51 protein-coding genes and 2 tRNA genes (1 of these 53 running past the window's edge) are annotated in these 57,671 nt (G+C 44.5%); 44 read left to right on the top strand and 9 right to left on the bottom strand.

Features of this window, described 5'->3' with window-relative positions:
- Together VGB26_11755 and VGB26_11750 are read left to right on the top strand one after the other, a co-directional pair.
- On the top strand, nucleotides 1-1,804 hold the 3' end of the coding sequence (locus VGB26_11755; GenBank protein ID HEX9758451.1) for an Ig-like domain-containing protein. 2,108 nt of this gene lie to the left of the window's left edge; the window shows 1,804 of its 3,912 coding nt (coding positions 2,109-3,912); its start codon lies beyond the left edge, outside the window; it ends in the stop codon at nucleotides 1,802-1,804.
- 473 nt (nucleotides 1,805-2,277) lie between these two features.
- Nucleotides 2,278-2,353 (top strand) — tRNA-Arg (locus VGB26_11750).
- Nucleotides 2,354-2,414: 61 nt separating this feature from the next.
- Here VGB26_11750 and VGB26_11745 read toward each other — a convergent pair.
- Nucleotides 2,415-3,350, bottom strand: a complete 936-nt coding sequence (locus VGB26_11745) for a metal-dependent hydrolase (protein ID HEX9758450.1) — start codon at nucleotides 3,348-3,350, stop codon at nucleotides 2,415-2,417.
- Between the two features lie 191 nt (nucleotides 3,351-3,541).
- On the opposite strand from VGB26_11745, the gene VGB26_11740 reads away from it, so the two are divergent.
- The 7 genes from VGB26_11740 (at nucleotide 3,542) to pheT (ending at nucleotide 10,888) form a co-directional block, all read left to right on the top strand.
- A complete protein-coding gene (locus tag VGB26_11740; protein ID HEX9758449.1) occupies nucleotides 3,542-3,952 on the top strand; it encodes a DUF2914 domain-containing protein in 411 nt (136 codons plus the stop codon).
- Nucleotides 3,953-4,235: 283 nt separating this feature from the next.
- Nucleotides 4,236-4,751 carry a MerR family transcriptional regulator gene (locus tag VGB26_11735; protein HEX9758448.1) on the top strand — a complete coding sequence of 172 codons (516 nt, stop codon included), beginning with the start codon at nucleotides 4,236-4,238 and terminating at the stop codon, nucleotides 4,749-4,751.
- Nucleotides 4,752-4,875: 124 nt separating this feature from the next.
- Complete coding sequence (locus VGB26_11730) at nucleotides 4,876-5,955, top strand: AAA family ATPase (protein ID HEX9758447.1); 1,080 nt, start codon at nucleotides 4,876-4,878, stop codon at nucleotides 5,953-5,955.
- Nucleotides 5,956-5,961: 6 nt separating this feature from the next.
- Nucleotides 5,962-6,891: a hypothetical protein gene (locus tag VGB26_11725; protein HEX9758446.1), complete on the top strand. Its 930-nt coding sequence runs from the start codon at nucleotides 5,962-5,964 to the stop codon at nucleotides 6,889-6,891.
- Nucleotides 6,885-7,433, top strand: coding sequence for a hypothetical protein (locus tag VGB26_11720; GenBank protein ID HEX9758445.1), 549 nt, complete (start codon nucleotides 6,885-6,887; stop codon nucleotides 7,431-7,433). Before VGB26_11725 ends, VGB26_11720 begins: the two co-directional genes overlap by 7 nt.
- Before the next feature lie 193 nt (nucleotides 7,434-7,626).
- Nucleotides 7,627-9,198: a phenylalanine--tRNA ligase subunit alpha gene (locus VGB26_11715; protein ID HEX9758444.1), complete on the top strand. Its 1,572-nt coding sequence runs from the start codon at nucleotides 7,627-7,629 to the stop codon at nucleotides 9,196-9,198.
- A 10-nt stretch (nucleotides 9,199-9,208) separates the two neighbouring features.
- Nucleotides 9,209-10,888 (top strand): phenylalanine--tRNA ligase subunit beta, encoded by a 1,680-nt coding sequence (gene pheT / locus VGB26_11710; protein ID HEX9758443.1) that lies wholly within the window; start codon nucleotides 9,209-9,211, stop codon nucleotides 10,886-10,888.
- 143 nt (nucleotides 10,889-11,031) lie between these two features.
- Here the strand turns inward: pheT and VGB26_11705 are convergent, their stop codons facing one another.
- Together VGB26_11705 and VGB26_11700 are read right to left on the bottom strand one after the other, a co-directional pair.
- Nucleotides 11,032-11,487, bottom strand: a complete 456-nt coding sequence (locus VGB26_11705; GenBank protein HEX9758442.1) for a phosphatase PAP2 family protein — start codon at nucleotides 11,485-11,487, stop codon at nucleotides 11,032-11,034.
- Nucleotides 11,439-11,651 carry a hypothetical protein gene (locus VGB26_11700; protein HEX9758441.1) on the bottom strand — a complete coding sequence of 71 codons (213 nt, stop codon included), beginning with the start codon at nucleotides 11,649-11,651 and terminating at the stop codon, nucleotides 11,439-11,441. The genes VGB26_11705 and VGB26_11700 overlap by 49 nt, the downstream gene beginning before the upstream one ends.
- A 703-nt stretch (nucleotides 11,652-12,354) precedes the next feature.
- Between VGB26_11700 and VGB26_11695 the strand changes: the two genes are divergently transcribed.
- Nucleotides 12,355-13,875 (top strand): mercuric reductase, encoded by a 1,521-nt coding sequence (locus VGB26_11695; protein ID HEX9758440.1) that lies wholly within the window; start codon nucleotides 12,355-12,357, stop codon nucleotides 13,873-13,875.
- Nucleotides 13,876-14,215: 340 nt separating this feature from the next.
- Here VGB26_11695 and VGB26_11690 read toward each other — a convergent pair whose 3' ends face one another.
- Nucleotides 14,216-14,635, bottom strand: coding sequence for a response regulator (locus VGB26_11690; protein HEX9758439.1), 420 nt, complete (start codon nucleotides 14,633-14,635; stop codon nucleotides 14,216-14,218).
- Nucleotides 14,636-14,889: 254 nt separating this feature from the next.
- Here VGB26_11690 and VGB26_11685 point away from each other — a divergent pair, with 254 nt between their 5' ends.
- On the top strand, nucleotides 14,890-15,189 hold the full coding sequence (locus VGB26_11685) for a hypothetical protein (GenBank protein ID HEX9758438.1): 300 nt from the start codon (nucleotides 14,890-14,892) through the stop codon (nucleotides 15,187-15,189).
- Nucleotides 15,190-15,212: 23 nt separating this feature from the next.
- Nucleotides 15,213-15,659 carry a VTT domain-containing protein gene (locus VGB26_11680; protein HEX9758437.1) on the top strand — a complete coding sequence of 149 codons (447 nt, stop codon included), beginning with the start codon at nucleotides 15,213-15,215 and terminating at the stop codon, nucleotides 15,657-15,659.
- Between the two features lie 75 nt (nucleotides 15,660-15,734).
- On the opposite strand, the gene VGB26_11675 is transcribed toward VGB26_11680, so the two are convergent.
- Together VGB26_11675 and VGB26_11670 are read right to left on the bottom strand one after the other, a co-directional pair.
- Nucleotides 15,735-16,913, bottom strand: coding sequence for an HD domain-containing phosphohydrolase (locus VGB26_11675; protein ID HEX9758436.1), 1,179 nt, complete (start codon nucleotides 16,911-16,913; stop codon nucleotides 15,735-15,737).
- A 36-nt stretch (nucleotides 16,914-16,949) separates the two neighbouring features.
- Complete coding sequence (locus VGB26_11670) at nucleotides 16,950-19,082, bottom strand: HEAT repeat domain-containing protein (GenBank protein HEX9758435.1); 2,133 nt, start codon at nucleotides 19,080-19,082, stop codon at nucleotides 16,950-16,952.
- A 396-nt stretch (nucleotides 19,083-19,478) separates the two neighbouring features.
- Between VGB26_11670 and VGB26_11665 the strand changes: the two genes are divergently transcribed.
- The gene (locus VGB26_11665; GenBank protein HEX9758434.1) at nucleotides 19,479-19,952 is read left to right on the top strand and encodes a protease complex subunit PrcB family protein; all 474 of its coding nucleotides are present in this window, start codon (nucleotides 19,479-19,481) and stop codon (nucleotides 19,950-19,952) included.
- 51 nt (nucleotides 19,953-20,003) lie between these two features.
- Entirely contained in the window at nucleotides 20,004-24,374 is a 4,371-nt protein-coding gene (locus VGB26_11660) for a S8 family serine peptidase (protein ID HEX9758433.1), read from the top strand.
- Between the two features lie 118 nt (nucleotides 24,375-24,492).
- Here VGB26_11660 and VGB26_11655 read toward each other — a convergent pair whose 3' ends face one another.
- Nucleotides 24,493-24,897 (bottom strand): hypothetical protein, encoded by a 405-nt coding sequence (locus tag VGB26_11655; GenBank protein HEX9758432.1) that lies wholly within the window; start codon nucleotides 24,895-24,897, stop codon nucleotides 24,493-24,495.
- A 359-nt stretch (nucleotides 24,898-25,256) separates the two neighbouring features.
- On the opposite strand from VGB26_11655, the gene VGB26_11650 reads away from it, so the two are divergent.
- The 7 genes from VGB26_11650 to mtnB all read left to right on the top strand — a co-directional run bounded on the left by VGB26_11650 (nucleotide 25,257) and on the right by mtnB (nucleotide 35,323).
- Nucleotides 25,257-25,664: a cupredoxin domain-containing protein gene (locus VGB26_11650; protein ID HEX9758431.1), complete on the top strand. Its 408-nt coding sequence runs from the start codon at nucleotides 25,257-25,259 to the stop codon at nucleotides 25,662-25,664.
- 327 nt (nucleotides 25,665-25,991) lie between these two features.
- Nucleotides 25,992-28,841 carry an excinuclease ABC subunit UvrA gene (gene uvrA / locus VGB26_11645; protein ID HEX9758430.1) on the top strand — a complete coding sequence of 950 codons (2,850 nt, stop codon included), beginning with the start codon at nucleotides 25,992-25,994 and terminating at the stop codon, nucleotides 28,839-28,841.
- Complete coding sequence (locus VGB26_11640; protein ID HEX9758429.1) at nucleotides 28,838-29,488, top strand: tetratricopeptide repeat protein; 651 nt, start codon at nucleotides 28,838-28,840, stop codon at nucleotides 29,486-29,488. The genes uvrA and VGB26_11640 overlap by 4 nt, the downstream gene beginning before the upstream one ends.
- Before the next feature lie 313 nt (nucleotides 29,489-29,801).
- Nucleotides 29,802-31,871 (top strand): bifunctional rhamnulose-1-phosphate aldolase/short-chain dehydrogenase, encoded by a 2,070-nt coding sequence (gene rhaD, locus VGB26_11635; protein ID HEX9758428.1) that lies wholly within the window; start codon nucleotides 29,802-29,804, stop codon nucleotides 31,869-31,871.
- 332 nt (nucleotides 31,872-32,203) lie between these two features.
- Nucleotides 32,204-34,084 (top strand): ATPase, T2SS/T4P/T4SS family, encoded by a 1,881-nt coding sequence (locus tag VGB26_11630; protein ID HEX9758427.1) that lies wholly within the window; start codon nucleotides 32,204-32,206, stop codon nucleotides 34,082-34,084.
- A 32-nt stretch (nucleotides 34,085-34,116) separates the two neighbouring features.
- Nucleotides 34,117-34,611: a hypothetical protein gene (locus tag VGB26_11625; GenBank protein ID HEX9758426.1), complete on the top strand. Its 495-nt coding sequence runs from the start codon at nucleotides 34,117-34,119 to the stop codon at nucleotides 34,609-34,611.
- A 52-nt stretch (nucleotides 34,612-34,663) separates the two neighbouring features.
- Entirely contained in the window at nucleotides 34,664-35,323 is a 660-nt protein-coding gene (mtnB, locus tag VGB26_11620; GenBank protein HEX9758425.1) for a methylthioribulose 1-phosphate dehydratase, read from the top strand.
- A gap of 72 nt (nucleotides 35,324-35,395) precedes the next feature.
- Here the strand turns inward: mtnB and polX are convergent, their stop codons facing one another.
- Both polX and queG read right to left on the bottom strand, forming a co-directional pair.
- On the bottom strand, nucleotides 35,396-37,126 hold the full coding sequence (gene polX, locus VGB26_11615; protein HEX9758424.1) for a DNA polymerase/3'-5' exonuclease PolX: 1,731 nt from the start codon (nucleotides 37,124-37,126) through the stop codon (nucleotides 35,396-35,398).
- Nucleotides 37,123-38,217 (bottom strand): tRNA epoxyqueuosine(34) reductase QueG, encoded by a 1,095-nt coding sequence (queG, locus tag VGB26_11610; protein HEX9758423.1) that lies wholly within the window; start codon nucleotides 38,215-38,217, stop codon nucleotides 37,123-37,125. The genes polX and queG overlap by 4 nt, the downstream gene beginning before the upstream one ends.
- 454 nt (nucleotides 38,218-38,671) lie before the next feature.
- Here queG and VGB26_11605 point away from each other — a divergent pair, with 454 nt between their 5' ends.
- From VGB26_11605 to VGB26_11495, 23 genes are all read left to right on the top strand, one after another.
- A complete protein-coding gene (locus VGB26_11605; GenBank protein HEX9758422.1) occupies nucleotides 38,672-39,580 on the top strand; it encodes a hypothetical protein in 909 nt (302 codons plus the stop codon).
- Nucleotides 39,581-39,643: 63 nt separating this feature from the next.
- Nucleotides 39,644-39,719, top strand: a tRNA-Glu gene (locus VGB26_11600).
- Between the two features lie 467 nt (nucleotides 39,720-40,186).
- Nucleotides 40,187-41,131 (top strand): VacJ family lipoprotein, encoded by a 945-nt coding sequence (locus VGB26_11595; GenBank protein ID HEX9758421.1) that lies wholly within the window; start codon nucleotides 40,187-40,189, stop codon nucleotides 41,129-41,131.
- Entirely contained in the window at nucleotides 41,128-41,754 is a 627-nt protein-coding gene (locus VGB26_11590) for an ABC transporter substrate-binding protein (protein HEX9758420.1), read from the top strand. Before VGB26_11595 ends, VGB26_11590 begins: the two co-directional genes overlap by 4 nt.
- 6 nt (nucleotides 41,755-41,760) lie before the next feature.
- Nucleotides 41,761-44,277, top strand: coding sequence for an MMPL family transporter (locus VGB26_11585; protein ID HEX9758419.1), 2,517 nt, complete (start codon nucleotides 41,761-41,763; stop codon nucleotides 44,275-44,277).
- A 121-nt stretch (nucleotides 44,278-44,398) separates the two neighbouring features.
- Nucleotides 44,399-44,695: an AraC family ligand binding domain-containing protein gene (locus VGB26_11580; GenBank protein HEX9758418.1), complete on the top strand. Its 297-nt coding sequence runs from the start codon at nucleotides 44,399-44,401 to the stop codon at nucleotides 44,693-44,695.
- Between the two features lie 165 nt (nucleotides 44,696-44,860).
- Nucleotides 44,861-46,534: a dihydroxy-acid dehydratase gene (gene ilvD, locus VGB26_11575; protein ID HEX9758417.1), complete on the top strand. Its 1,674-nt coding sequence runs from the start codon at nucleotides 44,861-44,863 to the stop codon at nucleotides 46,532-46,534.
- 136 nt (nucleotides 46,535-46,670) lie between these two features.
- The gene (locus VGB26_11570; GenBank protein HEX9758416.1) at nucleotides 46,671-49,412 is read left to right on the top strand and encodes a DEAD/DEAH box helicase family protein; all 2,742 of its coding nucleotides are present in this window, start codon (nucleotides 46,671-46,673) and stop codon (nucleotides 49,410-49,412) included.
- 37 nt (nucleotides 49,413-49,449) lie between these two features.
- Entirely contained in the window at nucleotides 49,450-51,030 is a 1,581-nt protein-coding gene (locus VGB26_11565) for a class I SAM-dependent DNA methyltransferase (GenBank protein HEX9758415.1), read from the top strand.
- Nucleotides 51,027-52,127 (top strand): restriction endonuclease subunit S, encoded by a 1,101-nt coding sequence (locus tag VGB26_11560; GenBank protein ID HEX9758414.1) that lies wholly within the window; start codon nucleotides 51,027-51,029, stop codon nucleotides 52,125-52,127. The genes VGB26_11565 and VGB26_11560 overlap by 4 nt, the downstream gene beginning before the upstream one ends.
- A 74-nt stretch (nucleotides 52,128-52,201) precedes the next feature.
- On the top strand, nucleotides 52,202-52,915 hold the full coding sequence (locus VGB26_11555; GenBank protein HEX9758413.1) for a TIGR02391 family protein: 714 nt from the start codon (nucleotides 52,202-52,204) through the stop codon (nucleotides 52,913-52,915).
- A 121-nt stretch (nucleotides 52,916-53,036) separates the two neighbouring features.
- Nucleotides 53,037-53,231, top strand: a complete 195-nt coding sequence (locus VGB26_11550) for a hypothetical protein (protein HEX9758412.1) — start codon at nucleotides 53,037-53,039, stop codon at nucleotides 53,229-53,231.
- Between the two features lie 109 nt (nucleotides 53,232-53,340).
- The gene (locus VGB26_11545) at nucleotides 53,341-53,631 is read left to right on the top strand and encodes a nucleotidyltransferase family protein (protein HEX9758411.1); all 291 of its coding nucleotides are present in this window, start codon (nucleotides 53,341-53,343) and stop codon (nucleotides 53,629-53,631) included.
- 28 nt (nucleotides 53,632-53,659) lie between these two features.
- Entirely contained in the window at nucleotides 53,660-53,968 is a 309-nt protein-coding gene (locus VGB26_11540; protein HEX9758410.1) for a DUF86 domain-containing protein, read from the top strand.
- A 28-nt stretch (nucleotides 53,969-53,996) separates the two neighbouring features.
- Nucleotides 53,997-54,209: a type II toxin-antitoxin system HicB family antitoxin gene (locus VGB26_11535; GenBank protein HEX9758409.1), complete on the top strand. Its 213-nt coding sequence runs from the start codon at nucleotides 53,997-53,999 to the stop codon at nucleotides 54,207-54,209.
- A gap of 197 nt (nucleotides 54,210-54,406) precedes the next feature.
- On the top strand, nucleotides 54,407-54,667 hold the full coding sequence (locus VGB26_11530; protein HEX9758408.1) for a hypothetical protein: 261 nt from the start codon (nucleotides 54,407-54,409) through the stop codon (nucleotides 54,665-54,667).
- The gene (locus tag VGB26_11525) at nucleotides 54,664-54,921 is read left to right on the top strand and encodes a type II toxin-antitoxin system RelE/ParE family toxin (GenBank protein HEX9758407.1); all 258 of its coding nucleotides are present in this window, start codon (nucleotides 54,664-54,666) and stop codon (nucleotides 54,919-54,921) included. The genes VGB26_11530 and VGB26_11525 overlap by 4 nt, the downstream gene beginning before the upstream one ends.
- A 130-nt stretch (nucleotides 54,922-55,051) precedes the next feature.
- Nucleotides 55,052-55,372, top strand: a complete 321-nt coding sequence (locus tag VGB26_11520; protein ID HEX9758406.1) for a type II toxin-antitoxin system HicB family antitoxin — start codon at nucleotides 55,052-55,054, stop codon at nucleotides 55,370-55,372.
- A gap of 158 nt (nucleotides 55,373-55,530) precedes the next feature.
- A complete protein-coding gene (locus tag VGB26_11515) occupies nucleotides 55,531-55,782 on the top strand; it encodes a DUF433 domain-containing protein (protein HEX9758405.1) in 252 nt (83 codons plus the stop codon).
- Nucleotides 55,783-55,785: 3 nt separating this feature from the next.
- Nucleotides 55,786-56,145, top strand: coding sequence for a DUF5615 family PIN-like protein (locus VGB26_11510; protein ID HEX9758404.1), 360 nt, complete (start codon nucleotides 55,786-55,788; stop codon nucleotides 56,143-56,145).
- A gap of 244 nt (nucleotides 56,146-56,389) precedes the next feature.
- The gene (locus tag VGB26_11505; protein HEX9758403.1) at nucleotides 56,390-56,611 is read left to right on the top strand and encodes a type II toxin-antitoxin system HicB family antitoxin; all 222 of its coding nucleotides are present in this window, start codon (nucleotides 56,390-56,392) and stop codon (nucleotides 56,609-56,611) included.
- A gap of 6 nt (nucleotides 56,612-56,617) precedes the next feature.
- Nucleotides 56,618-56,806 carry a type II toxin-antitoxin system HicA family toxin gene (locus tag VGB26_11500; GenBank protein HEX9758402.1) on the top strand — a complete coding sequence of 63 codons (189 nt, stop codon included), beginning with the start codon at nucleotides 56,618-56,620 and terminating at the stop codon, nucleotides 56,804-56,806.
- Between the two features lie 178 nt (nucleotides 56,807-56,984).
- Nucleotides 56,985-57,395 (top strand): secondary thiamine-phosphate synthase enzyme YjbQ, encoded by a 411-nt coding sequence (locus tag VGB26_11495; GenBank protein HEX9758401.1) that lies wholly within the window; start codon nucleotides 56,985-56,987, stop codon nucleotides 57,393-57,395.
- Nucleotides 57,396-57,671 lie beyond the last annotated feature (276 nt).

Here is a 57,671-nt window from a genome sequence, read left to right as displayed (position 1 = left end):
GCCCTATGAATTTGACGTTTCGGTCCCTGTTGGGGCAAGTACCCTCACATTAGGGGCAACGGCGATAGATCTTGCCGGAAATGTCGGCGTTGCGTCCGATGTCGTAATCAATGTCATTCCTGACCCTAACACCACGGTAACGGGAAGGGTATTGGATAATGGAGGTTTTCCTGTTTCCGGTGCGACGGTCACCACCAATTTCGGTCAAACCGCCCTTACCATAACCGATGGCACTTTTCAGATCATGGATGTTCCAACCATCCAAGGGTCTGTTACCGTTATGGCCAGTTACACGAATCAAAATGGTGAGGTCTTTCAGGCTACCTCCGCTCCTGTGACCCCCATTCCATACGGAACCGTATCGGTTGGGGTCCTGATCATTGAATTCGTTTATATTGAATTTGATTTTTCTGACCCTAGTTTGGCTCCTAATTTAACTCAAGTGGATTTTACCGGAACCGTAGACAGTTTGGGAGGGGACATTGGAAACGGCGGTGCAATTTCAGAAGACGGGGTATTGAAACTATCCAACTCCGTCTCCCCCAGTTTTCCAGGAGGAATTCATGCCAAAATCCGCTCCTCTCAAGCCATTCTCGTGGGGGATTTTGATGTTACTATAGATTTTGATTTGATCATTTTCCCCACTGTTTCAGCTTCTGGGCAAGAAACCTTTATGACGGCTGGGTTTGGTGTGACAGACTTACAGGGAAATGAGACCTATATCGATAGAATAAAAGATGCAACCTCAGATGGATACCAACTGAGCGGTGTGTTCGGGGGAACTCCAATCACCCCTGTCCTTGCTTCGGGTGTTTCCGATTCCAATGGTAAATTAAGATTACAAAGAGCTAAGGATCGAATTTGGGGTTATTATTTTGACAGTTCCATAAATGAATGGGTCTACCTGGGAATTTCAGGAATTTCAACGGACCCCTTATTTATTGAAATTTCGACCTTTAATCGGAGATCTGGACAGCCTATTGAAGCCCATTTTGATAACCTGAAGGCGGAATTTGTTAAAGCAATTGAGTTGGTCGGAGTTCCGGAACTTGTTTTAGGATTGACCGTTAGTCCTTCAGGGGATTTCTTTGTTTCTTCGGTGGAGGACATTGGCACAACCGGTGATGGTGGAGTGTATAAAGTGACTCCTGGTGGGTTTATAACACCTTTTTCAAGTGTTCCTGATGCCCGTTCCCTGGTTTTTGATCCTGCGGGGAATCTTTTTGTGGGCGATTCTGTACCGAGCATCCATAGCAAGATTATTAAAGTCACCCCGGATGAAACCGCCACCGTGTTTGTTCCCGCAGAAGATTTTCCCAATACTTCTCGGACCATCACACAACTTGCTTTTGATCCTGCAGGGTTCCTCTATGCACCAAGCGGAGATACGGCAAACGATGCTGACTTTGTGTATCAGATTGACTCACAAGGAACTGTTTCGACTCTTGTAAATGGAATCGATTTTAACGGAATTGCAACGGATACCGCGTCGAATGTTTACACGTCAGGTACGCTTGATGGAATTTTATATAAAATCCCATCGGGGGGTTCTTTGACCTCATTGTCATCGGGTTTTTCCACGCCGTTTCAAACCGCCATTGCCGTTACCCTGGATGATTCCTTGTTTATATTAAATAAGGTAACCGGTGAGATTTTCTGGGTTGATTCGATAACCGGTACAAAGGTAAAAATTGCCCAAGGGACAGTGGCGCTGGCTTCGGATTCTCAGGGTAGTTTATATTCTATTCAAAGGCTGCAAGGGGTCCTTCATATCATAAGGGTTAGACCTGCAACCTTGAATTAAAAGTGGTTTTTAGCCATCCACTTGTGAAACCATAAATTTTTGAGGCCCATTTCCTTCCTGAATTAAAGTTCATTTTTTCTTGAGAAAAACTAGAAATAATCTTTCAGTAAATTCAATCCAAAATTTTCACCCCCCCCCAACACTGTAGCCAAATTGTAGCCAACCCCAGCGGGTTCATAAGGAATCAGCAGTAATAGCCAGACTTGACAAATGGTTATAACTAATTGTAGTTTAAGGCCTAGCAGCCATATCAGACAGAAAATCAGGCACTTATAAAAAGTTAAAATTTACCTGAAAACTATTTTGGGAGCAGGAAGTCGGAGGTGGAGCAGCAAAAATCAGCAGCTCGTCCCGTAATGTTTTTTCTTTGAAGACCATTATATGATTTATGGGCTCTGCCCACAAATTACTGCGTGATCAAATCCTCTTGCCCCGACCACTGTTTTGTTTTTCCTTCCATTTTTTTCTCTCACGCGCCTGTAGCTCAAAGGATAGAGCAACAGCCTTCTAAGCTGTGGGTTGCAGGTTCGATTCCTGCCAGGCGCGCCAAGGATTATCTGTAAATCCCTTTCTTAATGGGTTTAAGAGCCAAAGGGGAAGCACCCCGGCCTTAGGGAGCCCCCACGGTTCCATTAGAGAGAACCGAAAATTGGAAAACAAAAGGAATAGGCCTTTCGATGATCAAGGATTTAAATCGGAGATCGTAAACGCGGACGGATGGGGTTTGCCCTTTGCGGTTTTCATTGACTTCCCAAACAGGGGCCTTAAAAAACCATTGGATTTTTTGTGCCAAGGGGGTTTTGCGGACCTGTTTCACCATGGGGTTTTTGACGTTTGTGGAAACGGTTTCAATCAACTCAATCTCCCCTCGCAGGGAATGGATTAGAAAAACCTTATACATTTCACCGGTCCTTGTAACGCCTCGCCATCGGTGAGGGCCCAGTGGTTCTGGGAAAACGTACTGGAATCCAGAGGAAAGAGATTGGTCTCCCTTTTCCAAAAGGATATTTAAAGCCAAATTCCGGTTTATCCCGCAAAACAGAGTATAAAGAAAAACCAAGGCCAGTGCGCCCTTGGTTAAAGGAACCAGCCAGGGACGCATTCTTTTTGGAAAGCTGAGAAGGAGAGGAAGGGCTAACAAGCCGGTTAAAACCAAATCGATAATAAAGATAATTCCCCATTCGGGCCGCCAGGGGCTCATCGGCCATAGAGGAACCACTCCAAAGGAATTGACTAAATCGAAAAATAGATGGACCAGGGCTCCCAATAGGAGCATTGCATAAATGCGGGAAATATTTTCATGGGGCCAGAACCGTTTTAAAATCAGGCTGGCCAAAAATGCTAAAAAGGGGAGGATTAGAACGGAATGCCCGAAGGTTCGACGGGCCAGAATGGCTTCGGGGCTTCCGGTCAGATGAACCAGGGCATCCACATCAGGCAGATTTGATGCAATGACCATGATCGGAATGGCGTGGGGCCCCACGGTTTTTCGGAAAAAAGCGTTGCCTAGGCCGACCCCGATGAGTGTATGGGTCACCGGATCCATTGTCCTATTGTATAAGGGTTTGCCAAGGACTACAAGAATGGATGGATTAAAATCCACTGTTTGAGGTTCTTTAAATAAATGTTTTTCTGTGGTATCTTTTTAAAGGGATTTTTCTAAATGGAATCCGGCACTCTCACTTTAAAGATTCCCTGATGGGTCTTATCTGATTTAACCACCAATAGGAGAAAAAAATGCGTGCACAACAATGGGCTTTGGCCCTTTCATGTCTTTTGGTTTTTTCAGTTTCCCCAAATCTCAATGCGCAAGAAGAGACAATGGTTCAGCAGCAGGTTTCTGATGGCGTGATTGCAGCAGGGGTTGAGAACCTTGTTCCCCAGGGGATAGCCAAAACCTTTTCTCCTGGCGTAGGAACCTTGTATGCTTTTTCCCGAATTCAAGGATCTGAGGGTGAAACGCTTGTCATACACAAGTGGTTTCATGGCGATCAACTACGGGCCGAAATCAAATTGCCTGTGCGATCCAAGAGTTGGAGAACGTATAGCAGTAAAATTATTCTTCCCGAATGGACAGGGGAATGGAAAGTGGAGGTTACCGCAGAAGATGGAACGGTATTGGCCTCCATCCCTTTTTCGATTCAATAACCTATTTGAATTTTTCAAGCCAGGAAACGGTCTTTCTCCCTTAATAGAAATAAAAAGCACGTATTTCATTCATTTATGGAGAAATCCTTCCCTCGATGAAATGCCTTAAATTTTATCAATCACGGTTGTTTGTTGTATTCATTTAGCACCTAAAATCTATCCATTAAATGAATGCCTTGGAGAAAAAAAACAACAATATTTATTAGAATTTGTATTAATTTCCTTGACATGTTTTTTCAATCAAGGTATTTTAATACGCTAGTGGTTCTCCAGAGGCCAGAAGATGGGAATTGAGAAAAGGTTTTTTACCCAGGCTGAGGTCTGCGAAATTGTTGGAATTAGTCAACGCCAAATTCAGTATTGGGGAACCAGCGGTTTATTTCTTTCCCGGTTCAAAACGAGAGGGGGCCACACCCGGTATTCATTTGAAGACCTCATTGCCTATAAGACTGCTAAAAAATTACTGGATTCTGGTATCTCCCTTCAGAGGATCCGAAAGAGTCTTGCCAACCTTCAGTCTTTCCTCCCAAAAATAAAATCTCCACTTTCTGAACTGACCTTGGTGGCCTCGGGTGAAGTGATCCTGGTTTTGTATGAAAATACCTTGTTTGAGGCTATTTCCGGGCAAGAATGGATTATTCATCTCTCTGATCTAAAACGAGATGTGGAAAATTGGGTTGAGCGATCCCAAAAGCTAAAACTTTTTAGGAAAAAACGTAATTTGTTATTGAGAAAGGAGGGAAGTAAAAAAAAGGTTGTGAGTGAAAAACGCAACCGCGATTGGATTAAATCCCTTTAAATTTATTTTTTACCCGCAATCCTAACTCAAGAGACCATAGATTACCTAAGCAGGGGGGAAGACTTTATTCTTCCTCTGAACGCGCATGGGGAGGTGATAACCATGCCCTTTAGAAGGAGGTACTATGCGAATTATCTCTATCGTAAACCAAAAGGGTGGATGCGGAAAGACAACCACGGCCATCAATTTAGCCGCTTGTTTGGCGTTTAAAAAGCACAGCGTGCTCTTGCTGGATTTAGATCCACAAGGCCACGCCACATTGGGTTTAAATCAAAAACCTGATGAAAGTGCATCCAGCATGTATGATGTTCTATGTGGATCTGCTCAGATTAATGAAATTCTTCTCCATGATGTTCAACCTTATTTAAGTATTGCTCCCTCCAATCTTTTACTCAGTGCTGCCGAACAACTTCTTGCTGGAACAGAGGCCCGAGAAAAACAACTATTAAAACAGTTGGCTGACCTGGACCGTTCCTATGATTACATTCTAATTGACTGCCCTCCCAGTTTGGGGCTTCTTACCATCAATGCGTTAAGGGCTTCTGATGAGGCCATCGTTCCTGTCGAAACCAGTTTCTTTTCTCTCCACGGGCTTGGAAAGTTGACCGAAACCATTGATATGGTCCAATCCACCTGTAGTCATTTTTTGGATATCAAAATCCTTTTAACAATGAATGATCACCGAACCCGTTTTTCACGTGAGATTCAAAGGGAGATTGAGAAATTTTTTCCAAAGCGTATTTTCTCAACCGTTATTCGTAACAATATCCGGTTGAGGGAGGCGGCCAGTTTTGGACAACCCATTGCTCAGTACGACCCCAAATCCATCGGTCACGAGGATTATTCAGCCCTGGCGAAGGAAGTGTTGGAGGTGGAAGAGCAACATTATGAGATGAGGGATTCCGCTGAGGAAGTGGCCTCCTTGTCCAGTCCCATGCGCCGGGAGGGTGACGTCCTCATTGCCATTAAGGAACCCGAAGCCAAAGATGTCAGAATTGCGGGGGATTTTAACGAGTGGATTCCCGACCGGAAAGTTTTTTCCATTAAGGAGGAAGAGGGGATTTGGAGAAAAATCCTTCATTTATCCCCCGGACGTTACCAATATCGTTTGGTTGTGGATGGTCAATGGCGGGAGGATCCCACCAACCCAGAAATTGTTGAGAACTATCAAGGAGGATATAATTCCCTCCTAACGGTAGAGTAGAAATTCGTGGATGATAAAAAACGGTTGGGTCGAGGTCTAAATGAAATTTCACACCTTTTTATTTCCCAAAAGGAGGAGAAAAAAAGTGGGGGGATTCCTTACGCGGCACCCCATTGCATGGTAAGAATTCCCAGAAGTTTCGCCGTGTTGAGTTTGATTCCGTATCCCCCGGGGCCCTTTCTGGTTTCTTTAGCCATTTCCCTCGCATTTCATCGGGCCAAGGTGTTGATGGTGGATTTCAAAGGTCAGGCCCCGGATTTGGGAACCCTTTTGGGTTTCCCAAAGCTCGCTTCTTCCATTCAGGATTATTTGGGAGAAAAGGAGCGTCCCTTTAGGGTTCAGTTTTCATCCCAGATCAATCTGCTGGCCTTCCACTTGAAAGAGTCAGATCTCCATAGCCTTCCCTACCATGAACGGGAAATTTTTCTGCAGGGCCTTCTTGATGAGGAATTTGCCTCTGAGTATCTTCTGGTCCATGTTCCTATTCAAAAGACCAAAGGTCAGTTTTTAGGGGCGAGTTTAGTGCATGATTTATTGCTTTTTACCTCTCCCAACCCAAATTATATGTTAGATACCTACCGGGTGATCAAACAAGTTCTTCAGGCCAATGAAAACCTTCATATAGGTGTTTTATATTCAGAACCCAATCAAGGGGAAAATACCGTTGAGGCATTCAAACAACTGACCGGTGCCACAAAAAAGTTTTTAGGCGCCAGTATGAGTTACCTGGGAGTTCTCCCTCCTTTGCACCAGATCATCCGTCAGAAGTCCAAGGAAACGGGGGGATTGTCCGAAAAAAAACCTTGGGATTCAATACCGGATTCCCTGTTTCAGTTAGGTGAACGGATTATCAAAGGGGAAGGGTTTAATCCCTTCGGGGCGTCCACTCCTTTTTTTGAAAAGGTGTTTAGCCAAACATTGGTAAAATCATGCTGAAATTTCAGAGGGTTCCCCTAGCCGAACGGCAATCGTTAGAAAGGCTTCTCCTACAACACCTAGATATGATTGAACCCGGGCTAAAACCGGTTCACTCCTCTATTCTTCCTCCATCTTCTTCCGCTTCGTTTTTTCTTGCACGGGATGGAACAGGCCGAGCCGTAATGATTGAATATGATATTGTTTCCGATGAAAAAATTTTGTTTCAGGCTTTAGAACATTTGGATTGGCTATCCAACCATCTTCCCCTCATCAGCCAGTTGATTCCCCAAAGCCTCTTGATTCCTACGTTGAACCCCCGCCTGTTATTGGTGATCCCACAGGTCCCTCCCAGTTTTGAAAAACATTTGAAGGTATTAACCTTATCGCCGGAATTTTTCACTTTTATGTACCTTGCGGTTGGTGGTGAAAGCGGTTTATTCATTCAACCTCAGTGGACAAGGAAAATGGAATCATACCCATCACCCCCTCCTTTTCCAAAGGATCGAACGTTGACGGACGATGAGGAAGCTTACTTTAAAGGAAATCCAGGTCCCCTGTAATTTCCTGAACACCCCTTCTCGCTCTCCCAATTTTTTTTTCGAGATCCTCCCGGCACCCTTTTTTATTGGGACTTTTTCTTGACAGTCGTCTCTAAACCCGTTATCGTATTTTTCCGCTTCAAATATATTTCGGCGATTTTTAGACTTGGGTACCCCTTCACAGGCGAGTATTTTAAGGGGTTCGTTTTTTTTTATGACAGAAAATATTGAAAATATTCTGGCCAGTTTTCACCCGCTCGAAGGAAAATTGTTGTCCGCTATAAAACTCGGGGGTCCCGGCCCTTTTGCAGAGGAAGCCCTCTTGCAAGCCAGTCAATTAGATGAATCACGGTTTACCATGGCCATGGGTTGGTTATTAACCAAAAATCTCCTGACTGCCGAAGCCGCTGGGTCTACTACAACCGTTACCATTTCAGAATTAGGTCGACAGTACCTCTCTCAGGGGTTTCCAATCCTCACCATCGTTCAAAAACTGAAAAGCGGTAATCCCATGGATATCTCTGGCCTTCGCCGTGAAATGGATCCTTTGGATGTGAGTAAAGCCATTGGGGAGCTTAAAAATGATCAGTCTATCCAAATTGCAGCGGGAGGTGTTCTGGAACTCAAACGTTTGGATATTGACCATTCAAAAGTTGTTGGACGTTGGCAGAATTTAAAAAAAATCGTTGAGAATATCAGTGAAAAAGAAAGTGTTGTTTTGGAGACATGTTCTTCCCAGGAGAAGAATATTATCAACTTACACGGCAGTGGGCGAGGGAAAAAAGGGATTTTTAGCCTTCAGGAGAAACGTCACAAATCCTACCATTTAACGGTTTTTGGGAAAAAGATCATTGGTGAACTGGACCTCGATCGTTTTGCACAGGAGGAAATTACCCAGCTTACCCCTGAAATGCTGAAGGAGGGGAGTTGGAGAAATAAGACTTTTCGTCATTATAATATTACGCTGAAACCTTCCAGGGCAGCCATGGGCCGAAAGCATCCCTACCGAGAATTTTTGGACACCATTAAAATGAAATTGGTGGGGATGGGTTTTCAGGAAATGAGAGGAGGGTTGGTGGAGAGCGAATTTTGGAATAGTGATGCTCTGTTTATGCCACAGTTTCATCCGGCGCGGGCCATTCACGACGTCTATTTTGTTCGTGATCCCAAAAACTCCAGAAGACTTCCAAAGGATATTTTGGAAAAAGTGGCAAAAACACATGAGACTGGAGGGAAAACCGGATCCACCGGGTGGAGATATTCTTTCAAAAACGACCGAGCCAAAAGGCTAGTTTTAAGGAGTCAAGGGACAGCCGTTTCAGCGCGAACCCTTGCATCCGGGCCCAATATTCCAGGAAAATATTTTTCTTTGGCCCGCTGTTTTCGGTACGATAAGGTGGATGCAACTCATGCACCTGACTTTTACCAGGTGGAAGGGATCGTCCTGGGAGAGGGGATCCATTTTAGGACCTTATTAGGCCTATTAAAGCTGTTTGCGGTTGAAATGGCGAGAGCCAAAGAAATAAAATTTCTTCCCGCCTATTTTCCATATACGGAACCATCGGTCGAAATCCATGCAAAACACCCCCAGCTGGGTTGGATGGAGTTAGGGGGGGCGGGGCTTTTCCGGCCAGAGGTAACCTTACCTTTGGGTGTTTCCGTTCCCGTGATTGCATGGGGGTTGGGTCTGGATCGGATGGCCATGATGGCGTTGGAAATTAATGATATACGGGATCTCTTTTCAGTAGACCTAGATTTTATCCGGACAAAAAAATTGAATGGTTAGGTAAAACCTCATGCCCACAATTCAATTTCCCAAAAAAGATCTGGAAGCACTTTTAGGCAGGTCCATGAGTGTTCCAAAAATCGAGAAATACCTGGCTTGGGTAAAAGGTGAGATTAAAGATTACCAAGAGGAGACGGATGAACTTCGGGTGGAATTAAATGATACCAATCGGCCTGATCTTTGGTGTGTTGAGGGGATCGCACGGCAAATCCGGTATAAGCTGACACCCCAGGTCCGGAACTCTTTTTCTTTAAAGAAAAAAAGTAAAGCCCCTTTTCAAATCCTGGTTGAACCAGGAACAAAAGCGATCAGGCCTTATATCGGAGGGTGTGTGGCCAAAGGGCTATTGGTGGACGACCAACTTCTTCTTCAGTTCATTCAAACCCAAGAAAAGTTAGCCGATCTTTATGGGCGCAAAAGGGAAAGTGTTTCAATCGGGTTGTACCGTTTGGAGAAAATTTCTTTTCCGGTAACCTATACAGTGGCAGAACCCTCTCAGGTTTCCTTTATTCCTTTAAATTGCGATTTTAAAATGACGCTGGCGGAAATTTTAAAAAATCACCCCAAGGGACAGGAGTATGGGTTTATCCTTGAAGGAACTCACCGGTATCCTCTTCTGATTGACCAAAAGCAGCAGGTCCTTTCTTTTCCCCCCATTATCAATAGCCGTGACCTGGGGGAGGTCAAAGCGGGAGATCAAAACCTTTTGGTGGAGGTCACCGGAACGGACCTTCGGATGGTGGCCCTTACCATTAATATTTGGGCAGCTAACTTGTCTGACCGTGGGGCTTCCATCGAGTCTGTAGAAGTGGTCTACCCTGAGAAAACCGTTTTTGGAAAAAAAGTCAGGATGCCTTTTTCCTTTTCAAAACCTCTTTGTGTGTCCTTAACCGACATTGATAAAGCATTTGCCGAAAGGTTTCAAACCAAAGAAGTGATGGGCCTTTTGAAGGGGTTTGGGCATTTGGTAAAGCTGAAGGGTAAAAAATTGGAAGTGACCGCTCCTCCCTATCGGGATGATTTGATGCATCCCGTTGATGTGATCGAGGAGGTGGCTATTAGCCGGGGGTATGATCAGTTTAAACCCGAATTGCCCCCTCATTTTACGGTAGGGGATCTTTCCAAGGAGGAAAAGTGTTCCGATTGGGTTCGAACTTTTTTAATTGGGATGGGGTTTCAAGAGATGAATTCTAATATTCTTTGTTCTCGGGAGGAGATTGTCGAACGGATGCAACTCGATGGGGGCGGCGTGGTTGAAGTGGACAATATCATGTCTGAAACCTACGCAGTGTTAAGGGATTCTCTTCTGCCTTCATTGCTTAAAGTGGAAGCAGCAAGCTCCAAAGCTTTCTATCCCCATCAGATTTTTGAGGTTGGGGAGGTGGTACGAAAAACACACCCAGAGGATGACCCGGTAACCCAGGTCAATTTAGGTGCTTTGGTGGCTCACCCTGGAGCCAATTTTTCGGAAACCCATACTTATTTGGAAATGTTGTTTTATTATATGAATTGCGTGTATGATTTGGAACCCATTTCCCATCCTTCCTTCTTAGAGGGTCGTGTGGGCCGGATCCGGATCGAGGGTAAAGGGGTGGGGTTCCTCGGAGAAATTCATCCCGAGGTGTTGGATCGTTGGGGGATTCTCACTCCCTGTTCCGCTTTTGAGGTTTCTTTAGGGGAATTTTTTTGAGTTCGAATTATTGAAAATCTGTTTTCAATTGTGGGTTCTTCCGAGGAGAGGTCCTAACCCGGGTTTTTTTAAAAAAAAAGGAAAAACGTTTGTAAGTGGCCCTCGAAAAGATGTGTGGATTTCCTCGGGTAGCCTTTTTTGATTTAGAGGGGCAGGATAATCTGGGTCCCTGTTCCCCTCCTATCCACGAAGCCTCTCCAGGGAGTAATTGAAAACCTGGTTTTTTGTTGACTTAAATTTTCCCAGGCCCGCCCTACGCCATATCCAATGGCATATCCCAAACCCCATCCCGCAAACACCTCTGAAGGCCGGTGTTGATGATCAAAAAGACGGGTAAGCCCGGAAAATAGGCTGGCGAGTTGAAAAGGTACCGCGTATTTAAATCCATACTGCTGATGAACGGTTCCGGCTAAGGCAGCCGTTCCCATTGCATGGCCTGAAGGGAAGCTTGAATCGAAACGGCTTCGCTTGTTTCCATCCGGGCGTTTGACATTTAAGATGAGTTTTAAAGCCACCGTTGCTACCCCACTGGAAAAAGCAGCGTTCGTGGTTACAAAACCGAACTTACGTAAATTTCTATTTTCCGTTCCCAGTCCCAAAAAATATATTCCCAATTGGGGGAGGCCGCTGCTGACCGTAAAACCATAGCATAGACATCTCCAACAGATGAAATATTTTTATGGATGGGGTGACGTTCAATTTCCTTTTGAATGTCATCATGCCATTGCCATGAAATCAATGTAGCGGCTGCCCCTGTTCCCAATATGAATAACTCTTTCCGGCCTTTAAGATTTTTAAACCCATGGGTCCATAAACGGGGTGATGTGTTTAAGTCGGTTAAAAAAATGTCAAACCGGGAAAAACTTCGGTCTTTTGCAAAACAAGGATGGACCGTGAGAAGGATGAGACAGATGATAAGTGAGGTGTGCCCCCAGATGTGGAGATTCAGTTTTTTATTGCTCGTGCGGATGATTATCTCTTTTCTGGGTTTATTTTTTTTTAAAAAAAAAGCCATTTGAAGAAAAACATGCCACCTTCAATTTTTAAATCGAGTCAACAAGAAATGATTGCAAAAAAAAAACAACCCAAATCATTGAGTTCAAATCTTGTTTTCCTTTTTCATTGAACTGGTTTTTTAAAAAGCCTAATATCCAGTGGTATTGATCTTGGCTATCAGGTGGGTACTTTTCCGGCCACCCACCGCGGCTTCATTTTTCCTAGGGGAGCAAGGGGTTCTTTGTATCTATTCTTAATTGTTTTATCTATTTTCCCCCACCCTATGGATCCACCCCTTTCTTGAAAGGGGAACATCGGTCCATTTTAAAATAAAGCCGACCCCAAAGGATAGAACATCAGAAAAGAACTATCACCCTGAATATCAAAGCTTATGTCTGTGTTATTCAGTTTCATCTTTGAAAAGGACTAAACCATGAAAACTATCCAAAGGAAAAAAAAAGGGAATCCCCATGATCTTTCCAAATGATGAGTATAATCAAATTTTAATGAACAATGTTCACCCTTCTGGATGGGTCAATCCAACCCCATCTGGAAAATATAACATGGTCGTCATCGGTGCGGGAACCGCGGGTTTGGTCACCGCAGCGATTTCGGCAGGGTTGGGAGCGAAGGTGGCTTTAATTGAGAGGCATTTGATGGGAGGGGATTGTCTCAATGTGGGGTGTGTACCCTCAAAAGGGGTAATCCGTGCAGCAAGGGTTTGGACGGATGTAAAGAATTCTGATCAATTTGGTGTGAATATCCCTGATGGGGTGAAATACGATTTTGGAAAGGCTATGGATAGGATGAGACGATTGCGATCCCGAATCAGCCATGGGGATTCTGCTCAACGGTATCAAAACATGGGGGTGGATGTGTTTATTGGGGAAGGGCGATTTTCAGGACCTGAAACGGTGGAGGTGGAGGGAAAAGTTTTGAAATTTTCACGGGCAGCCATCTGCACAGGGGCTCGAGCGGCTGCCCCTCCCATTCCCGGCCTTTCTGAGGCGGGATACTTAACCAATGAAACTATTTTTAATCTAACGGAGCTTCCTGCCCGCATGGCCGTCATTGGGGCGGGTCCCATTGGGTGTGAAATGGCACAATCTTTTTGTCGTTTTGGAAGTCAGGTTAGCCTTTTTGAATTGACGGATCATATCCTCCCTCGGGAGGATGCGGAGGCTGCCCAATGGGTCCAAGAACAAATGAAGCTCGATGGGGTTTGTTTAATTTTTCGATCCAAGGTGATTCGGATTGAGGCTCGGGGGAAAGAAAAAGTGGTGCAATACGAGGTTCATGGAAATCAAAAAGAATTGGTGGTGGATGAAATTTTAGTGGGCATTGGAAGGACGCCCAATGTGGAAGGCTTGGGCCTTGAAAAGGCAGGGGTGGAATATGATTTAAGAAAAGGGGTAAAGGTAAACGATAAACTCAAAACCACCCACCCGCGAATTTATGCAGCTGGGGATATCTGTTTTCCCTATAAATTTACTCACACGGCCGATGCTTTGGCCCAAATTGTAATCCAAAACGCACTTTTTCCACATCCTTTGGGTTTGGGGTATGCGTCCACTCATTCCCTAATTATTCCTTGGTGTACATTTACTGAACCGGAGATTGCTCATGTGGGCCTCTACCAGGGAGAAGCAGAGGGAAAAGGGATTGATGTGGAAACCTTTACGTTTGGTTTAGAGGAGGTGGACCGTGCAATTTTAGATGGAGAAGAGGATGGGTTTGCACGGGTTCATGTAAAAAAGGGGACGGATAAAATTGTGGGTGCTACGATTGTCGCCTCCCATGCAGGGGATATGATCAATGAAATTACCCTTGCCATGAAAGCGGGGGTAGGCCTTGCAACCATTGGTGGAACCATTTACCCCTATCCTACCCAAGCCGAGGTGATTAAAAAAGTCGCTAATTTATGGCGGAAGAGCACATTCACCCAAGGGAAAAAGAAATTTCTTAAGAGAATGTTTTCCTGGACCCGTTGAGCAATAAAGGGGAGAAAAGAAATAATTCTGGGGGAAAGCAAAAATTAAAATTCCTGTAAAAATTTTTTTAACTGGCAATTCCACGCCGCTTGCGGCGTGGGACGCAGTAGATCTGTTGTAGCGGGCCCTTCGACTTATCTCAGGATGGGCTTCCCAAAACCATCTCCACCCCCCACCTTCCCTCCCCCCATCGAGGGGGGAGGGAAGGTGGGGGGTTTTTTGATACCCCGCGGTCTTGCCGCGGGGAGCTTCATGTAAAAACCTTGGGTGTTTTCTAACCAAAAATATTTAAGTCCTACTTTATCTTGGATGACAAGCACTGGGTTTACCTCCAAGGTTTTTATTGTTCCATTTGTTTTTTAGAGGTTTTTTGGGTGGTTCCGGTTTTCCCGTTTTCAATTTCAAATCGGGTAATAATTTCTTGAATCTGTTGTTGGCTAAAAGGTTTGACTAAGAAACCTTTGACACCGCTTTGCATCGCTTCTTTCACATTTTCTTCGGTGCTGTATCCCGTCACGATGACAATGAAGGCCTGAGGGTCTAATGCTGTGATTCCTTTTATTGCATCCAAACCGTGTAAAACAGGCATTTTAATATCAATGAAAACAATATCAGGCCTTATTCGCTCAAACTGTTCAAGCGCCTCCTCACCGTTGGATGCTTCATTCACATTAGTATAGTTTAAGTGCCGCAGAATGGTTCTCAGGCTTACTCTTAAATTGGGAAGATCATCTACAATGAGAATACATGGGTCACTCACTGGGTTTTTAAGTTATTTTTCTTTTTCAAATCTGGTTTCAGTTGTTTACATACCAATTTTAGCCGTGAACCCATAACACGTCAACTTACTGAAAAAATTGATTAATTTTAAATTACCAGGAAAAAGCTCTGTGGGGGTTACCTCCTTTCCCTGGGATATTTTTAAAAAAATAGACAAAGAAGAATCATTGAATTGTACCGAATTAATATTTTTTAGCCCAGTACTTTACCATTTTTCTTTGGGTTAACAATAAGATGAACCTTTCTCACCTGTTAAAGCTGTGTGGTTTCCTTGCTTTCCTGTGGGTGGCTTTCCTTTTACTTCAATCCACTGATTTAGGTTTTTATCTTAGCCAGGACCGCATTATAAATTTTTTAGAATTTCTGGGCCCTTTTGCTCCCGTGGTTTTTACCCTTTTGATGGCTGTTGCGGTTGTGATCAGTCCTATCCCAAGTTTGCCCCTTGATTTTGCGGCAGGAGTTTTTTTCGGGCCCTTTTTGGGAACACTCTATGCAGTCAGTGGGGCGGAACTGGGGCAGTTTGCAGTTTCCTAATCGGAAGAGCTCTGGGCCGTGAGATGGTATCAAAGCTTTTTGGGATTGCAGTGGTTTTTTGTGAGAAATGCTCTGATCGCCATTTAGGGGTCTTGGTCCTGATAAGCCGCTTGTTTCCGATTTTCTCCTTTGACCTGATTAGTTATGGAGCGGGTTTAACCGGTATGTCCCTCAAGTGGTTTGCATTGGCGACCCTTTTGGGAATGATTCCCCCAACGTTTGCCCTGACCTATTTTGGGAAAAGCATTGTCATGGCTGATTGGCCTGTGGTTTTATTGGGAGGGGTTTTCGTAATCCTCTTTCTTTTTCTTCCAAAACTGATTAAAAGCCATCGGTCTTCCTGGTGGGCAAGGCTGTTACAGGGGGATCCCAGCAAAAGAGTTCCTGAAAATACAAAAAAAAATATCCAGGCCCCAACGGAAAATACGGTGAGTCAAACCTGTCCCCTATGTGGTGGACCTAAAGGTTAATTGTTTCTTGAGGGAAATGAAAATATATTTTAGGGCTGGGTTGATTTGCTTCCTAAGAGGGGGTTTTTTACGAATTTACATGACCCTTCGAGATTTGATGAATCCGATAAAATGATCCACGAGAATCGGATCAAGATCAGTTCCTTTATTTTCCTGCATTATACCGATTATTTTTTCAGCTTCCATGGCCGCGCGATAGGGGCGATTGCTCCTCATGGCATCAAATTGATCTGATATGGCGGTCAGTCGACTTGCAATATGCTGCGGTCGTTCCTGTTTCATGGTTGGGTACCCTTTGCAGTTGTATTTCAAATGGTGTTCATAAGCCACAATGGCGGCGATTTTTGGAACTTCAGGGTATTGAAGCAATAACATTGCCCCTTCAAGGGGGTGTCTTTGCATTTCCGCAAATTCCTCATCGGTCAGTTTCCCATCTTTATGAAGAACCTTCACAGAGACTTGGGTTTTTCCAACATCATGAAGTAAAGCCCCCATTCCAAATGCGTGGATCGCTTCCTTCGAAAAACCCAAAGACTGAGCTTGAGCCATTGTTAGGATAGAAAGGTTGATGGCATGAACATGGGTATATTCATCATAGGATTTGAGCTCTATAAACGGAATGAAAGAGTTAAAATTGTTAAACAGGGCCCTTTCGAGGCCCTGCATAATTCCATTGACATTGTCCATCAAGACATCCTGAGCGGTGTTCCAATCCATATAGATATCCCTCAGGGCTCTGGATTCTTCTGAAAATTTTGAGGTATTCAGAACGCTTTTTGAAATCGCAAATTCCAGATCTTTCGTCAAAGGCGTTTGTGTGTTTTCTTTGCTTTGATCCAAACCCAACTTGCCGAGTTCAATATGCAAGGATTGAAAAGAAAATGTTCCCTCTTCCGGATTGAAAGGGGAAGATAGAAAATCCACCAGGGATGAAATCTCTGGCAAGGTTAGCCCCTCGCGAAGGATGAGAATTTCGATTAAACGGTCATGGAATATCCGGATGATATCAGAGGGGCCTTGGTCTAGGGTGGTCATTAAGCAATCATCAATGTAAATCTGGTCCTCAATAAAAGCAAAGGTTCTCTTGTCACATTCTTGAAAAAGGGCTGGTAAAACCTCTCCGAGTTGTTCCATGGTTTTAATCAGCTGGGGATGGTTCTTAGGATACAAGGTCCGATCACGGAGGGTTTTGGTCAACATTCTCAGGAAATGTTCGGCAAGTTTCAACCCGTCTGTTGGGTTTGCAGCGCTCAAGACTTGAGGACCTCCTTCCTTTTTTAGAAAAATGAATTAACGAGTTGTTTGAACACCCCTGTCATTTAAATCTGAGAGCGTTTTGGCCAGTTCCTTTCGGAGTGCACGTTGACGTCTCCAGTTCCAAAACCGCAAAGCAAGCTGTTGTTTGAAGGATTGTAAAATCGGGATCCATTCCCCACCCCCATTTTTTCCGATGGTTTTTAAAATAGCCTGTTTTCGACCGAAAGAATCACCCCCCCATTTGGTGGTTTTAAGATAGTTCATCACCATGTCCATGGACCGGGTGTGTTTACTCATTAATAAAATAGAGGTTCCCGCCATGAAGACTTTATAGTCTTCATCTTTTAAGGATTGGGCCAGTCCCTGAAAAAAATATTCAGTATCGCGTCCCACTTCTCCCAATGCCTGCAGAGCGGCCACTTTTACGTTTGAGAAAGGGTTTTTCATGCATCCAACCATTTGAGGAAGAGCTTCTTTTGCTTTTAACTCTCTGAGAAGAACAAGCATATTGCGGACGACATACCATTTTTCGTTTTCTAGCCTTTTTACCACAATGGGAATTACTTTTTTCCCGCAATGGGTTATGATTTGAAGCAGCCGTTTTCTGACCGTAAGCGTTTCCTCTACCTCCAGCAGATCCAAGAGAGTGGGAATAATTTCATCCCCTGCAATGGCAAGGATTTCACTGAGCAGGTTGTCGTTTTTTCTGTCCTCCGGTCCGGAACTGGTTTGAAGGATTTGACTCATCAGTTCCGGGTTAAGAAATTTTTTTATTTGCCGTTGCATTAAACTCCGGTGGGTCTCCGGGCCATTTCGGTGTTGATCTAAAAGGATATGCAGTGTTTCAGGTAGAATTTTTTGGCGGGATGGGCCAACGCCTTCCTTGAGAAGTCTGTTTAAATAGTCTACACATTTTTCGTAACTTTCTTCGTGGCGGATGGGTCCCTCCAGCATTTCTAGTAGAATGAAGGCGAGATGCCGATTGTTGTTGGTTTCATCAAGGAAATCTTCATCGGAAGGCTGATCCCCTTTTCCCTCAATGGAACCCATTGCCAACTCCTCATCCAGTAAAGCCCTATAGGATTTGGGATAAAATTCCCGATCTGCATGACTGGTGAACAGTTCTTCCATCAAATCTTGGTGTCCTTCCAGTTTTGTTGTTAGTTGATCCTTGAGTTGATTGTTTCCTTCGGAAAGGGTGGTTAATTTTTTGAGGAGGCCCAGAATAGGGGAAGAAACCTTTTGATTTGAAAGATGGATTTGGTTCATGACCTCTCCCATTTGGGCGGGGGGCATATCCTCTATTAAATTCTCAAGCCCTGTATTGTTGTTGTGGATGTTTTCTATGCAAAAACGAAAAATATTTTCTCTAATTTCCGTTGGAAGATTGGTCATGAAGGTTCTGATATCTTTTTTTACTTCGGCTTCACTTTTTTTATCCAATTGGTGTTGTTTTCCTTGTTCCTGAATGAATCTTGCAATAACCCGTTCATAGGTTTGCGATTCATTTTTATTTTTTTTGCAAAGCATTTGAATCAAATTGGCCATTTTGGCTGAGTCTGCATGAAATTCCTTCTCCTCTAAAAGGGGTGCTTCCTCCGGGGATAGGGATCCCGTTTCACTTAAATTTTTAATCAACCCTTTCCAGAGACCTTCCCTTCTTCCATCCGAGTCTTGATTTAGGGGATTTTCATTCTTAGTTTCTTTGACGGCTTGGCCAAAACTGATATGTTTCAGAGAGATTAAGTTTGTATCCTCATGAAAAGCTTTTAAGGCCTCCTCCCTTTCAGGAAGGGTTATAGATCGACACTCGGCCACCAACTTCAGAAAACGGAAAATAACATCCTCCGTAACCCCTTTGTGAAAGATTACGCTGATTAAGTTGAGTTGATTAAGCATTCGGGCGAGTTCTCTAATGACCGGATTATTTTTCGCAATCAGATTTCCCTGATGAAGCAGTTCGTCTCTTGCAATCCCAATGGCAATTGACTCAGCCTCCAACAAAAGATTTTGAAATTGACAATCCAAATTTTTGACCAGTTTTGGGATAATGGGGTGTGACGAAGAATAAAAAGAAACCTTTCTGATTCCAACCTGAAGATCAATCAATGTATTGATCAGATGGTTAGGGTTGATTAAAGCGGTTGTTTGGCCTGGGGATTCCAAAGGAATTTCCTTTTTTTAATAGTTAAATTAAGCGGTTAGAAAGAAATTTATACATTTAAAGAATACCCGATAATTACTAGGTGTCAAGGAACCCTATTTGAGGTTTTTCTCTTCTAAGAACCTTTTTTGGGGTATTTGGACGGTCAAATTTCAAAGAGCCTGTTTCTTTGAGATTTGAGATCCGGGTTTTTAATTTTTGTGAAGGAAGTTGGATTACGAGCCCTTGAAATTAGTGCCAGAAGTGTTGAGTGTCAAGGAAAGATAGAAAAAGGCAACTTTAGGCATGACATATCAATTTTTGGGAGATGTTTTTCTTTGAAAAATTATTAAGGAAGGAGCAACCTCTAAATAATTTTTAAAGCGATCTTTTCTAACCATTTCTTAGTTCGGTCCAGAATGTTGAAGAAAAAAAGTTATATCCTTCTTTTTTTTCTAATTTTATTTGGACCCATTGGAACAACTTTAGATGCTAAAGAAAAAGAATTTGAATTTGAAACCATTGATCAAGGGATCGATTCAAAAATAACTACTTATCGGAGGGGGGTCATTCAAAATTCAATAGAATGGAAGGCGCTTTGGAAAGAACATCAGCATTCCGAACTTTCACTTCCTGTTGTTGATTTTCAGAAAGAAGGGGTAGTGGTTGTTTTTTTAGGGATTAAAGGTTCAGCCGGATATTCGGTTGAGATTTACAAAGTTGAAGAGCATGGAAGAGAACTTAAGATTTATTTTGAGGAATTAAAACCCGATCCAAACTGTATGGTTGCTCAAGTAATCACTTCGCCATTTCATATGGTTAGAATTTCAGCATCAGAAAAAGAATCGGTTTTCCTTGGAAGGGAGAAAATTCAAGATTGTCGAGGCAATTAATTTTAAAAAAAACATTTTTCGGGCCCCTAAAATTTTGGGAGGGCTTTTCAAATGAAAATCTTTATTCATAAAGACCGTTTCATAAAGTCGGGCTTTACAATGGGATTGATCTTAATTTTTTTAAACCTTCTGTTGGTTACCTCCTCGTCAAAAACCTATGCAATGATGGACCAGACCGGTTCTGGAAATGGGTCCCAAGGGAGAGCGGAAAACATTCAATTGGTGGATAACTATTTACCTAATGAGGTTCTCGTCAAATTTAAGGAGGAGAAAAATCTTTCAGTAGTTGAGAAAAGGCAATTCCATGATGAGGCCGATACAGAGGTCCTCTCTACTATTTCGGGATTGAAAGTTGAAAGAGTTCGCTCCAAAAAGGGAGAGACCGTAGAGGAATTAATGAACCGGTACAGGCAAAACCCCTTTGTGGAATATGTTGAACCCAACGGTTTATTTCAAATTCAATTAACCCCTAATGATACTCGGTTTTCTGAGTTATATGGGATGCATAATACTGGGCAGACAGGGGGAACAGTGGATGCGGACATTGACACCCCAGAAGCATGGGACATTCAAACAGGGACGGGAACAATTATTGTGGCCGATATTGACACTGGAGTGGATTACAATCATTCCGATTTGGCTGCGAATATGTGGACCAATTCAGGAGAGATTCCAAACAATGGGATTGATGACGATGGGAATGGGTTTGTAGATGATTACAGGGGTTGGGATTTTGTGAGTAATGATAATAATCCGATGGATGATCATGGACATGGAACTCACACTTCAGGGACCGTTGCAGCTGTTGGTAATAATGGGATTGGTGTTGCGGGTGTAACATGGAATGCTCAAATCATGCCTGTAAAGTTTTTAAATGCCAGTGGAGGCGGAACTTTTGCCGCGGGAGCCGCTGCAATTATATATGCTGCAGACATGGGGGCTCATATTTCCAGTAACAGCTGGGGTTGTGGACCTAGCTCGGGGTGCTTCTCCCAAGTCGTTGAAGATGCAATTGCCTACGCCAATACCAAGGGAATGCTTTTTATTGTTGCTGCTGGGAATTCAAACAATAATAACGATGGAACCATCTTCTATCCCTGTACTGCAAACCAACCCAATGTCATTTGTGTTGCTGCAACAGACCATAATGACCAAAAGGCAGGTTTTTCAAACTATGGAGCCACCACGGTTGATTTAGGGGCCCCGGGGGTGAATACCTTGAGCACTACTCCCAATAATACCTACTCAGTTTTTAGCGGGACCTCCATGGCAACCCCTCATGTGGCAGGAGCCGCAGCCCTTCTTCTTTCCCATTCGCCTTCTTTAACCGTTGATCAAGTTAGGTCGGCCCTTTTCAATCATGTTGACCTAATCCCTTCAATGGCTGGGCGGACAGTCACTGGGGGACGTCTCAATGTGGACAAGGCCATCCGTTCTCTGGATTTTACACCTCCAACGGTGGCTATTACTCAACCGATAGATGGAGATTTAATCCGAGGAACGGCAACCCTTGAAGCTTCCGCTTCTGATAATGTTGCCGTCGGCCAGGTCGAATTTTACCTTGATCCAGATTCAAACAATTTCCTGCTATGCATTGACAACGCTTCTCCTTATCAATGCTCTTTGGATACGACATTATTGTCAGATGGTCTTTATACCTTACAGGCTGTGGCAAAAGATACCTCCAACAATATAGGGACCAGCAATTTGATCACGGTTAGAGTAGACAACACTCCTCCAACCGTTTCTATTTCTTTTCCTTCCGAGGGATCAACTCACAGCGGTTTTGTTCTCATCACCGCCAGCGCAAATGATTCCAATGGAATAGGTTCCGTTCAGTTTTTTATTGATACAAATTCCCAATGTGTCGATACCAGTTCACCATTTGAATGCTCATGGGATACTTCAACATTTTTGGATGGGGTCCACACCCTTGCAGCGAAAACCTTTGATCTAGCAGGAAATACCGCCGTTTCCCTTCCCGTTACCGTTACCATTTCCAATCAAGGAAGCCCCGGAACCGGAAATATTTCAACATTGGCAGGAAATGGTATAAACAGTTTCTGCGGAGATGGAGATTTGGCACCCTTAGCCTGTTTAAGACAGCCTGAGGGGGTTGCCATGGATTATGAAGGAAACGTTTATATTGCCGATTCCAGAAATCATCGAATAAGAAAGGTAGATACCGATGGAACCATTACGACCTATGCTGGAAACGGGAATCGGGGTTATAGCGGAGACGGGGGTCCCGCAGATTTAGCCCGGTTGCGTTTTCCCTCAGGAGTGGCGGTGGATATAGCTGGGAATCTTTATATCGCAGATACGGGAAACCATCGAATTCGAAAGGTCGATACAGAGGGAATCATTAGTACGATAGCTGGAACCGGCAGTGGGGGTTTTAATGGGGATGGAGGACCGGCCACTTCCGCAAGACTGGATGAACCCAACGATGTGTTTGTGGATGGTAGCGGGAATGTTTATATTGCGGATACCGGAAACCAACGGATTAGAAGGGTGGACTCATCTGGGACCATTTCCACCATTGCGGGGATTGGGAATAGAGGTTTCAGTGGAGACGGTGGCCCTGCAACCAACGCAAGATTAAATAACCCGCGTGGTGTATCCTTGGATTCCCTTGGAAATCTTTATATTGCGGATTCAAACAACGACCGGATCCGAATCGTGAGCAGTTCAGGAATCATTGATACCTATGCTGGGACTGGAAATTCGGGTTTCAGCGGGGACGGTGGACCCGCAATTTTAGCCCAACTTCATCAACCTCGTGGCGTCGCCAGCCTTATCTCGGGGGAAATCCTTATTGGGGACCGTCAAAATAATAGAATCCGGTTGGTGGACCTTTCGGGAAACATCTCTACGGTGGCTGGAAACGGAGTTCCAGGATTCAGCGGGGATGGAGGGGATGCCACACAGGCGCAAATCAACCTTCCAAGAGGGGTCGCCATTACAGGAAACGGGTTCTTGATTGCTGATACCGAAAACAGCCGGGTTCGTCAAGTGACCGTTGCTCCCACCGGGGACATCACTCCTCCTACCGTGAGTATTACTTCACCCAATAATGGGGATACCGTTTTTTCAACCGTTACGGTATCAGCGACAGCAAGTGACAATGTGGGCGTTTCAAAGTTGGAGTTTTATTTGGATGATGTTCTCCAGTCGACGGTTTACGTATCACCCCTAACTTGGGATTGGAATACGACAACGGGTTCAAACGGTTCATTTGCGTTGACGGCAAAAGCGTATGATGGGGCAGGCAATGTAGGAACCAGTCTTCCGGTAACGGTGATCGTCAGGAATGGCCCGGATCTTGTTGTTCCGGATTTAAGTGATCCTCCGGCCTCTGTCAATGCGGGGGCTAGTTTTGTAGCATCATCCACAACAACCAATCAGGGAACGGAACCAACAGGTATTTTCACGGTGGGGTATTTCCTTTCTACGGATCCAATCATTTCGATCGGTGATATTTCAATTGGGTCAAGAACCATTTATGGCCTTTTACCCGATGAAGGCCATACGGGATCGGATTCATTAACTGTCCCCGCTACGGTTGCTTTTGGGACCTATTACTTTGGGGTGTGTACAGATATTGGTAATACGGTTACAGAATCGGATGAGACGAACAATTGCCGGGTGGCCTCAGGGACCATCCAAATCACCCAGCCTGACCTGGTGGAGACCAGTATTAGTAACCCGCCTGTTTCCGTTCCTATTGGTGGAAACTTTTCGGTTATGGATACAGTGGCAAATCAAGGAGATGGGCCTGGAAACAATATTACCATCCAATTCTATCTCTCCCCAGATTCTGAAATTGTTCCTTCTTCAGATCCAGGCATTACCGCCTCGGATATCCTCTTATCCGGAAATCGAACGGTTTCCATTCTTCCAGCAGGCCAAACCAGTACTGGAACAACTACCGTTACGGTTCCCACAACAGTTCCTATGGGAACCTACTATTTTGGGGCATGTGCCGATTCCCCGGATGTAGAAACCAAAAAAACCAATAACTGCCTGACGGCAGCAAGCCAGGTGACGATTACCGGTCCTGATTTAGTGATGACGGGTGTGAGTACCAGTACAACGAGTGTACCGATCGGGGGGAGTTTTACCTTAGCCGATACGGTCAAGAATCAGGGGACGACTACCACATCCAGCATTTTTTATGTTGGTCTGTATTTATCTGCGGATGCGATGATTACCACGGCTGATACACGGCTCAATACTCGTTATATCGGTGGTTTAGCCGCCGGGGTTAGCAGCAGCGGGAATAGCACGATGACGATCCCGACGAATATGGCTCCGGGAACGTACTATATCGGGGCGATTGCCGATTTTGATAATCGTCAGCCTGAGAGTGATGAGACCAATAACGCCTTGGCGGGGACAACGATTGAGATAACTCCATAAGAAGAGATTTTTTGAAGTCCTTCTTACTCCCCCATTAAATAAATAGGGGGAAAAGAAAAGCAGGCTTTGGAGGTTTCCGCTTAATTGGGGTTATTTTACAAATTTAGTTTAGTGAATTTTAATGATCAAGTTTGGCTTCAGTAAAGGATTCAGGTCCAATACCAGAAATTTTACAATATCGTGGATTTTTTTTTGAATTAGATTTTTCATGCCAAACGGTAACCATTTTGCCAGACAAAAGCGCTTCCACTGCTTGGGTATAATTTTGTTGGTGGTGCTCATTTGCCGGAGGGTTAATAAAACCTTTATCTCCTAAGAAGTTAAATTGGCAGGAACAGGGGCCGTTTGGTTTAAGAGTGAAAATCTGTTTTCCATCAATATCTGCAAAAATCCAGGTTATTTTTCCAGTGCAACCTGAGGCAGGATGAGCGTTTTTTGCAACACCAACAATCAATGCAAACATCGTCATAAAGGAAAGCATGACCAACAAAATTTGATTTTTTGTATCATTCAACCCATTCATTGCCCTGCCCTCCTTAATTTACACGTTAAACTTAATTTAGGATTTGAAAAAAATTCCAGGAATTGAATTGAAGGCCAGATCTCACAAATTGTCTTTTTCTTACCGATGACATTAAGTGACCCATTTAAAGAAATGATAAAGGTTTGATAAACCTTTTTAAGGGGATTGTTTAAATTTGAAATAATGCAGGGGGAATTTAGTAACTTAATGTTATTGTTAGGGTTTTTTTTTGTAAAATCTTGAAAAATGTCTTTATATTCTTGCATTCCAATCCCTCTCCCTTAGCCTAGAAGGCGCAAAAAAAGTTAAAAGTCTCGGTCTTGACAACGTTAATTGGGAGGTGTATTTTTTTAGTGATTATGCTTAACACCTCAATTTTAATCATGAAAGTTAGCCTGCTCTTCCTTTTCTTTTTTGGGGTTTTTCTGGGTGTGGTCCATGGAGAGTCCCAAAAAGTTCATACCATCCGAATTCAACCTGGAAGCTTTCAATTTTCACCGGATTCTATTCGCATCCAAACAGGTGAAACCGTTGAGTGGGTTAATGGGGATAAGGTTGAAGTCCATTTTCTCATTGATGATTTTCTTTCCATCCCCGGAACCCAACCCGAAATCGGGTCCAAAACCCTTGAACCGGGAGATATGACCCAGCACACTTTCTTGCGGCCTGGGAAATTTCCCTTTCAGTGTTTTTTCCATTTTCAACAACACGGCATGAAGGGTGTCGTTATTGTTGAAGGGGAGAATCTGGATCCCTTACCCTTCTGAACTGTTTCAACCCAGATTGTATTGTTGAAAGGTCCCGTCTTTGTTTTACCCCCCCTTTTTTTCTTTTGAGCATTTTCTGATTTTGGATTGACCCTCCTTTTCCATTTGGGTTTCCGGTGATGTTGTCAGCGGAGATGTTTCCTTTTTTGTTTTGTCTTTTTGGAGCATTTAAAACTTCTTTGAAAAGTTGAGTATATAGGTCTTAGGGGTTTCCTTTACCCTCACTTTCGGAACGACAATCTCCTTTACTGTATTCTCTATTGCATGTTATGCTTCTCGTTTACCTATTAAAATGGGAAGCATTTAAGGTGTTTTTTTGTGAATGATATGGAAAAAAAAACCATCCTGGTTAAAGGGGCCCGAGAACATAATCTAAAAAATCTTGATGTAGAGATTCCCCGAAACCAATTCGTGGTAATTACCGGAATGAGCGGTTCGGGAAAATCTTCCTTAGCTTTTGACACGATTTATGCGGAGGGGCAGAGACGGTATGTAGAATCCCTTTCCGCTTATGCCCGGCAATTCCTCGAGCAGATGGATAAACCGGATGTGGATTCCATCGAAGGCCTTTCACCTGCAATTTCCATCGAACAGAAAACCACCAGTAAAAATCCCCGGTCAACAGTGGGAACCGTTACCGAAGTTTATGATTATCTTAGACTCCTTTTTGCAAGAGTGGGGAGACCTTACTGCTATACCTGTGGAAAAGAAATTACGGCCCAAACCATTGAGCAAATGGTGGATTCATTAATGCTTTTAAAACCGGGAATTCGAATTCAAATTATGGCCCCCATTGTTAGGGGAAGAAAGGGGGAATATAAAAAAGAGCTCCAACAGATGCAAAAAAGCGGGTTTATCCGAGCCCGGATTGACGGAACCCTTTATGACCTATCCCAGGAAATTCAACTTCAAAAAAATAAAAAACACACCATTGAAATAATTGTGGACCGCTTAACGATTAAAGATGGAGTGGAAAAACGCTTGGCGGATTCCCTGGAACTGGCTCTGAAGCTTACCCAAGGGGTGGTTCTGATCAACCAGGAAGGGGTTGGGGATTCCCTTTACAGCGAGCGTTTGGCCTGCATTGATTGCGGGGTCAGCTACCCGGAATTAACCCCCAGGATCTTTTCTTTTAATAGCCCTCATGGGGCCTGTCCGGAGTGTGATGGTTTGGGAACTAAAATGGATTTGGATCCCGGATTAATCGTTTCCAACCCCGATCTCTCCATTCGTGAAGGGGCTATTCGTCCCTGGGAAAAAAGAAGTTCGGTCTTTTACTATCAAATGTTAGAATCGCTTGCCCAGCATTATGGGTTTGATTTAAAGGTCCCCTTTAACCGGCTGACGGAGGAGCATCGCCAAGTCCTGCTTTTTGGATCTGGAAAGGAGGAAATTAAATTTTATTATGAGCGGGAAGGACGACGACATTTCTACAACAAACCTTTTGAAGGCATTATCGGAAACCTTGCCCGCCGGTACCGGGAAACGGATTCGGCCTATATCCGCGAAGAAATTTCTGAATTTATGGGTCGCCATCCCTGTCCTCATTGCCACGGAAATCGACTCAAAAAAGAAAGTCTTTCGGTAAAAATTTCCGGGAAATCCATTGCAGAGGTTTCCCGCTTATCGATTCAAGAAGCCCATGTCTTTTTTCTGGATCTTAATTTAAATGAGAGGGAAAGGGTGATTGCCTCTCCTATCCTAAAAGAAATTAAAGAGCGTTTGGGTTTTTTAAAAAATGTGGGACTGGAATATTTGACACTGGATCGGACCGCAGCAACGCTTTCTGGGGGTGAAGGTCAACGGATTCGTTTGGCCACACAGATCGGATCCAGCCTGGTTGGAGTGCTTTATATATTAGATGAACCCAGCATTGGGCTCCATCAAAGGGATAATGTTCGACTTTTGAAAACTTTGAAAAAACTCCAGGATTTGGGGAATACGGTTTTGGTGGTGGAACATGATGAAGAAACCATTCAATCCTGCGATTACGTGATTGATATGGGGCCTGGTGCCGGAATTCATGGGGGACAAATCGTGGCCCAAGGGAAGCCCTCAGAGATTATGGCGAATCCAAAGTCCTTAACGGGAAAATACCTTCGTAGGGAATTGGTTATTTCGGTACCGAAACGGCATCGGTCCCCAAGGCGTTTTCTTAACCTCCTGGGGGCTCGAGAGAATAACTTGAAAAATATCGATGTCAAAATCCCATTGGGTCTATTAACAACGGTCACGGGGGTTTCGGGGTCTGGGAAAAGTACGTTAATTTTTGAGGTTCTTTACAAACATTTAGCGCAAAAATTCTATCGGTCCTCTGATAAACCCGGAGAGTGCAGGGAGATTCAAGGTATTGAGGAAATTGATAAGGTCATTAATATTGATCAATCCCCTCTCGGACGGACCCCGCGATCCAATCCTGCCACTTATACAGGTTTATTTAACCATATCCGGGATCTTTTTTCTCAACTTCAAGAATCGAAAATGCGTGGCTACCTTCCTGGGCGTTACAGTTTTAATGTTAAAGGAGGGCGGTGTGAGGCTTGTCAGGGGGATGGGCTCATTAAAATTGAAATGCATTTTTTGCCTGATCTTTATGTAACCTGTGAAGTGTGTAAAGGAAAGCGGTATAACCGTGAAACGTTGGATATTCGATATAAAGGTAAGAATATTGCTGAGGTTTTGGAGATGACGGTTGATCAAAACCGATTTTTTTTCCAACACATTCCAATGATCCGAAACAAATTGGATACCCTTTGGGAGGTTGGTTTGGGGTATATCACGTTGGGACAGTCCGCAACCACCTTATCAGGGGGGGAAGCCCAACGGGTCAAACTCGCCAAAGAGCTTTCAAAACGTGAAACCGGCATGACCCTTTACATTTTGGATGAGCCAACCACGGGATTACATTTTGCGGATATTCAAAAGTTGTTGGATGTTCTCAACCGCTTGGTGGAAGCAGGTAATACGGTGGTGGTGATTGAACACAATCTGGATGTAATAAAAAATGCGGATTACATTATTGATTTGGGGCCAGAGGGAGGTGAGCGGGGAGGAGAAGTGATTGCACAGGGTACCCCGGAAGCGATCAGCCGCATGAACCATTCCTACACGGGGCAATTTTTGCGGAAGATGTATCAGGAATCCGAACGCTTAAAAGCCCAGGTGGCATCGGGATGAATTTTGCCAGGGGAGAAAAATTGCGGATTTTAATCCTAGGACACCTCTTATCTTTGGTTTTAGGAGGAGTAATTCTTTGGTTTTGTTTTCAGGCAGAGGTCCCCACCGGGCTTGAAAGTAAGGTGGTTCCATATCAACGTCAGGATAGGGATACGCACACCTCTCCAGAATTTAGAAATCTATCCCCCCATTCCACTTCCCCGGTTCATTCAAAAGGAACATCCCTTCTTGTGGGCCAAATTGATGACATGCGGAAGCGTTTTAGGAAGGACCCAAAAGATCTAGAGGCATTGGTTTATCTTGGAAATGCCAATTTTGATATTCAACGGTTTGATCAGGCCAGGGATCTGTATTTGAAAGCCCTGGAAGTGGATCCAAATAACGCGCATGTGCGAACCGATTTGGCCAGTTGTTTTCGCAACCTTGGAGAGAGTGATCGAGCCATCCGTGAATTAATGAAAGTGATTGAAATTGAGCCTTCTCACGCAACTGCGCTTTATAATTTGGGGGTTATTTTTCTTAATGATAAAAAAGATCCCACGGAAGCCATTCGATTTTGGGAAGCTTTTGCCCGGGAATATCCTCAAAGTGCAATGAGTGCAGGGCTAAACCAAAAAATCAACCAGCTAAAAAAGGAAAGTCCATAAAGATATTCTAATGATCCGTTTTTTGATCATTCCCATTATCTTCTCTTTAGGATTCCTCATTTTGTGGGGAATATGGCGAGTTTTGTTTTCGTCTCTAAAGACTTCCCATCAAAGGAAAAAGGATGTTAGCCAAATTAAGGGATCTGATATGGTGTTAGATCCGGTATGCCAAACCTACCTTCCGAAAGAGCGGGCTATTCATGAAAGCCTTGGAAAAGAAGATTATTATTTTTGCGGTCAGGAATGTTTGAAACAGTTCCGTGAAAAACAAAAAAAATAAGAAGGGGTTTTAAAATTTTTATAAGGAGGTGGAATGAAAAGTTTCTGGTCGGATAAAGAAGCAAACCGCCTGAAGGGTTTAGATCTACTATTGTATACTACGCGGTTAATTGGAAAAAACACAAACCTCGTGGTGTGGGGTGGAGGAAATTCATCCATGAAGGTGACGGGCAAGGACCACACAGGCCGTTCTCTGCGAATTCTTTGGATCAAAGGGAGTGGGTCTGATATGAAAAGCATGACCGCAAAGCAGTTTGCTCCCCTTCGTTTGGATGAATTGCTCCCTTTGATGCGTTTGGATCACCTTTCCGATGAGGAAATGGTGGCCTATCAAGCCAAGTGTTCCTTGGATCCCACGGCTCCAAAGGCTTCCATTGAAACCTTGCTTCATGCCTTTATTCCTTCACCTCATATTTATCATACCCATGCAGATGCCATTTGTTCTCTGACGGATACACCCAAGAGTCGAGAAATGATTAAAAAAGTTTTCGGCGATAGGGTGGGAATGGTTCGTTATATTCGGCCAGGATTTAGCCTATCCAAGTGGGTTGGCCAAGCGGTTCAATCCAACCCTCACCTGGAGGGGCTTATTCTGGATAAGCATGGCCTCATTACCTGGGGAGATACTGCCAAGGAAGCCTATTTGGGCACAATCCATTTGGTGACAAGGGCCGAAAGGTTCATCCAGGGCCGGCAAAAACGTAAAAGTTCTTTTTGGGGAAGTAAATTCAAGAGTGTTTCTTCCGCTCAGCGTTCCGAAGCGGTGGTTGCTCTGGCCCCAACAATTCGAGGAGAAATCAGTCACAACCAACGAATGATTCTTTTTTGGGACCATTCCCCTTCAGTGATGGAATTTGTCAATTCAAAGCATTCTAAGCAGTTGTCTCAAATTGGTCCTTTTACGCCGGATCACTTGATGCATATTAAACCCAAGCCCCTTTTTTTGGACCTTTCCGAGGTGCCCAACTCCAAAAATTATAATCGTTTCCGTACACTTCTTCGACGTGCCCTTTCCCAATATCGAAAAAGTTATGAAGCCTATTTCCAGCGGTACAGGAGTCCTGGGGTTACCATGTTGGACCCAAACCCACGGGTGATTTTAATTCCTGGGGTTGGAATGGCCAGCATTGGGAAAGACCCTAAGTCTGCAACCATTACTCGGGATATATATCTTCATACCATAGGGGTCATTAAAGCGGCAACTGCTTTGGACAGTTTTGTCTCAATAACGCCTAGGGAAATTTGTGATTTTGAGTATTGGCCCATGGAGAATTTTAAATTAACCCTATTGCCTCCTGAAAAAGCGTTTTCACGTCAAGTGGCCATGGTCACGGGGGCGGCCCGAGGAATTGGAAAAGTAATTGCCGAACGGCTTCTTGAGGAAGGGGCCGTGGTGGCCCTGACCGATTTAGATGCCCGCCGGTTAAAACAGGCAGATGAGGAGTTTTCCTCCCGGTTTGGCCGGTCCCAAGTGTTGGCCCTTAAAATGGATGTCACCGAACCAAAGGATGTCCAAGGGGGTTTTGAAAAAATCATTCAAGCCTACGGGGGAATCGACCTTTTGGTTTCCAATGCAGGGATTGCCCGATCCTGTCCCATCGACCGACTTTCGCTGGAGGATTGGGAATTGAGCCTCGAAGTCAATGCCACCGGTCATTTTTTGGTAGCCCAACAAGCGGTTCGTATTTTTAAAGCACAAGGGATTGGGGGTAATATTGTTTTTATTTCAACGAAAAATGTTTTGGCTCCTGGAAAAGATTTTGGCGCCTATTCCGCTTCAAAAGCCGCGGAGGCCCAATTGGCCCGAATTCTGGCAATTGAAAACGGGGAGTTTGGAGTCCGGGTAAATATGATCAATCCCGATGGAGTATTTTTAGACTCAGGTCTTTGGAATCAAGCGATTCGAAAAGAGCGTGCCCGAGCCCACGGCATTTCTCTTTCGGAGGTGGAAAATTTTTATGCCAAACGCAATCTCCTAAAAGAAAAAGTTTTCCCTCGGGATGTGGCCGAGGCCGTCTTATTTTTAGCCTCCAAACGTGCGTCCAAAACCACAGGGACTATTTTCCCAGTGGATGGGGGTGTGAAAGAGGCTTTTCCCCGGTAGGGATAGTCCCCTTCTTTTTCCAAACCCTGATGGGCCATCACGGGTTCCAAAGATGTGTTTGATTCATCAAAATTTCCCCCCCCCCGGAAAGTCTTCCCCTCCAAAGTATCAATCAAGTGTGATATTTAAAGGGTTTCAGAGGGGTCTGACCCCTTAACGGTTTGTCCTCGTGTAAGAGGGTTGGATTATTAATGAGGGCGTCAAAATAACCTTGTACAATATTCCCCTCTCTGTTTCTCATGAGGTTCATAATGTTTTTTATGTTTTAATTCGGGTTTCTGTTTTCTTGACAACTTTAGGGGGGATGATTATAGTGTGGCCGAGGAGGAACCATGCAACCCCAGGGATTCATTCGAAAGCGGAGAATTGGAGAGCTTTTGGCAGATCAAGGGATCATCGGGAGCACGGAATTAGAAAGAGCCCTAGGCGAACAAAAGCGAACAGGAAAACGGATTGGGGAAACGATGGTCATCTTGAATTTTCTTTCCGAAAGCGAATTGGCACAGGGGTTGTCATCCCAATTAGGGTTTCCTTTTTTAAATTTGGACCAAACCGAGATTTCTCCGGAGGCTTTACTCCTGGTTCCCGAATCTCTAGCTAGGAAATACCTGGTGGTTCCCGTTCAGGTGGAACGAAAACATTTAACCGTTGCCATGGTGGATCCCCTGTCTTACGAAGCCATCAATGATTTGGTTTTCTGTTGCGGGTATTCGGTTCGTCCTGTGATTTCTACCCCGCGAGATATTCTTCGGACCATTAATCGATTTTATCATGTTGAGGGTTTTTCAGATGACATCGCCAAAATTCAGAGAGAAGGGGAGTTTGGTTTTGATTCCCCGAACAGACTGGATAATAACCAAGCGGATGAACTCGCCAGGTCTATTCAACATGCCCCGGTGGTCCGAATGGTTAACGGAATTTTGGACCGGGCGATCCATTCCAAAGCCAGTGATATTCATTTAGAGCCCCGTGACCAACATATGGTGGTTCGGTTTCGAGTAGATGGTTTGCTCCAACGTGTGATCACTCTCCCCAAATGGTCTCATGGACCCCTCACCTCTCGGATTAAGGTCTTGTCCAAGCTGGATATTGCTGAAAAGAGACTGCCACAGGATGGAACATTCCGTGTACCTTTAAAAGGGCAAGGAATCGATATTCGGGTGGCGACCCTTCCCACACAGTATGGAGAAAAGGTGGTAATGAGAATCCTGGATTCATCTCAATCTTCTCCTTCTCTTGATGGGTTGGGTTTTTCCGATAATGCATTGGAAAAAATTAAACGCCAATTAAGCCATAGAAGTGGAATCATTTTGGTTACCGGGCCTACTGGCTGTGGTAAAACCACAACGTTGTATGCCATGATCAACGCTTTGCGGGATGAATCCAATAACATTGTTACCGTAGAGGACCCTATTGAGTATTGTTTTGAGGGGATCAATCAAACCCAGGTGAATCCTGAAATTGGTCTCAGTTTTGCCACCTGCCTTCGTTCTATCCTTCGGCAAGATCCTAATATTATTTTGTTAGGGGAAATTCGAGATTTAGAAACCGCCGAAGTTGCGTTCCGGGCAGCGATGACCGGGCATTTGGTTCTTTCTACTCTACACACTCGGGATGCGGCTTCATCGGTCATCCGCTTGATCGATTTGGGAGTTCCTCCTTATTTGGTTTCAAGCCTTCTGGTGGGAGTCATTGCCCAACGCTTGGTTCGCTCTTTATGTTCTTTTTGTCGAATTGAGGATGTTCCCGGTCCATCATTATTACTGAGGCTCGGTCTTCAGGAAAAAAACCTTGAGAATTATTCTTTTTATAGGGGCCAGGGATGTCAAGGGTGCGGAGAACAGGGATATAAAGGACGCTTGGGTTTGTTTGAAATCATGGAACTTGGCCCAAGGATTAGGGATTTGATCCTGAAAGGATGTTCGGGTGTAGAACTTCGGGAGGAAGCCATCTCACAAGGCATGTCCAACTTGGGGGAAGAGGGTTTAAAAAAAGTAAAGACCGGTCAAACCTCGTTGTCCGAGCTTTACCGTGTGATTGATGTTGAAAATCATATGCCGGTTTATTGCCAAGGTTGTGGGGAGACGTTGTCTTCTCATTTTCGTTCCTGCCCTTTGTGTGGTCTCTCTTTAAATTTTAGTTGTAGGATTTGTGGAAAAACATTGCGAAGTCATTGGAAGATCTGCCCATACTGTTCCGGTCAACCAGGGTAAGAACCGGTCAAGCAATTCGATGGAGGACGAGAATGGAAATTCAAGAAGAGCAAACTTCTTATAAAAAAGTTAAGGTGCGTGTCAATCTTTCTGGAAGTCGTTATGTTGGTTACGTTCGGGTTTACTCACCCAAAACCCGGATATCCGATGTATTAAACGAAAAGAAACAATTTATGACACTTTTGGAAGTAGATTCCATGGAACCCATTGAAAAAGGGGCCTTGTTGGTTATTAATAAAAACCTTATTTCTTATGTCCAGGCAATGGAAGAATTTAAGCGAAATTATAGCGTCGTTCACACCGGCCGGTTTGTTGGGGTCAAAGTCCGTGCTGTTGAATATCAAATAGGCGGAGAGGTTTTCTTGCCCGCCCATATTATCGGGGAGGACCCTGCTGAATTTTTGAGCCTAACCCCCTATTTTCTGAATGTAAAAAATGCATCCATTAAAGGAACCAGTGAAAGATATAATTTTATGGCGGTTTCTAAAAACCAAATCCGATCCATTGAAATTGGTCATTCAGGTTAAAAACCTTCTATTTGGATTTTTCTTTTCCAAATTTATATCATGGTGATGTTTCGTGGGGAAATTATCTTCTCAACCCAATCAAAGAAAACTCCTTTGCGAGTTTCTCCGCCTGTTTTACGAAAAAGGGTGGGTTTCGGGAACGGGGGGAGGCATTTGCACTGTTGGAAAGGGAGGAGAAATTATAATGGCCCCAACGGGTGTCCACAAGGAACGTGTGGAACCTCACCACCTTTTTACGGTGCATCCTTCCAGTGGAGATATTCTTCGTTTTCCAAAAGACAAATCCCTGAGATTATCTGAATGTAGTCCCATCTTCTGTTCTTTGGTCAAAAATCGGAATGCCGGTTCTGTTATGCATAGCCATGCATTATCTGCTGTTCTAGCCGGGGATTTGGCTTTGGGAAATGCTCACGTGGTGATAGAAGGGTTTGAAATGTTAAAGGGAATTAAAGGGGTCAACAACCATGACAAACATTTGGTTCCAGTCATTTTTAACACCCCCCAAGAATCCGAGCTCCTCCAACAGATTCATGACATTTTAAAAAATGAAGCTTACCAAGATATTTTTGCCATTTTGGTAAGAGATCATGGGGCTTATATATGGGGAGACAATATTTGGGAAGCCAAGCGTCATGCGGAGGTTTATCATTTTTTATTTGAGGCGACGGTTTCCCGCGTGAAAAACCTTCCATCGAGTTTAAAAAACCTTTGAGCGTGAAAATATTGGTTTGAGAAGGACCCGGGGTTGTCTTGGATTTTGCTTAAATTTAAATTTCAGTTTTTTTTAAACCCTTTCCCTTTTTTTTCTTTCATTGAGGTATCGTTCCATTTGAGTTTTGGATCGGGTGTTCAAGACATTTTCTTTGGAAAGCCATCCCTTCCTTGCAATTCCCACCCCGATGGGAATCACTTTTAATCCCTCCAAGCTATGAGCATCGGGGTTAATACAAATTTGAACTCCTTTTTGTTTGACCTGCCTCCCAAAACGCCAATCCAAGTCCAGGCGGTGAGGATTCGCATTCATTTCAATGGCAACCCCATATTCATTCGCGGCGTCTAAGATCTTATTCATATTGAGGGGAAAAGGGTTCCGGGATAAAAGCAATCGACCGGTGGGGTGACCCAGGATAGTGATATATGGATTTTGCATTCCCCTTAGAACCCGGGCAGTCATTTCTGATTCGTTCATATTGAAACGGCTGTGGACGGAGCCAATAACAAAATCGAAGGTTTCCAAGACTTCATCGGGATAATCCAGTGAGCCATCGGGTAAAATGTCTGATTCAATTCCTTTAAAAATTCGAATTCCACGTACTTTTTGTTGTAGCGCTTCAATTTCCTGGTGTTGCCTTTTGATTCTTTCAATTTCCAGCCCATGAGCATAAAATGCTGTACGGCTGTGATCGGAAATCCCAATATACTCATATCCCAAAGCTTGAGCTCCCTCTACCATCTCGCGAAGTGATCCGCTGCCATCACTTTCCCTGGTATGATTGTGAAAAATTCCTCGGATATCTCGTACCTGGACCAGTTTAGGAAGGGTTCCCGAAGCCGCGGCTTCAATTTCTCCCATTCCCTCTCGAAGTTCCGGGGGAATAAAAGGGAGTCCCAATGCCGAGAAAATGGAAGGCTCATCTTTACATTCGATTTTGGTTTCGTTTCTAAAGAGGCCATATTCATTCATTAGAATGCCCATGCTTTTTGCCCTCCCCCGGAGAGCAGTATTGTGTTCCTTACTTCCGGTGGAATGGTGAAGCGCAAAGGGAAATTCGGAAAGGCTTACTGTCCTGCAATCCACAGAAATTCCGGACTTTAATTGAACAACGGATTTGGTTTCTCCGTGAGCAGTGATTTTTTCCACTTGGGGCAAATGGGTGAAATATTCCATGACCTGGGAGGAATGATCTGTTCCGATGATAATATCAATATCTTTAACGATTTCTTTCCTACGCCTCAGACTTCCGGCTAAACTGATTTCCTGAACATGTTTTTGTTTTTGCATTTCATCTAGAATGGCAAGGGCGTCTGCCTCCGCCTCTGCAAAAAGGTGTTGGCCTAAATTTTTTTGGAGGAATCGGATGCCGTCTTTAATTTTTTCCTGCATTATTTTCCCAAACCCCTCCAAACCCACCAATCGATTTTCAATACAGGCGTATTCCAGCTCTCCCAGGTTTTTAATTCCCAATTTTTCGTAAAAGGTTTTCACCTTTTTGGGACCAAGTCCTGGAATTTTAAGAATATCAAAAAGCCCGTGCGGGATTGAATTCTTCAGTTCATCATAGTAGGAAAGTTTTCCCGTTTGAACCAATTCGGTAATTTTTTTTGCCAATGCCTCTCCAATTCCCTTGACTTTTTGAATCTCCCCACGTGTGATCATAGCGTTTAGGTCTTCGCCTAAAAGACCAATGGTCCGGGCGGCATTGAGGTAAGCTCTATACTTAAACGGATTCTCCCCTTTCAACTCCAGGAGAATTGCAATTTCTTCTAGTACCTCCGCGACTTCTTTTGGGGTCATTTCTTTTTTCCTTGTTGGAAGACGGGATTGATTGTTTTTTCAATGGGGTCCTTGGCCCAATGCAAATGCGCTTTGACCAATGGATCGGATTCTTGTTCTAAGGCTTCCTGTGCAAAGGAATGGGCTCCTCCTGCCTCATGTTGATTTTGAAGAACCACTGCCCCATTTCGGAGCAATCCCTTGCGTTTTGGCCGTAGTAAAGGGGTCCGATGGAGTTGTTTTTTGAAGTCGGCCTCTGTTTTAATGGAGAAAAGGGCCTTCAAGGATAAGAAGGGTCCGACCCCTTCGGAGGGTTGAAAAGCTTTTTCTTTTGTCTGAACCGGTTGGGAATTAAATGGGCAAACCTCTTGACAGATGTCACATCCAAAAACCCAATTTTCCATATAAGGCCGAATATTTGGGTCTATGAGTCCCTTATTCTCAATGGTCAGATAGGAAATACATCGGCGGGCGTCCAGTGCGTAAGGGGCTACAAGGGCACCCGTGGGACAAGCATCCAAGCAAAGTCTGCAATTACCGCAACGATTAATCTCGGGTTGATTGTCTTCAATCTCGAGATTCGTCAAGAGTACCGCCAAAAAGATCCATGACCCAAACGCGTTTGAGATCAATAAAGTATTTTTCCCGATAAAACCCAATCCCGCCCTCTGAGCCAACGCTTTTTCCAAAACGGGCCCATAATCCACATACCATCGGGTTTCCAATCCATTTCCCCACTGTTTTCGGAGGGAACTCTCAAATTGTTTTAGACGGGCCTCAAAAATTAAGTGATAATCCTTTCCCCAGGCGTATCTTGAGACCTGTCCTTTCAACCCGTCCAATTTTTCCTGCGAAGGAGGCGGCTCTTTTTCCGAATAGGAATAATAGTTTAACCCCAATACGATGGTGCTTTTTGCTGACGGGAGGATTTGTGTGGGCCTTGCCCTTTTTTGAGGGATCCGAGACATGTAAGCCATATCCCCTGAGAACCCCTTTTGAATCCATTTCAACAAATAATTTTCATCGGTTTCTAAGGGATCAGCAGTGGTTATTCCCACCAGGTCAAAACCCGTTTCCAAGCCGAGGAATTTTATGCTTTCAGAGGGAATCATCGGTTAATACTTTCAATCTTTTAAATTCTAGATTCAATAGGCAATATACTACGGTTTGAAGGTGGTTGAAAAGGGCTTCTTTTTCCCCTGGAAGAGTGATATCAGAAAATGCCGGGTAATTTTGTTTTGAGTTTCTCTCTCGTCTTTGTTATAGTATACTGTCTTTATTTTAATCCATTTCTTTTTTCGTTGAGAGGAAGATCGGGTTAGAATTTCCAATCGTGAAAAAGAAAACCTTTTTTAAAAATGAAATAGGCTTCTCATTGCTTGTTCAGTGTGGAATTTATTTTTTTCTTTCGGCTTTCTTTTTTTATCAAGTTTTCCCACCTAACGGGAGATGATCCCTCAATGGTTTTTTCTCTTTTCCTCTTTAACAGAAAGACCCATGGGATTTTCCCTGTTGGGGTAAACCCCAAAGAGCCGCAGGACCTAAACCGAATGGAGTGGTCATCGGTTGGCAGATAACCTTATTTATATTCCAATCGTCAACTTTAACCACCGACTTTCGAAGGAATATGAACTCGGTGAGGGGTTTAGTCTTGTCAAATTCCCTAAAAAATTTGATGTGGATTATAGGACCTTCGGACATAGCTATTTCAAGCGCCATTATGGAGACCAATTTATAAAGGAGGCAAAGGATGCCTATTGCTTGAGATATGATTGGCCTGGCGAGGGGTTTCGTTCTATTCAGGAAATGATCTATAAAGCGGAGGATCCTGCCATTACCTTTTTAATTGCCCTTCGAGTGGTTCAATCTTGTAGTGCAGGTTTTAAAATGATATTTCATACCCCTTCTTTAAAAGAAAAATTTCCGTTTGATTTTGCAGAGTATCGGATGATAGGGTTTCAGATTCGGACCTCTAAAGCCATCCACCGTTTTGTTGAAGAAGATATCTTTGCGGCAAAAGAGTTTTTTAATAAACTTCTCCATTTACTGAAAAATGAATATAAGTACAGGCGAATTTTCAATACGCTGCGTTATTTTGACCTAGGTTACCGCAGTGCCAATGTTGATTCCAGGGTCATTTATTTTACCATTGCTTTAGAGGTTTTATATAAACCAAGTAGGGGAAAAATTACACGGGTGATGGCTCAAAGGTTATCCCATTTTCTTGGAAAAGATAAAAAAGAAAGAGATCTTTTAACGGAGAAAACGTTCGAGATGATGAATTTTAAGGCTCGGTTGACTCACGGGGATATGACCTATTTCGATATTTCCCGCCCTGAACGGATACAATTGGTTCAGGAAGAAGAGGAGGTTCTCCGGAGAACGCTTCAAAAAATTTTGAAAAATAACGACCTCATTGAAATGTTTTCTAATCTACAAAGCCGGGAAGAATTTTTTGAGGGGGGAATAACTTAACGCTTTCTTCCCACGGTTGAAATGATGGAAGAAAGAGTTGGAAATGCAAATCAATAATAAAAGGGTCCCATCGTCTAGCGGCCTAGGACGCTGGCCTCTCACGCCGGAAACACGGGTTCGATCCCCGTTGGGACCACCAATTCCCTTTTTCTCTTATTGTTTTGAAACCCTTCTTGAAATGGATTCATTACCTTTCCAGTTCCTTTTTGATTGATCCAATTTAACCTTCGACCTTACTTAAAGTTAGCCGGCCCCCGCCCCTTTTTTATAGGGGAGGAAAAGTTGTGGGAATTCTGGTTAGTTTTTTTCTTTTTTAAGAAAATCGCCCCTTTTGATTGAACGTGGTAAAATGAAAAGGAGTTTCTTTAAAAAAATTTTTCTTTTCGACTGATGGTAAGGAATTTCTGGGGGAAACCCCCTCAGGGGCCATCCCTCTAAGAGAAGAAGGGATCTATTAAAGCGTTAATGGGATAGTGGAACGGGGCGAAAATAGGGGATAGTAAGTTTCTTTTAAAAACTTTTCAAAATCCGACCCACCTTAAAAATTGGCTTTGGTAAGGAGACCCGGATCATTGCGGTTTTCTGTAAAGGGGGGAGAAAAATGTTGTGAGAAAAATTGTTCAATGCCTTTTTTTAATTTTAAGCCTTCAATGGATTTGGGTTCCGGCCCCCGATGCACGGGTACATCTGAGTTTTAGTGATCATCAATTGGGCCCCCCTTCTAATTTATTTTTACACTATTTTAGGGAACCGCAAGATTTTGAATTTCTCGACCTTTCCCCTGGAAGGTTTCCTCTTTCCGCTCAGGTGGGTTCGGATCCTGAAGCACCTGTGTCGAGTGACCTTCCTTTTAGTCAGGAAGATCAGGATGGTTTCTTTGATGAGGATTTTGGCGCGGAGTTTGAAAAAGAATTTGAAATTGGGGCCAATTCCGGGGCTTTTGATCCTCTCAGTGGGTATAACCGTTTTATGACTCAGGTCAATGACACGTTTTATTTTTACCTTTTAAAACCCATCGCCCGGGGTTACCGTTTTGTATTCCCGGAAATGTTTAGGATATCCATCAGCCGGTTTTTTAATAACCTCCTATTTCCTATGCATTTTGTAAATAATATTTTACAATTAAAATTCAAACAGGCCGGGGTTGAATTAGTACGGTTTGGGGTAAATTCAACGGTTGGAGTGGGCGGATTTTGGGACCCAGCAGACCATTGGTTTGATCTGAATCCCTATCCGGAAGATTTTGGCCAGACTCTAGGTTTTTATGGTATTGGAGGGGGTTTTCATCTGGTTCTTCCGATCCTGGGTCCCTCCAATCTTCGTGATTTTATTGGATTGATTGGGGATTTTTATTTAGATCCGGTTTGTTATATAGGCACCTGTTATGCGGGTTATTGGGAGGTGGTTTTAGGGATTCGGTCTTATAAAACCATCAATTATTCATCCCTTCATATAGGGGAATATGAAAGTATTAAAAAAGATGCTTTGGATCTCTATATTTTTATTAGAGATGCCTATGAACAAAAGAGAGAAAAGGAGATAAAGGAATGATCTTAAAATACTGGGTTTATCCCCTAATCTTTTTTCTTTTTTTAGGGGTTTCCGCTTTGGCCGATGATGCAACTGAGGTTGAGCAGTTGATCAAGGGTAAGGTGGACCAAGTGGTTTCCATTTTACGGGACAAGAGCTTAGGGAAACAGGAACGGAATGAGAAAATCATTCCTATTGTTAACGCCACCTTTGATTTTGTATCGATGGCTAAATTGAGTCTTGGGAAAAAGTATTGGTTGGGGTTCAGTCGGGATCAACAGCAGGAATTTATCCATTTATTTAGGGAACAATTGCAAAAATCTTATGTGGATAAATTAGACCTTTACACCGATGAAAAGGTGGAATACGAGCCTGCGATTTTTAAGGGTAAAAAGGGTCAATTACCCACTTATTTGATTTCCAAAGATACTCGGTATTCCATGCTTTACAAATTACACAATTTAAAAAATAACTGGAAAATATATGATATTGAAATCCAAGGGGTCAGTATCATTAAAACCTATCGTTCCCAATTTGACGGGGAACTGAGGAAAGGGACCATAGCAGATCTTCTTAAAAAGTTAAAATCTCCTGAGGAATTTAGTATTAATACCGTAAAAAAAAATGAGGATGTGGTAAAGTGATGATCGATGCTGATCCGTTTTTACGATAAGGTCATCCTAGCCTATCCAAAAATAATCTTCCTTCTGATTTGCCTTTCCATTTTATTTCTAGGCTTTCAAGCCAAAAACCTGATTATTGATGCGTCTGCTGAAACCTTAGTGCTTGAGGGTGACAAAGACCTGGATTTTACCCGTTTGGTTTATTCCCGATTTGGGGTCCGTGATTTTCTTATTGTGACGTACCAGCCAAAGGATGATCTCCTTTCTGAGAAATCTCTTAAAAACCTTAAAAAATTAAAAGAGGACCTTACTCACCTGGATGGGGTGGAATCCATTACCTCTTTATTGGATGTTCCTCTCCTTGAAAGCCCCCCCAGGCCGGTGAAAGAACTGGTGAAGAATATTCAGACCATAGAATCGCCCATGGTGGATAAGGACCTAGCTCGTCAGGAATTGGCCAGGAGCCCTATATACAGAAACCTGATTGTCAGTCCTGATTTAAAAACCTCTGCGCTTCTTTTGAACTTACCGACGGATGAAGTCTATTTCGAACTTTTGGACCGCCGGAATCATTTTAATGCAAAAAGGAAAAAAGAAAACCTCAATACAGAAGAAAAAAGGGCGTACCAAAAGGTGTTACAGGATTTTAAGGACCATCGAACCCGGAATAGGGTCCAACAGCATCAATTGATTCTTAACACTCGATCGGTTATGGATCGTTATCGGGAAGACGCGGAATTGTTTTTGGGTGGTGTTAATATGATTGCGGATGATTTAATTTCCTTTGTCAAGAATGATTTAAAGGTTTTCGGGTTTGGAGTGACGGTTTTTCTTATCATTACCTTAATGATTATATTTGGACAAATCCGGTGGGTCTTTTTACCTCTAATCTGTGTGGTATTCTCTGCGGTGGCCATGCTTGGATTGCTGGGGTTGTTTGGTTGGGAAGTCACCGTGATTTCATCCAATTTTATTTCTTTGCAACTCATAATAACGATGGCGTTAACGATTCATCTAATTGTTCGATACCGTGAACTGGCCCAGAAAAATCCCGATTGGGAGCAGAAGCAATTGGTCCTGGATACAGTCCGTTCCATGGCACAACCTTGTACGTTTGCAATTTTAACCACCATTGCTGGTTTTGGTTCATTGATTTTTTCTGATATTCTCCCTGTGATTAACTTTGGGTGGATGATGAGTGCAGGAATTTCAATTTCCCTTTTATTAACATTTCTAATTTTTCCAACCGTGATGGTGCTCCTTAAAAAACGGACCCCTAATGTGTCTTTTGAATCTCATTTCAGGCTAACAAATTATCTTGCTCAATTCACCCAGCAACATGGAACCCTTATCCTTTTGGTCAGCGCGGTAACTTTAATTTTGAGTGGGATTGGGATTTCGCGACTCATTGTAGAGAATAGTTTTATTAATTATTTTAAAGAGTCCACAGAGATTTTTCAGGGGTTAAAAACAATCGATCAACAGCTCGGAGGAACCACCCCGTTAGAAGTCGTCGTGGATTTGCAAAAACCTCCAGGGGAATCTCCAGGGGTAATTTCGGATCATCAGCAGATGAATGGCAATGGAATCGAGGATGACCTGTTTTCTGAATTTGAGGAAGAATTTGAAGCCGTGAAGGACGAAGCAAAATATTGGTTTACCTCCGATAAAATGGAACAGGTAATGAACATTCACAATTATTTGGACAGTATTCCCGAAACGGGGAAAGTTTTATCCCTGGGTACCATGCTCAAAGTGGGAGAAAACCTGAATGATGGGAAGCCTTTGGATAATTTTCAATTGGCACTGGTCTACCATGAGCTGCCGGAGAGGTACCGTGATTTGATTTTGACGCCTTATGTTTCTGTCGAATATAACCAGTTGCGGTTTTTTACCCGTGTTAAAGATTCGGAGAAAGATCTCCGCAGGAATGAGTTTTTAAAAAAAATTGAAAAAGGTTTGACCGAAGATCTGGGTTTAAAAAAAGAAAATGTTCACCTGGCAGGGCTCTTGGTTTTGTACAATAACATGCTCCAGAGTTTGTTCGGTTCTCAAATTCTTACCCTGGGTGTCACGTTGGGCGCTTTGATGATCATGTTTTTAATTCTATTCCGTTCCTTTATCCTTTCATTGATTGCCATTTTCCCCAATGTATTGTCCATCGGTGTGGTTTTAGGGTTTATGGGGTGGATGAAAATTCCCCTGGATATGATGACGATTACCATTGCCGCCATAAGCGTAGGCATTGCAGTGGATGATACCATTCATTATATTCACCGATTCAGAAAAGAGTTTCAAAAGGATAAAAACTATTCACAAACCATGAACCGATGTCATGGGAGTATCGGCTATGCCATGTTTTATACATCTATTACCATCATCATTGGGTTTTCAATTCTAATTTTTTCAAATTTTATTCCTACCATTTATTTTGGTCTCCTCACCGGTTTGGCAATGATCATTGCATTAATTTCTGCCTTGACCCTGTTACCCCAGCTCATTGTTTGGCTGAAGCCTTTTGGCCGGGAGGGTATTCCGGGGTAGACGAGTGATGGGTCACTAACGGGGGTTCGAATAAAAAAAGCTCTTCTATGCACTCCCGGTCCATTCGACCTGAAGGTGTTAACCCCCACATGTTTTGAAATGATACCTGGAGAACTTTTTCATGCACGAGGCAGGATTTTATAAGGATATTGACCGAAAAAAAATAGCCGCGGAGGTCCAGAGAGAGGGGTTTGATCCCTATCTCATTTCAGATCCCCCAGGTGCCACCTATCCTCCCCATTCCCACCGTGAAACGAAACTGTTGGTCATCCTTTCCGGGAATATGGAAGTGAACATACAGGGAGAGGGGTTTTCCTGTTCCCCCGGTGACCGGTTGTTGATTCCCGGAAATATGGAGCATTCCGCCAAGGTGGGGGAGAACGGGTGTCAATTTTTCTGGTCCGAGAAGCTCCTCTGACTCCGCGAGAGGGGAACCCCGCCTGAATGAAGCCTTCTTTAAAAAATTTCTATTGATCCCCTACGTTTGATCGAAGTTGAATCCCCTTTTCGCTCCATGTTAATATGTTCTTTCATTTTGGGGTAGGAGTTTACCCGTTTATTTTCAAAAGGAAAGGTGTTTTCAATGATGAAGCCAAACAAAAAGGGGAGCCGGGTCATTATGGAAGGGGATGACCGGGCACCTGCTCGCGCCATGTTGAAAGCCGTGGGGTTTACCGACAAAGATCTTTCAAAGCCCATCGTGGGCATTGCCAATACCTGGACCGAGGTGGGGCCTTGTAATTTCCACCTCAGGAGACTGGCCGAAAAGGTGAAAGAGGGGGTTCGTGCCGCGGGAGGAACCCCCATGGAATTTAATACCGTGACCATTTCCGATGGAATTACCATGGGAACCGAAGGCATGAAGACCTCCCTGATCAGCCGGGAGGTGGTGGCGGATTCCATTGAGCTGGAGGGCCGGGGAAATATGTTTGATGCCATGGTGGCCTTATCGGGGTGCGATAAAACCATTCCCGGGACGGTCATGGCCCTGATCCGATTGAATGTTCCCTCGTTAATGCTTTATGGGGGATCCATCATGGCCGGGCATTACCAGGAGAAGGATTTAACCATTCAGGACGTATTCGAAGCAGTGGGTGCCCATGGGGCGGGTAAAATGGACGATACACAATTTAAAGGCATTGAAGATGCAGCCTGTCCGGGAGCGGGGGCCTGTGGTGGACAGTTCACGGCCAACACCATGGCCACCGCCATCGAGATTTTAGGGATGGCCCCAATGGGAAGCGGTTCCGTTCCCGCCATGGATCCCAAGAAGGATGAGGTGGCCTTTAATGCCGGGTTGATCGTCATGGAAATGGTCAAGCGCGGTCTGAAACCCAGTCAGATTGTCACCCGAGGGGCTATTGAAAACGCCATTGCCTCCATCGCCGCAACGGGGGGATCCACCAACGGGGTTCTTCATTTTTTGGCCATTGCCCGTGAGGCCGGCATTCCACTCAAGATCGAAGATTTCGATGCCATCAGCTCTCGAACGCCCCTGTTGGCGGACTTAAAACCCGGAGGACGATTTGTGGCACCGGACCTTTACCGTGCCGGAGGGATTACCCTGGTGGCGAAAAGACTTTTAGATGCGGGCCTTTTGAACAAAGACGAAATGACGGTGACCGGAAAGCGTATCGGTGAAGAAGCCAGCCGTGCCACTGAGACCCCCGGTCAGGAAGTATTACGGCCCTTATCCAACCCCATCAAAAAAACGGGAGGGTTGGTCATCCTTAAGGGGAACCTGGCCCCCGAGGGATGTGTGATCAAAGTGGCCGGCCACGAGCGGATGACTCACGAAGGCCCTGCAAAGGTTTTCGATTGCGAAGAGGATGCTTTTCAAGCGGTTCAAAATGGTTCGATCCAGCCGGGGGATGTGGTCGTCATCCGGTATGAAGGGCCTGTGGGCGGACCCGGCATGCGGGAGATGCTGGGTGTGACCAGTGCCCTGGTGGGGGCGGGTCTTGGGGATTCGGTGGCGTTAATCACCGACGGCCGTTTTTCCGGAGCCACCCACGGTTTAATGGCGGGCCACGTGGCCCCCGAAGCATCCAAAGGCGGCCCTATTGCCATTGTCAAAAATGGAGATACCATTGCGTTTGATATCCCATCCCGGCAATTGGAAGTGAAATTATCCAAGGAAGAGATGGCCGAGCGGTTTAAAACGTGGACCCCCCCGGCCCCACGGTATACCCGGGGCGTGATGGCCAAATATGCCAAATTGGTATCGTCGGCATCCGAGGGGGCGATCACCGGATGAGTGCAGGAGTTATCCCTTTTTGGGATGAAAGTAAAGTTTGATTAAACCTGGAAATAGGGATCACAAAATGACCCCCAAAAATCCTTTATAATCGATTTAAAAGCCCTCCACTGTGGAGGGCTTTTTGTTTGGTCCAATGTCGGAAAAGCAAACACGCCAAGAAATCATCGATAAGCGACTGGAGTCGGCGGGATGGAGACTGTCCGATCCTTCCATGGTTACATCGGAGCATCCGATTCTGCACCAAACAGGGTCTTCGACAGGAATCGGGTTTTCGGATTATGTTTTATTTGCACAGGACGGGTCGCCCATAGCAGTGGTGGAAGCTAAGAAAACATCGGTCGAAGCCGAGATCGGACGGGAACAGGCTAAGCAGTATGCAGCCGGAATCGAGCGGATGGGTTTTCAAAGACCTTTTATTTTTTATACCAACGGTTATGAAATTTTCTTTTGGGACGATACCCGCTATCCTCCAAGAAAGATTTACGGTTTTTACAGTCAGGACGATTTGGAACGGCTGCGGTTCCAGAATAAGGAACGGAAACTCCTTTCCACGACCCTCATCGATTCCAAAATATGCGGCCGGCCTTATCAGATTGAAGCGATTCGGAGGGTCCTTGAAACATTTACCCGAAGGCATCGAAAAGCCTTGTTGGTCATGGCTACGGGAACGGGAAAAACCCGCGTTGCGGTGGGACTCATCGATGTGCTGATGCGATGCAATTGGGTAAAGCGGGTTTTATTTTTGGCCGACCGGAATGAGTTATTGAAACAGGCGAGGGATGCCTTTAAAGAGCATTTACCCAATGCCACCTGGGTTCGCATCACCCGGAATGACCGACCGAATAACAAACGGGTTTACCTTGCCACTTACCCGGCCATGCACGGGCTTTATCCGACGATCTCGCCCGGATTTTTCGACATGGTCGTTGCCGATGAATCCCACCGCTCCATTTATAAAAGATATAAAGAGATTCTGGACCATTTCGACGCCTACCAGTTAGGCCTCACCGCAACGCCCGTCGAATATATCGACCGGAATACGTTCCGGTTATTCGAGACCGAAACGGGGAACCCGACCTACAATTTCACCCTGGAAGAAGCCGTGCAAAGCAATCCCCTCTATCTGGTCAATTTCAAAGTTCTTTCGATCCAATCCCGCTTTCAACTTGAGGGAATTAAGGCGGGCCAATTGCCCTTGCCCATTCAAAAAAAGCTCATCGAGGAAGGAAAGGATATCGAGGAGATTGATTTCGAGGGGACCGATCTTGAAAAAAGGGTGACCAATTCGGGAACCAATGAGTTGATGGTTCGGGAATTTATGGAGCAATGCATCAAGGATGAAACGGGAACGCGGCCGGGCAAATCCATTATCTTCGCCATTTCCCATAAACACGCCCTTCGTCTTGAACGGCATTTTGATGAACTGTATCCGGAGTATAAAGGCCGTCTGGCGCGCGTGATCGATTCCCATGACCCCCGTGCGGGGACGGAAGGGGGACTGCTGGACCAGTTCAAAGACCCGAAAGATCCCCTCAAGGTTGCGATTTCGATCGATATGCTGGATACGGGAATAGACGTTCCGGAAATCGTCAATTTGGTGTTTGCAAAGCCGGTTTTTTCCCGCGCGAAATTTTGGCAGATGATCGGAAGAGGAACACGGCTCTGTCCCGATCTGTTTGGGCCGGGAAAAGACAAAGAATATTTTCTGATCATCGATCATTGGAAAAACTTCGCCTATTTTCAGATAGACCCTCCGGGGAAAGAACCCACGCCGACCCTTTCGGTCCCCGAGCGACTTTTTGGCGTGCGGTTGGATAAAGCCACGGCCGCCTTGACGGTGGGAAATCAAAGGGTTTTGAAGGAGATCACCCAAGCCATTCGGGAGGATATCGCGGCCCTTCCGAAAAATACGGTGAATGTGAAGGAAAAAGCCGAAGACGTTTCGATGGTAGCGGAGGAGACCTATTGGCATTATACCGGTTTAAGCGAGATCGAGCATTTGCGGAGAAGCATTCTTCCCTTGATGCGAACCCGTTCCTCCGAGGATTTCGACGCCCTTCGCTTCGATATTGACATCGTAGTCGCTCAGACGGCCCTTCTTGACCAGGACGAGCAGACACTGAAACGCAGCCGGGAACGGATTGTAAAAAGAATCGGGGAGCTGCCTCTGACCTTAAATCAGGTCAGATCACAAGAGCGCTTCATTCGCAAAGTAAATGGAGAGCCGTTTTGGAGCGCGATTTTCGATAAGAGCCTGGAGGATTTACGGTTGAAGCTGCGGGGTTTGATGAAGCATCGCAGAAAAGAAAGCCGTGCAATAGAAAAGCTCGACCTTGAAGACATCACGCTGGTCAAGGAGTGGGTCGATTTTGGTCCGGAAATGGAACGGGCCACCGTGGCTGAATACCGGAGGAAGGTTGAAGAGAAAATCAAGACTCTTCTGGCGGAAAATGAGGTGCTTCAAAAAATCAAACAGGGTGAAGCGTTGGATGATTATGACATTTTCTCCCTTACCGAAGCCCTTCGAAGTGAAGATCCTTATATTACGGAAGAGCTTTTACAAAGTGCCTATGACAACCGGACGGCAAAGTTTATCGACTTCATCCGGCACATTCTCGGGCTTCAAAAACTTCAAACCCGAACGGAACAGATTACCCGGTCCTTTGATACGTTCATCGCCCGTCATAATGACTATACCGCCGATCAGATTCAATTTATGCAGATTTTGAAGACCTTTATCCTGGAACAGGGAAAGGTCGAAAAGGAGAATCTGATTGACCGGCCCTTTACCAATTTACATCCCAAAGGCATTCGGGGCCTGTTCAGCAATTCTGAACTAACTGAAATTATTGAGTTTATAGAAGAAATAGGGTAATACGAAATTGATTTACCCTATTAATAGAAAGGGTGACATGCTCGCTGAAGAACTAAAATCCAAAATCGACAAACTCTGGGACCTTTTTTGGTCCGGGGGAATCGCCAACCCCTTAACGGCCATTGAGCAGATTTCGTATCTCATCTTCATGAAGCGTTTGGATGAAGCGGACCTGAAACGGAAAGCCGATGCCGAATGGCTCAATAAACCCTATACTTCGATTTACAAAGATCATGAGGACTGTCGCTGGTCCCATTGGAAACATTTTGAAGCGGGGGAGATGCTCAAGCACGTTGGGGATAAGGCCTTTCCCTTTATTCAGAATTTTAAGGGAAATGGGGAAGGGGACGGGGCCCACTCGTTTGCCAAGCAGATGAAGGACGCGGTTTTTATCATTCCGAAACCCAGTCTCTTGGTCGAAGCAGTGGAGGTTCTGGACGGTTTGAAGATTATGGAGCAGAACATGGATACCCAAGGGGATATCTATGAGTATCTCCTCTCCGAACTTCAGACCTCCGGGAAGAACGGACAGTTCCGAACGCCCCGGCATATCATCAAAATGATGGTGGCCCTCGTTAACCCCAAGCTGGGCCAGACCGTCTGCGATCCCGCCTGCGGTACGGGAGGGTTCTTAATCGGTGCCTATCAGCATATCCTCCGGGAGCACACCAGCCCCGAAAATATCAAAGTGGAAGAGGACGGGACCGAGCACGGTTTGGTCGCGGACCGGATCACCGATGAGAAGGTTTGGGATTTTTTGCAAAGGAGAACGTTCTATGGGTTCGACTTCGATACCACCATGCTGCGGATCGCATGCATGAACATGGTATTGCATGGAATCGAGCACCCCAATATTGAATATAAAGATACCCTGTCCAAAAGTTATCAGGAGTCCGAAAAATACGATATCGTCCTGGCCAATCCGCCGTTCAAGGGAAGCATCGACAAGGGAGATATCCACGAGGCATTGACGAGAATCGTCAAGACCACCAAGACCGAACTGCTTTTTGTGGTCCAGATGATGCGGCTCTTGGTCAACGGGGGACGGTGTGCGGTCATCGTTCCCGAAGGGGTCCTCTTTGGAACGAGCAACGCCCATCAGGCCGTGAGGAAAAAAATCATCGAAGAATGCCAGCTCGAAGGAGTGATCTCCATGCCTTCGGGGGTGTTCAAACCCTATGCAGGGGTTTCCACGGCGGTGATGGTTTTCACCAAAGGCGGGGAGACGGATAAGGTCTGGTTTTATGACATGGACGCCGACGGGTTCAGCCTGGACGACAAACGCAATCGGATCAAAGAAAACGACATCCCGGACATTATCGATTCGTGGAACCGGAGATACAGTATTAAGGGTTCAACTTCTGATGAGAAATCAGTGAAAGACCACTTGTCTAAAACCTCCAACCTCAAACCTCCGACCTCCAACAAACCAAAATGGTTATGGGTGGATAAAAAAGAAATCGTCGCCAACAAACACGACCTCTCCATCAGCCGCTACAAACCGATTGAGTATGAAGAAGTGGAATACGAAGACCCCAAAGTCATCATGGACCGGATATTGAAGTTGGAGGAAGAGATTGCCAAGGATATTAAAGATATTCGGGGGATGGTGGAGTGAATGTTGCCCGTTTAGAGGAATTAGTGTCTCTTTCGAGTGGAGAATTTTTGCCGAAGCAGAGGTTCAATAAAGATGGACTATATCCTGTATTAGGTTCAAATGGAGAAATTGGTCGTACAAATGAATTTAACCATGAAGGGCCAGTTATAACCATTGGTAGGGTTGGCGCTTGTGGCGCAATAAATTATTACACTGGCAAAAGCTGGATCACTGATAACGCACTCATCGCTACTCCAAATCCCCAAATTGCTCAGGAATATTTGCTGTTCTACTTAAGATCGGTAAATTTTGATTTGTTAAGATCAGGGACCTCCCAACCTCTAATTACACAAACTCGACTAAAAGCTTTAAAGGTTCCTGTCCCTCCGATATTGGCCCAAAAAGAAATCGCGGCCATTCTGGAAAAAGCAGACCATGCCCGCCGCAAACGCCGGGAAACTCTCCGCCTCACCGACCAATTCCTCCAAGCCGCCTTCCTCCAAATGTTCGGCGAGCTAGTCACGAACCGAAAGGGGTGGCGAGTTGATACAATCCGAAGCGTTGTGGAAAAGGTTCAAAACATTAGTTCAAGTTCATTTCCTACCAAAGAAATCACTTATGTTGACATATCTTCAATCGATAATGTCCATAAGAGAGTAAAACGTTTGAGCAGGCTTTCCGGCAACGAAATACCGAGTAGAGCAAGACAGATAATCCAGGAGGGAGATATACTCGTTTCAACAGTGCGGCCGAATTTAAATGCGGTTGCGATTGTTCCTGCAGGATTAAACAACCCAATAGGGTCCACGGGCTTTTGTGTGCTTCGTGTGAACAAAAAGGCCGCGGTGAAGGAGTATTTATCTGAAATTTGTAAGAGCAATCTCTTTGTTCAGAAATTATCGAAAATTGCAAAGGGTGCCAGTTATCCTGCTGTGAGCGACAATGATATTCTTGATTTAAAAATACTGGTTCCTCCACTTTCCGAACAACGAAAATTCGCTTCCATGATGGAAAAGATCGAAACCCTCCGCGAAACACAGCGCCAGAGCGAACAGGAATTGGAAACCCTCTTCCAATCCATGATGCAAAAGGCCTTTAGTGGGGAATTAGTAATGTGACCAGTCTCGAAATTAATAAATTTAGTAGATTAAGAGAGACACTTTTGGGATAGCCATACCTTTGGGAGCCTGCAATGACTTATACAGAAATCATAGTACTTGACGCGTTAGAACATAGTTGGGGCTTGGCAAAAGAGCTTTTAAATATTACAAAGAGGCGCAAGAAACGATTCAATGATGCAATACCTAAGATAGATCTATTGGAAAAGACCTTTTTGCCAATAATTAAATACTTTCCACAAAATAAAACTGTGATTGAAAGAGTTGAAGCTTTCAATCGTCATTTGTGGTTTGTTAAGAGGTATATCGGTACAGACAGGCATAAGCTTGTACCTCATAACCTTAGAGATATTGTTGAGTTTGATATACCGATTATTCGGAATGAGTTTAAAAATCATATAATGGCCAATCCATCTATTCACCCGAGATTCAGAGAAGAGTGTGGAGATCTCATTGCCGTTGGGGAATTTGATTCGGTAATTCGGAAAGGTTTTGTAATAATCCGTGAACTTGCTAAACGTCGTTTCCCACTACTTGAAGGTTCCCAAATCGACGGTATAAATCTAATGCAGAAATTATTTGATAATAACTCAGGGCTTATTCGTGTGCACACGGAAAAGGATAAGCAAGGGGGTTTTCGCGATATTGCAAAGGGTTTATATGCCTGGGCACGCAACGATGAAATGCATAATTTACGCGATAGACCGGTTTATGAAATCGAGTGTATCATGATGCTTATAAACCAAATTATGTTTTCAATTGATAATCAGCAGGTCCTCAAAAGTTGATAGGGTCATAATTAACCGAAAACAACTGGAGTAAACAAGCAAAATGAAATAAATAAGAAGTGGGCTGGATTCGACCCCCGAGTCGGACCCGATTCCTCAGTCCGGGAAAGGAGGGATTTCTATGAACAATAGAACTAACCGATTGACCTGGCTGTTGAATCGAGTTTCGAGAGCAATGGGCACCGCCCTAGCTCGGATGTTAAGACTTTGTTTCAGAATGGTCTCCATGGGATTTGAGATTTCTCTGATCCCAGGATTTCTTACCTGGAACATCAACCTTCGGGCTGGGGGGTCGGGTCGAGCTTATCTTTCATAAGATTATATATAGATTATTTGGAAGACCTACCCTGGAGGTGAGGTGTGCCAGGATAGTTCTTGCAAGGTAATCTGTCTCCTGATAAAGTAAACAATAACAAGGAGTAACCATGGATACTAACAATCTCCTACGAGAGAAAGCAGAAGAGATACACCGTATCGCGCGTAAAAATGGTGCGGTGCGGTTGAAGGTCTTTGGTTCTTTTGCTCATGGCAAGGCCACTGAGAAAAGTGACCTGGACCTGCTCGTGGAATTTGAACCCGGAAGGGATCTCCTTGATCTGATCGGCCTTAAGCAGGAATTGGAGACGTTGCTGGCTCGGAAGGTCGATATTGTTACTGAAAGAGCCTTAAGCCCCTACCTCCGGGAACGGATTCTCCACGATGCGGTACCTCTATGAAAGATGACCGTGTGTCTACCTTCAGCACATCCTTGACGCCATTCTGCAAATCCAATCCTATACAACAGGAGGCCGCGAGGCATTTTTCCGTCAACGCATCATTCAGGATGCTGTCCTGCGAAATCTCGAAATTATCGGCGAAGCGGTAAAGAGGCTCTCCTCCGCTCTACGTACCCAGCATCCGGAAATAGAATGGGGGAAAATTGCAGGAATGAGGGATGTACTTATCCACGATTACCTTGGTGTGGATTTGCCCATTGTCTGGGATGTGATCGAAAATCGATTGCCTAAGTTGAAACAGGCTGTCGAAACACTTTTACAAAAAACAGCATCTTAAAACAAGCCGGGTTGAAGGAGAGAAAATGATGAAGTACCCTATCGTCATCGAAAAAGCTAAAGGGAATTACTCAGCCTATAGTCCGGATATTCCCGGTTGTGTTGCAACAGGACGGACGCCAGCAGAAACCATGAAGAGAATGAAGAAGGCAATCATTCTTCACATTGAAGGACTTAGAGAAGACCACCTGCCTGTTCCTAAACCTTCCACGTCTGTGGGATATATCACGGTCGCTTCTTAATCCGGGGACAGATTTATTTTCTCAACACCTGCCCGGTTCTTTCCAGGTGCGTGACATGAGTTGGGGGACTCTGTCGAAATGAGAATAAACGCGGCGGGTAAGCCTAAAGGGGGTATGAATGAGTTTATTGTCCTGGATATACTTGACACCAAATGATATCATGTGATATCGTTTGATTCTAAGCGGAAGAGAATGAGATGAAGGCCAAGGTAAAAGAAGGGAAAGTGGCCCTCGGGGCCCGAATTCCAAAGGAACTCAAAGATCGCATGAATCGTTTCTGCCTGGAGCATGGGCTAAAGATGAGCCATTTTGTGAAAAGTGCGCTTCAGGATAAATTGGGTGAGATGGAGGAAGAGATCAAGGACATTGCGATGGCCCATGAGCGATTGGCCGATGCCGAGTTCATCTCGCGAGAGGAATACGACCGCTATATCCGACGACGCCTCGGAAAAAAATGAGGTATGTCCTCCGCTATGAAAAGCGGGTGCTCAAGGATCTGGACCGAATCCCCAAAAAAGATCTCGTCAGAATCGACAAAACCATTCAATCGTTGGCCCACCAGCCGCACCCTGTGAGCGTTAAAAAACTGGTCGGTGAAGAGAATCTCTATCGCGTGCGTCAAGGGGATTACCGAATTGTCTACACCGTGGATCGCAAGGCCGGCGTTGTCAGCATCCTGGGTGTCCGGCACCGCAGGGACGTTTATCGTTGACCCTGAATCCAGCTTATTTTCTCAACACCTGCCCGACTTTTGCGCCTCGAACGCCGAAATTGGTTGAAGGCACCTTTCTGAACTAGAGTACCAGTCTTAGCGCATCCGATATCAGATCAAATTTCCTTCTGTGGATCGTCGTAATCATAGAAAAATTGCCGGGACTGTACCATTCTGTACCTGCCTTCTTGCTTTGTTGAATCCTATCCTCTGTTCGGGAAAGGAAAAGTATGGAACATGGACCTTTGGGCTGGGGGGGGCGGGTCGAGCTTATCTTTCAGCTATGCTGTCCGTACTTGGTTTTCTTGAAATCCCAACAGGACGGACGCCAGCAGAAACCATGAAGAGAATGAAGAAGGCAATCATGCTTCACATTGAAGGACTTAGAGAAGACAACCTGCCTGTTCCTAAACCTTCCACGTCTGTGGGATATATCACGGTCGCTTCTTAATCCGGGGACAGATTTATTTTCTCAACACCGCCCTAACTCTTGCCCTGCGCGCGCCATTGGAAAGTGCTTAAATGTATTTGGAGGATAATGGCTTGCAAATACCCTTATGAGAATGTATTCTAAAAGCATTACGATTAAAGAGTTTTTCGGAGGTTTGCATGACCATCACAGATCGAATCGAGGTTAATCCTAAGGTGATGATGGGAAAGCCCGTCATTCGGGGAACACGGATTACGGTGGAGTTGATTCTACGAAAGCTCAGCGAGGGAGCCACCCTAACAGATCTTCTTGATGCTTATCCCAGACTCACACGCGAGGATATTCAGGCTGCAATTGGATACGCGGCGGATACTTTGGCCCACGAAGAGACGGTGATTTTGGAATCAACGAAGAGGTCGATCAGGAAATAAATTGTGCGTTTTCTTGCGGACGAAAGCTGCGACTTTGCGGTGGTTCGAGCTCTCCGAAACGCAGGCCATGATGTCTTGGCCGTTTCCGAAATTTCCCCCCGAGCAGATGATGCTCAAATACTCAATTTTGCCTCTCAACAAGAAAGAATCCTCATTACAGAAGATAAAGACTTCGGCCAACTTGTGTTTGCCCATGGTAAGGACACACATGGTGTGATTTTTCTCCGATACCAGCCTTCAGCTCGTCTTAAGATTGCTAAAGAGGTTGTCACGCTAGTGAAACAGCGGGGAGCAAAACTTCCTGGGTGTTTTGTGGTTATTCAGCCCGGGCGAATTCGAATTAGCGGCACGCCTGGAAATTAGATGAATGCGGATTGTGAGTTGAAGGTTGCTTCCTGCAATCACTCATTTGCGAATCCTTGTCCCTATCATTCCTTATCTTACCGCGAACAACCCAAGTGGGCTGGACTCGACTGCTGAGTTGGACCCAATGCCTTTGTCCGGGAAAAGAGGGATTCACATGAGTCATAGGATTACCGACCACTTAATGCTTCTTGTACCTTAAGCGGTGTCATGATATATTAAATTCCAATAGAGGGGATTACGAATGAAAGGTGAGTTCACTGCGGTGTTTGAGAAGCATGGAAAATGGTATATTGGGTATGTTGAAGAAGTTCCGGGTGTCAATACTCAGGGCCGCACTCTGGCAGAGGCCCGGAAGAACCTTAAAGAAGCGTTAGCCCTCATTCTCAAAACAAACCGTAAACTTTCTGAAAAACGCCTGTCCGGACAAAAGGTGGTAAAGGAACCCATCGCCGTCAATCTCTGAGTCTGAATGAAGAGAAAAGAACTTCTGGCTCCTCTGAGCAAACATGGTTGTGTGTTTGTTAGGGAAGGAGGCAGACACTCCGTTTACTTAAACCCAATGACCCACCAAACTTCAACGATACCCCGCCATCGTGAAATCAATGACTTTCTTACTAAGAAAATATGTAAGGATTTAGGAATTCCGACCATAAAGTGAGTTTGAAGTTATAACAGGATTTCCGTCTGATGTTGGATTTTTCCAATTGCATTAGTTGGAAACATAGAATTGGTCGTGAAAATTCAAGATCATTTGGAACACAACGGGTGCGTTTCGCTTCAAGACCAATGTGAAGTAAAAATCTTCAGAAATAACCCGGAAAAAATGGAATGGAAAGATGCGGCAGATCATTCAATTGAAAACCCACCACCATAATGAACTGGTGGACATTACGGAAAAGGTGAGGTCGATCGTTAAAGCGAGCGGGATTCAGAACGGCTTGTTGGGACTGTACGCCCACGGGGCCACGGCGGCGATTATGATTCAGGAGAATTGGGACGAGAGCGTTCCGACCGATGTGATTAAATGTCTTAAAAAATTGGTTCCCCCGGGTGTATGGCTTCATGACCAGCAGGACAATAATGGGGATGCCCATATCAAAGCCGGGTTGGTGGGTCCATCGGAGACCATCCCTTTAATCGACGGGGTTCTGGGTCTTTCCCAATGGCAGGGGATTTTTTTCTGTGAATTTGACGGGCCACGAAAAGAAAGGAAAGTGGTCTGCACCATTTTGGGGGATGGGGAATGATTCGGCCGGTCAAAATATTTTATCCACCCGCAAATCACGAACATTTTTTCATTTTAAAATTTAAACGCAGCAGTCAACTTTTTGGCTATTTTTGAGCAATTTTCAAAAAAATCAGGCAAGAATTTAACTACTTCATTAATTAGAGTCTGTATTTTAATGCGCATTTAGATTGAACTTGGACAGAGGGAACCGCCATGGTGCGCAGATGTCCGCCTGTTTTCGCATCTTCGAGTACGCTTCATCAACATTCGTTGACTTTTCCCCGTTTTCATGGGC

Source organism: Nitrospiria bacterium (genome assembly GCA_036397255.1).
Lineage (GTDB): Bacteria > Nitrospirota > Nitrospiria > DASWJH01 > DASWJH01 > DASWJH01.
The sequence above is the reverse complement of the archived record's forward strand: the minus strand, read 5'-3'. Positions and strand labels throughout refer to the sequence as shown.

Excerpts from the sequence above, each read along its gene's own strand:
- VGB26_11745 (HEX9758450.1), bottom strand. The coding sequence starts at position 3,350 with ATGGATCCGGTGACCCATACACTCATCGGGGTCGGCCTAGGCAACGCT.
- VGB26_11740 (HEX9758449.1), top strand. The coding sequence starts at position 3,542 with ATGCGTGCACAACAATGGGCTTTGGCCCTTTCATGTCTTTTGGTTTTT.
- VGB26_11735 (HEX9758448.1), top strand. The coding sequence starts at position 4,236 with ATGGGAATTGAGAAAAGGTTTTTTACCCAGGCTGAGGTCTGCGAAATT.
- VGB26_11730 (HEX9758447.1), top strand. The coding sequence starts at position 4,876 with ATGCGAATTATCTCTATCGTAAACCAAAAGGGTGGATGCGGAAAGACA.
- VGB26_11720 (HEX9758445.1), top strand. The coding sequence starts at position 6,885 with ATGCTGAAATTTCAGAGGGTTCCCCTAGCCGAACGGCAATCGTTAGAA.
- VGB26_11715 (HEX9758444.1), top strand. The coding sequence starts at position 7,627 with ATGACAGAAAATATTGAAAATATTCTGGCCAGTTTTCACCCGCTCGAA.
- pheT (HEX9758443.1), top strand. The coding sequence starts at position 9,209 with ATGCCCACAATTCAATTTCCCAAAAAAGATCTGGAAGCACTTTTAGGC.
- VGB26_11695 (HEX9758440.1), top strand. The coding sequence starts at position 12,355 with ATGATCTTTCCAAATGATGAGTATAATCAAATTTTAATGAACAATGTT.
- VGB26_11685 (HEX9758438.1), top strand. The coding sequence starts at position 14,890 with ATGAACCTTTCTCACCTGTTAAAGCTGTGTGGTTTCCTTGCTTTCCTG.
- VGB26_11680 (HEX9758437.1), top strand. The coding sequence starts at position 15,213 with ATGGTATCAAAGCTTTTTGGGATTGCAGTGGTTTTTTGTGAGAAATGC.
- VGB26_11665 (HEX9758434.1), top strand. The coding sequence starts at position 19,479 with ATGTTGAAGAAAAAAAGTTATATCCTTCTTTTTTTTCTAATTTTATTT.
- VGB26_11660 (HEX9758433.1), top strand. The coding sequence starts at position 20,004 with ATGAAAATCTTTATTCATAAAGACCGTTTCATAAAGTCGGGCTTTACA.
- VGB26_11655 (HEX9758432.1), bottom strand. The coding sequence starts at position 24,897 with ATGAATGGGTTGAATGATACAAAAAATCAAATTTTGTTGGTCATGCTT.
- VGB26_11650 (HEX9758431.1), top strand. The coding sequence starts at position 25,257 with ATGCTTAACACCTCAATTTTAATCATGAAAGTTAGCCTGCTCTTCCTT.
- uvrA (HEX9758430.1), top strand. The coding sequence starts at position 25,992 with ATGGAAAAAAAAACCATCCTGGTTAAAGGGGCCCGAGAACATAATCTA.
- VGB26_11640 (HEX9758429.1), top strand. The coding sequence starts at position 28,838 with ATGAATTTTGCCAGGGGAGAAAAATTGCGGATTTTAATCCTAGGACAC.
- rhaD (HEX9758428.1), top strand. The coding sequence starts at position 29,802 with ATGAAAAGTTTCTGGTCGGATAAAGAAGCAAACCGCCTGAAGGGTTTA.
- VGB26_11630 (HEX9758427.1), top strand. The coding sequence starts at position 32,204 with ATGCAACCCCAGGGATTCATTCGAAAGCGGAGAATTGGAGAGCTTTTG.
- VGB26_11625 (HEX9758426.1), top strand. The coding sequence starts at position 34,117 with ATGGAAATTCAAGAAGAGCAAACTTCTTATAAAAAAGTTAAGGTGCGT.
- polX (HEX9758424.1), bottom strand. The coding sequence starts at position 37,126 with ATGACCCCAAAAGAAGTCGCGGAGGTACTAGAAGAAATTGCAATTCTC.
- queG (HEX9758423.1), bottom strand. The coding sequence starts at position 38,217 with ATGATTCCCTCTGAAAGCATAAAATTCCTCGGCTTGGAAACGGGTTTT.
- VGB26_11590 (HEX9758420.1), top strand. The coding sequence starts at position 41,128 with ATGATCTTAAAATACTGGGTTTATCCCCTAATCTTTTTTCTTTTTTTA.
- VGB26_11585 (HEX9758419.1), top strand. The coding sequence starts at position 41,761 with ATGCTGATCCGTTTTTACGATAAGGTCATCCTAGCCTATCCAAAAATA.
- VGB26_11580 (HEX9758418.1), top strand. The coding sequence starts at position 44,399 with ATGCACGAGGCAGGATTTTATAAGGATATTGACCGAAAAAAAATAGCC.
- ilvD (HEX9758417.1), top strand. The coding sequence starts at position 44,861 with ATGATGAAGCCAAACAAAAAGGGGAGCCGGGTCATTATGGAAGGGGAT.
- VGB26_11570 (HEX9758416.1), top strand. The coding sequence starts at position 46,671 with ATGTCGGAAAAGCAAACACGCCAAGAAATCATCGATAAGCGACTGGAG.
- VGB26_11565 (HEX9758415.1), top strand. The coding sequence starts at position 49,450 with ATGCTCGCTGAAGAACTAAAATCCAAAATCGACAAACTCTGGGACCTT.
- VGB26_11555 (HEX9758413.1), top strand. The coding sequence starts at position 52,202 with ATGACTTATACAGAAATCATAGTACTTGACGCGTTAGAACATAGTTGG.
- VGB26_11550 (HEX9758412.1), top strand. The coding sequence starts at position 53,037 with ATGAACAATAGAACTAACCGATTGACCTGGCTGTTGAATCGAGTTTCG.
- VGB26_11545 (HEX9758411.1), top strand. The coding sequence starts at position 53,341 with ATGGATACTAACAATCTCCTACGAGAGAAAGCAGAAGAGATACACCGT.
- VGB26_11535 (HEX9758409.1), top strand. The coding sequence starts at position 53,997 with ATGAAGTACCCTATCGTCATCGAAAAAGCTAAAGGGAATTACTCAGCC.
- VGB26_11530 (HEX9758408.1), top strand. The coding sequence starts at position 54,407 with ATGAAGGCCAAGGTAAAAGAAGGGAAAGTGGCCCTCGGGGCCCGAATT.
- VGB26_11525 (HEX9758407.1), top strand. The coding sequence starts at position 54,664 with ATGAGGTATGTCCTCCGCTATGAAAAGCGGGTGCTCAAGGATCTGGAC.
- VGB26_11515 (HEX9758405.1), top strand. The coding sequence starts at position 55,531 with ATGACCATCACAGATCGAATCGAGGTTAATCCTAAGGTGATGATGGGA.
- VGB26_11505 (HEX9758403.1), top strand. The coding sequence starts at position 56,390 with ATGAAAGGTGAGTTCACTGCGGTGTTTGAGAAGCATGGAAAATGGTAT.
- VGB26_11500 (HEX9758402.1), top strand. The coding sequence starts at position 56,618 with ATGAAGAGAAAAGAACTTCTGGCTCCTCTGAGCAAACATGGTTGTGTG.
- VGB26_11495 (HEX9758401.1), top strand. The coding sequence starts at position 56,985 with ATGCGGCAGATCATTCAATTGAAAACCCACCACCATAATGAACTGGTG.